At 49.1% G+C, this 53,999-nt stretch carries 44 protein-coding genes and 1 pseudogene (1 of these 45 only partly in view); 38 read left to right on the plus strand and 7 right to left on the minus strand.

All coding sequences use genetic code 11. The features are described from left to right. The 3 genes from QGT73_RS00215 to QGT73_RS00225 form a co-directional block, all read left to right on the plus strand. Positions 1–180, plus strand: the 3' portion of a protein-coding gene (locus tag QGT73_RS00215) for an alpha amylase C-terminal domain-containing protein (protein WP_280120952.1). The gene continues 1,833 nt to the left of window position 1, outside the view; only the last 180 of its 2,013 coding nucleotides appear in the window; the start codon falls outside the window, past its left edge; its stop codon occupies positions 178–180. A 38-nt stretch (positions 181–218) separates the two neighbouring features. Then, positions 219–1,319, plus strand: a complete 1,101-nt coding sequence (locus QGT73_RS00220) for a redoxin domain-containing protein (RefSeq protein WP_280120953.1) — start codon at positions 219–221, stop codon at positions 1,317–1,319. 95 nt (positions 1,320–1,414) lie between these two features. Continuing rightward, positions 1,415–2,188 (plus strand): TIGR02757 family protein, encoded by a 774-nt coding sequence (locus QGT73_RS00225; protein ID WP_280120954.1) that lies wholly within the window; start codon positions 1,415–1,417, stop codon positions 2,186–2,188. 171 nt (positions 2,189–2,359) lie between these two features. Here QGT73_RS00225 and QGT73_RS00230 read toward each other — a convergent pair whose 3' ends face one another. Beyond that, positions 2,360–3,001: a L,D-transpeptidase gene (locus tag QGT73_RS00230; protein WP_280120955.1), complete on the minus strand. Its 642-nt coding sequence runs from the start codon at positions 2,999–3,001 to the stop codon at positions 2,360–2,362. A gap of 97 nt (positions 3,002–3,098) precedes the next feature. Between QGT73_RS00230 and guaB the strand changes: the two genes are divergently transcribed. Both guaB and QGT73_RS00240 read left to right on the plus strand, forming a co-directional pair. Next, positions 3,099–4,577 carry an IMP dehydrogenase gene (gene guaB / locus QGT73_RS00235; RefSeq protein WP_280120956.1) on the plus strand — a complete coding sequence of 493 codons (1,479 nt, stop codon included), beginning with the start codon at positions 3,099–3,101 and terminating at the stop codon, positions 4,575–4,577. 170 nt (positions 4,578–4,747) lie between these two features. Then, positions 4,748–6,676, plus strand: coding sequence for a peptidylprolyl isomerase (locus QGT73_RS00240; RefSeq protein WP_280120957.1), 1,929 nt, complete (start codon positions 4,748–4,750; stop codon positions 6,674–6,676). Positions 6,677–6,759: 83 nt separating this feature from the next. Here QGT73_RS00240 and QGT73_RS00245 read toward each other — a convergent pair whose 3' ends face one another. From QGT73_RS00245 to QGT73_RS00255, 3 genes are all read right to left on the minus strand, one after another. After that, a complete protein-coding gene (locus QGT73_RS00245) occupies positions 6,760–7,302 on the minus strand; it encodes an outer membrane beta-barrel protein (protein WP_280120958.1) in 543 nt (180 codons plus the stop codon). A 109-nt stretch (positions 7,303–7,411) separates the two neighbouring features. Further along, a complete protein-coding gene (locus QGT73_RS00250) occupies positions 7,412–8,410 on the minus strand; it encodes a glycosyltransferase family 2 protein (RefSeq protein ID WP_280120959.1) in 999 nt (332 codons plus the stop codon). A gap of 18 nt (positions 8,411–8,428) precedes the next feature. Continuing rightward, entirely contained in the window at positions 8,429–10,912 is a 2,484-nt protein-coding gene (locus tag QGT73_RS00255) for a DUF5686 and carboxypeptidase-like regulatory domain-containing protein (protein WP_280120960.1), read from the minus strand. Positions 10,913–11,085: 173 nt separating this feature from the next. On the opposite strand from QGT73_RS00255, the gene QGT73_RS00260 reads away from it, so the two are divergent. The 3 genes and pseudogenes from QGT73_RS00260 to QGT73_RS00270 all read left to right on the plus strand — a co-directional run bounded on the left by QGT73_RS00260 (position 11,086) and on the right by QGT73_RS00270 (position 13,439). Further along, positions 11,086–11,538 carry a CYTH domain-containing protein gene (locus QGT73_RS00260; protein ID WP_280120961.1) on the plus strand — a complete coding sequence of 151 codons (453 nt, stop codon included), beginning with the start codon at positions 11,086–11,088 and terminating at the stop codon, positions 11,536–11,538. 140 nt (positions 11,539–11,678) lie between these two features. Continuing rightward, positions 11,679–12,513 (plus strand): annotated as a pseudogene (locus QGT73_RS00265) (rhamnogalacturonan acetylesterase); the annotation flags it as partial. Between the two features lie 434 nt (positions 12,514–12,947). Next, positions 12,948–13,439, plus strand: coding sequence for a hypothetical protein (locus QGT73_RS00270; protein ID WP_280120962.1), 492 nt, complete (start codon positions 12,948–12,950; stop codon positions 13,437–13,439). Here the strand turns inward: QGT73_RS00270 and QGT73_RS00275 are convergent. Both QGT73_RS00275 and QGT73_RS00280 read right to left on the minus strand, forming a co-directional pair. Then, complete coding sequence (locus QGT73_RS00275; RefSeq protein WP_280120963.1) at positions 13,436–15,142, minus strand: glycoside hydrolase family 43 protein; 1,707 nt, start codon at positions 15,140–15,142, stop codon at positions 13,436–13,438. The two genes, QGT73_RS00270 and QGT73_RS00275, sit on opposite strands and share 4 nt — an antisense overlap. 100 nt (positions 15,143–15,242) lie before the next feature. After that, the gene (locus tag QGT73_RS00280) at positions 15,243–16,898 is read right to left on the minus strand and encodes an AMP-binding protein (RefSeq protein ID WP_280120964.1); all 1,656 of its coding nucleotides are present in this window, start codon (positions 16,896–16,898) and stop codon (positions 15,243–15,245) included. Between the two features lie 153 nt (positions 16,899–17,051). Between QGT73_RS00280 and QGT73_RS00285 the strand changes: the two genes are divergently transcribed. From QGT73_RS00285 to QGT73_RS00420, 28 genes are all read left to right on the plus strand, one after another. Then, positions 17,052–18,278 (plus strand): site-specific integrase, encoded by a 1,227-nt coding sequence (locus QGT73_RS00285; RefSeq protein WP_280120965.1) that lies wholly within the window; start codon positions 17,052–17,054, stop codon positions 18,276–18,278. Between the two features lie 757 nt (positions 18,279–19,035). Then, positions 19,036–19,572, plus strand: a complete 537-nt coding sequence (locus tag QGT73_RS00290) for a UpxY family transcription antiterminator (RefSeq protein ID WP_280120966.1) — start codon at positions 19,036–19,038, stop codon at positions 19,570–19,572. Between the two features lie 49 nt (positions 19,573–19,621). Beyond that, entirely contained in the window at positions 19,622–20,038 is a 417-nt protein-coding gene (locus QGT73_RS00295; protein ID WP_280120994.1) for a BT0820 family HAD-type phosphatase, read from the plus strand. Positions 20,039–20,050: 12 nt separating this feature from the next. Further along, positions 20,051–21,607, plus strand: coding sequence for an MATE family efflux transporter (locus QGT73_RS00300; protein ID WP_280120967.1), 1,557 nt, complete (start codon positions 20,051–20,053; stop codon positions 21,605–21,607). Then, the gene (locus QGT73_RS00305; RefSeq protein WP_280120968.1) at positions 21,604–22,827 is read left to right on the plus strand and encodes a Coenzyme F420 hydrogenase/dehydrogenase, beta subunit C-terminal domain; all 1,224 of its coding nucleotides are present in this window, start codon (positions 21,604–21,606) and stop codon (positions 22,825–22,827) included. The genes QGT73_RS00300 and QGT73_RS00305 overlap by 4 nt, the downstream gene beginning before the upstream one ends. Beyond that, positions 22,828–23,970, plus strand: coding sequence for a polysaccharide pyruvyl transferase family protein (locus QGT73_RS00310; RefSeq protein ID WP_280120969.1), 1,143 nt, complete (start codon positions 22,828–22,830; stop codon positions 23,968–23,970). Next, positions 23,957–24,910 carry a glycosyltransferase family 2 protein gene (locus tag QGT73_RS00315; RefSeq protein WP_280120970.1) on the plus strand — a complete coding sequence of 318 codons (954 nt, stop codon included), beginning with the start codon at positions 23,957–23,959 and terminating at the stop codon, positions 24,908–24,910. Before QGT73_RS00310 ends, QGT73_RS00315 begins: the two co-directional genes overlap by 14 nt. Before the next feature lie 4 nt (positions 24,911–24,914). After that, positions 24,915–25,904 carry a glycosyltransferase family 2 protein gene (locus QGT73_RS00320; RefSeq protein WP_280120971.1) on the plus strand — a complete coding sequence of 330 codons (990 nt, stop codon included), beginning with the start codon at positions 24,915–24,917 and terminating at the stop codon, positions 25,902–25,904. Next, positions 25,901–26,863, plus strand: coding sequence for a glycosyltransferase (locus QGT73_RS00325; RefSeq protein WP_280120972.1), 963 nt, complete (start codon positions 25,901–25,903; stop codon positions 26,861–26,863). The genes QGT73_RS00320 and QGT73_RS00325 overlap by 4 nt, the downstream gene beginning before the upstream one ends. Positions 26,864–26,910: 47 nt before the next feature. Next, positions 26,911–27,519 carry an acyltransferase gene (locus QGT73_RS00330; protein ID WP_280120973.1) on the plus strand — a complete coding sequence of 203 codons (609 nt, stop codon included), beginning with the start codon at positions 26,911–26,913 and terminating at the stop codon, positions 27,517–27,519. Continuing rightward, positions 27,520–28,446, plus strand: a complete 927-nt coding sequence (locus QGT73_RS00335) for a glycosyltransferase family 8 protein (RefSeq protein ID WP_280120974.1) — start codon at positions 27,520–27,522, stop codon at positions 28,444–28,446. It abuts the gene before it with no gap. A gap of 50 nt (positions 28,447–28,496) precedes the next feature. Continuing rightward, positions 28,497–29,375 carry an alpha-1,2-fucosyltransferase gene (locus QGT73_RS00340; RefSeq protein ID WP_280120975.1) on the plus strand — a complete coding sequence of 293 codons (879 nt, stop codon included), beginning with the start codon at positions 28,497–28,499 and terminating at the stop codon, positions 29,373–29,375. Further along, complete coding sequence (locus tag QGT73_RS00345; RefSeq protein WP_280120976.1) at positions 29,372–30,358, plus strand: glycosyltransferase family 2 protein; 987 nt, start codon at positions 29,372–29,374, stop codon at positions 30,356–30,358. The genes QGT73_RS00340 and QGT73_RS00345 overlap by 4 nt, the downstream gene beginning before the upstream one ends. A 13-nt stretch (positions 30,359–30,371) precedes the next feature. Further along, positions 30,372–31,670: a hypothetical protein gene (locus QGT73_RS00350; RefSeq protein ID WP_280120977.1), complete on the plus strand. Its 1,299-nt coding sequence runs from the start codon at positions 30,372–30,374 to the stop codon at positions 31,668–31,670. Between the two features lie 22 nt (positions 31,671–31,692). Further along, complete coding sequence (locus tag QGT73_RS00355) at positions 31,693–32,829, plus strand: glycosyltransferase family 4 protein (RefSeq protein ID WP_280120978.1); 1,137 nt, start codon at positions 31,693–31,695, stop codon at positions 32,827–32,829. After that, positions 32,826–34,067 carry a glycosyltransferase gene (locus tag QGT73_RS00360; protein ID WP_280120979.1) on the plus strand — a complete coding sequence of 414 codons (1,242 nt, stop codon included), beginning with the start codon at positions 32,826–32,828 and terminating at the stop codon, positions 34,065–34,067. The genes QGT73_RS00355 and QGT73_RS00360 overlap by 4 nt, the downstream gene beginning before the upstream one ends. A gap of 10 nt (positions 34,068–34,077) precedes the next feature. Next, positions 34,078–35,196 carry a glycosyltransferase gene (locus QGT73_RS00365; protein ID WP_280120980.1) on the plus strand — a complete coding sequence of 373 codons (1,119 nt, stop codon included), beginning with the start codon at positions 34,078–34,080 and terminating at the stop codon, positions 35,194–35,196. Between the two features lie 69 nt (positions 35,197–35,265). Then, positions 35,266–35,982 (plus strand): sugar transferase, encoded by a 717-nt coding sequence (locus QGT73_RS00370; RefSeq protein WP_341874097.1) that lies wholly within the window; start codon positions 35,266–35,268, stop codon positions 35,980–35,982. A gap of 5 nt (positions 35,983–35,987) precedes the next feature. After that, complete coding sequence (locus QGT73_RS00375) at positions 35,988–36,257, plus strand: PqqD family protein (protein ID WP_280120981.1); 270 nt, start codon at positions 35,988–35,990, stop codon at positions 36,255–36,257. Positions 36,258–36,302: 45 nt separating this feature from the next. Then, positions 36,303–37,406 (plus strand): nucleotidyltransferase domain-containing protein, encoded by a 1,104-nt coding sequence (locus QGT73_RS00380; protein WP_280120982.1) that lies wholly within the window; start codon positions 36,303–36,305, stop codon positions 37,404–37,406. Between the two features lie 16 nt (positions 37,407–37,422). Then, positions 37,423–38,304 (plus strand): phosphoenolpyruvate carboxykinase, encoded by an 882-nt coding sequence (locus QGT73_RS00385; RefSeq protein WP_280120983.1) that lies wholly within the window; start codon positions 37,423–37,425, stop codon positions 38,302–38,304. Between the two features lie 35 nt (positions 38,305–38,339). Then, a complete protein-coding gene (locus QGT73_RS00390) occupies positions 38,340–39,131 on the plus strand; it encodes a polysaccharide biosynthesis/export family protein (protein ID WP_280120984.1) in 792 nt (263 codons plus the stop codon). A gap of 347 nt (positions 39,132–39,478) precedes the next feature. Continuing rightward, positions 39,479–41,839: a GumC family protein gene (locus tag QGT73_RS00395; RefSeq protein WP_280120985.1), complete on the plus strand. Its 2,361-nt coding sequence runs from the start codon at positions 39,479–39,481 to the stop codon at positions 41,837–41,839. 64 nt (positions 41,840–41,903) lie between these two features. After that, a complete protein-coding gene (locus QGT73_RS00400; RefSeq protein ID WP_123616179.1) occupies positions 41,904–42,098 on the plus strand; it encodes a hypothetical protein in 195 nt (64 codons plus the stop codon). 32 nt (positions 42,099–42,130) lie between these two features. Then, entirely contained in the window at positions 42,131–44,788 is a 2,658-nt protein-coding gene (locus tag QGT73_RS00405) for a hypothetical protein (protein WP_280120986.1), read from the plus strand. A gap of 86 nt (positions 44,789–44,874) precedes the next feature. Further along, positions 44,875–46,950 (plus strand): fimbrillin family protein, encoded by a 2,076-nt coding sequence (locus QGT73_RS00410; protein WP_280120987.1) that lies wholly within the window; start codon positions 44,875–44,877, stop codon positions 46,948–46,950. A 54-nt stretch (positions 46,951–47,004) separates the two neighbouring features. Continuing rightward, positions 47,005–48,207 (plus strand): OmpA family protein, encoded by a 1,203-nt coding sequence (locus tag QGT73_RS00415; RefSeq protein ID WP_280120988.1) that lies wholly within the window; start codon positions 47,005–47,007, stop codon positions 48,205–48,207. A 128-nt stretch (positions 48,208–48,335) separates the two neighbouring features. After that, positions 48,336–49,256, plus strand: a complete 921-nt coding sequence (locus QGT73_RS00420; RefSeq protein WP_280120989.1) for a ribonuclease Z — start codon at positions 48,336–48,338, stop codon at positions 49,254–49,256. A gap of 13 nt (positions 49,257–49,269) precedes the next feature. On the opposite strand, the gene QGT73_RS00425 is transcribed toward QGT73_RS00420, so the two are convergent. Then, positions 49,270–49,737, minus strand: a complete 468-nt coding sequence (locus QGT73_RS00425; protein ID WP_280120990.1) for a PepSY-like domain-containing protein — start codon at positions 49,735–49,737, stop codon at positions 49,270–49,272. Positions 49,738–49,863: 126 nt separating this feature from the next. Here QGT73_RS00425 and porE point away from each other — a divergent pair, with 126 nt between their 5' ends. Both porE and QGT73_RS00435 read left to right on the plus strand, forming a co-directional pair. After that, on the plus strand, positions 49,864–51,846 hold the full coding sequence (gene porE / locus QGT73_RS00430; RefSeq protein WP_280120991.1) for a PorE family type IX secretion system protein: 1,983 nt from the start codon (positions 49,864–49,866) through the stop codon (positions 51,844–51,846). Positions 51,847–52,127: 281 nt separating this feature from the next. Beyond that, positions 52,128–53,285, plus strand: a complete 1,158-nt coding sequence (locus QGT73_RS00435) for a DKNYY domain-containing protein (RefSeq protein ID WP_280120992.1) — start codon at positions 52,128–52,130, stop codon at positions 53,283–53,285. Positions 53,286–53,999 lie beyond the last annotated feature (714 nt).

A 53,999-nucleotide genomic window follows, 5' to 3' on the forward strand; every position in this document is an offset into this window, starting at 1 on the left:
GGAGAGTATGAGGTGGTGTTGTCGACCGACTCGCCTGAATATGGCGGCTATGGCAACATTGATGAGAGCGTAAGCCATCTCACTCAGCACGACCCCCTCTTCGCGCCTGCCGGACGTGAATGGCTGCGTCTCTACATGCCGCCACGCTCGGCCCAGGTGCTCCGTCTTAAAAGACAATAAATAAAAATCATAACATAATTTCAGCTTAAAGAAAGCAGATGTCAAAGATTTCATTTATGCTTGGCGGCGCGCTCCTCGTGATGAGTGCCTGCTCAATGGAGGCTCAGCCCAACTACACCGTGACGTGTCCGGCCGGAGCCGACGCAAACAACACTATGGCCTATCTCATCGACTGGGATTCGGCTCAGAAGATGGACTCGGTAATAGTCACCGACGGGGTGGCACGGTTTGAGGGTCATGTGGATGCCCCGATGATAGGCCGTATAATGCTCAACGGTGCCCGCGGTCCAATATTCTTCATCGAGAAGGGTGATGTGACCATCGGTGAGGACAAGATGCCTTCAGGCACGCCGCTCAACGACAAGTTTGTAGCCTATCAGAAGCAGATGGCCGATATCGTTGCCGCCTTCCGCCAGCTCGACCGTAATGACAGCACTCAGGTGGCCAAAGCCAAAGAGCTCGAGACGGAGTATATGGCCATTCCCTCCAAGGCTTATAATGAAAACAAGGACAATGTGCTCGGACTCTTCTTCTACATGCAGGATGCCTATGAGAAGCCTCTTGCCGAGATGGAGGCCGATATGGCTTCCAATCCTGTGCTGGCCGCGTCCAAGCAGGCTCAGGCTCTTCAGAACACTCTCCGTGTACAGTCAGAGACAGGCGAGGGCAAGCATTACAAGGATTTCAGCGTGGAGTATGACGGCAAGACTGTTAAATTCAGCGACTATGTCAAGCCCGGCCGTTACACAATCGTAGACTTCTGGGCCAGTTGGTGTGGCCCATGTGTGCGCCAGCTCAAAGTCATCAAGGAACTTTACGCAAAATATAAGGACAAAGGCCTCGACGTGGTAGGCGTGGCCGTGTGGGATAAGCCCGAGGATACTCTTGAGGCAATCAAGAGTCATGACCTGAAATGGCCCTGCATTATCAATGCCCAGACCATTCCGACCGACCTTTACGGCATTCAGGGTATCCCCTGCATACTGCTTATCAATCCCGAAGGCATCATCGTGTCGTGTGACAAGCAGGGCGAGGCTCTCGTCAAGGATGTCGAGGCGGCCATGGCTGACTATCAGCCCGCCGAGGCTTCAGTGCCGATGACTCCCATACAGTCGGCCGACACTGTGGCAGCGTTCTGAAAAAAACATTGAAAATTAAAATATAAAATGGAAAATGAAGCTCCGAAAAGCCCATTTTCCATTTTGTATTTTCCATTATTTTACATTCAAAAGCAATGACATCCAACGATCTTAAGGATTTGCTCGACTCCGAGGCCGCGCGTATCAACTCGCCCGGGTTCATATCGGAAGACCCGGTGCAGTTTCCTCGCCGTTTTGAAGATGTGCGCGACATTGAGATTGTGTCGCTGCTCACATCCTCGATAGCGTGGGGCAACCGCCGCATGATATGTCGTGACTGCGACCGCATGCTCTCGCTCATGGGACATCACCCGTATGCCTATATGATGGACGAGGGTTATGAGGATCTTGATGACAGCGGCAACATACACCGCACCTTTTTCAATCGTCATTTCAAGTATTATCTCCGCGGATTGCGCCGGATTTACTCCAGCCACGGTTCGCTGCAGGAGTTCGGACGTCATGAAAATATAGGTGCGGCCGAATTGCCGTCGTGGAAGCTCGTCGAGGGCATTAACCGCGAGTTGGCCGAGGCCAACGGTGATGGAGCCGACTCCTCGCTGGCATCGCGCTGTCTGCCTCAGAATCTTTCGACCACGGCCCTCAAACGAGTCAATATGGCTCTTCGCTGGCTTGTGCGCGACGACGGCATTGTCGATATGGGTGTGTGGGATATAATACGTCCGTCGCAACTCTTCATTCCGCTTGACGTGCATGTCGGCAACGTGTCGCGTCAGCTCGGACTGCTCACACGCAAGAGTGACGACAAGCGTGCGGTGATTGAACTTACCGACATGCTGCGTCGCTTCAATCCCGACGATCCCGTGCTCTATGACTTTGCCCTATTCGGAATAGGTATGAAGCTCTAAGGGGATACAAAAGTCTCAAAAGGACAAAAGAAACATAAGTTTTCAGTAAAAGAAGTACAGGTGTAAATTTGACATTGCAAAAGCATGTTCTGCAAAAAATACTCCTGACTTTAATCTGAAAACTTATGTTTCTTTTGTCCTTTTGAGACTTTTGTATCCCTTTGTTTGTGTCTATTCGGCGACAGGGTCGGGGAGTACGGTTATGCGGGTGTCTTTGTCGACCATCTGCTTGACGCGTACTATGTCCTCGTTGTGCATACGCATACATCCGTGGCTGCGTCGGCCCGGCACGGAGTAGGGCGCGTTGGTGCCGTGGATGCCTATGCCGTAAAACGGCGGAGTCCACAGGGCTATGAAAAACGGTCCGTAACACTTGTCCTGAGTGTCCTTGTAGGTCCAGTCGGTGGAGTTGTATATGCCGTAGACCTTGAATGTGCCTTCGGGAGTGCGCCAGTCGTCTTTACCGGTCTTCTGTCCGCGCTCCTTCGAGGCGCACACGCGGTAGCGCGACAAGGTGTCGCCAAACATATTCATCACATACAGGCGGGTGTGAGGTTTGTCGACCACGATATGTTTCATGATTCTCATCCGTCCCGGAGCGGCTGAGCAGGGCGAGTCAAGCTCATCCCATCCCTCAGGCTCGGGCAGATCGGGTGAGAGGGTGCGTTTATAGTTGCCTATCATTTCGGCCACCGGAGCCGACAGCCGATAGCCGTCGTCGGTCACGATGTCGGCAATCTCCTCGCCGTCAGCCGTTGCGGCATAAACGACGGGTGCGCATGCAAGCAAGATATGAGCCAAAATCTTTTTCATAGTGCAAATCTACACATTTTATTGTAGATTTGTGGCAGAATCATTGCATATAATTTGAGGAAAATTGTTAACTTTGCACGCAATAAACTTAGTTCATATGTCATTTATTGCTGATCGAGTAAAAATGGACGGACTCACATTTGATGATGTCCTCCTTATTCCGGCTTATTCGGAAGTATTGCCCCGCGAAGTCAATCTTACTACCCGTTTCTCACGCAACATCACGCTGAATGTGCCCCTTGTCTCCGCGGCCATGGACACAGTCACCGAGGCTGCTTTGGCCATAGCCATAGCGCGCGAAGGTGGTATAGGTGTGATACACAAGAATATGCCGATAGCCGAACAGGCCCGTCAGGTACACGCTGTGAAGCGTGCCGAGAATGGTATGATATATGATCCCGTGACAATACGCCGCGGCTCCACTGTGGCCGACGCGCTTGCCATGATGAAGGAATATCATATCGGTGGCATACCTGTGGTGGACGATGACCGTAAACTGGTGGGCATCGTCACCAACCGCGACCTGCGTTTCGAGCAGAACCTTCAGCGTCCTATCGACGAAGTGATGACTTCGGAGCATCTCATAACCACCAACCAGTCGACCGATCTTGAGGAAGCCGCTCAGATACTTCAGCGTCACAAGATAGAGAAACTTCCCGTAGTTGACAGCGACAACCGTCTTGTCGGTCTTGTCACATATAAGGACATTACCAAAGCCAAGGATAAACCCAACGCCTGCAAAGACCGTCTCGGACGTCTTCGCGTGGCTGCCGGTGTAGGTGTGACCCCCGACTCAATGGAGCGTGTTGATGCTCTCGTCGAGGCGGGTGCCGACGCTATTGTCATCGACACCGCCCACGGACATTCGCGTGGCGTTATCAGTGTGCTCCGTGCCATCAAGGAAAAGTATCCCCATATCGACGTAGTGGTCGGAAACATCGCTACAGGCGAGGCTGCCCGCTATCTCGTTGACAACGGTGCCGACGGTGTGAAGGTAGGCATCGGCCCGGGTTCAATCTGTACCACCCGTATCATCGCCGGTGTGGGTGTGCCCCAGTTGAGTGCTGTCTATGACGTGGCCAAGGCCCTCAAGGGTACAGGTGTGCCCCTGATTGCCGACGGTGGCATACGCTACTCGGGCGACATTGTCAAGGCTCTTGCTGCCGGCGCGTATTCCGTAATGCTCGGCGGTATGCTTGCCGGAGTCGAGGAGTCACCCGGCGACACCATTATATATAACGGCCGTAAGTACAAGTCTTATCGCGGCATGGGTTCGCTCGAGGCTATGGAGAAGGGTTCAAAGGACCGTTACTTCCAGGGCAACGAGACAGATGCCAAGAAGCTCGTCCCCGAAGGCATCGCCGCACGCGTCCCCTACAAGGGCATGCTCTTCGAGGTGGTATATCAGATGCTCGGCGGTCTGCGTTCGGGCATGGGATATTGCGGTGCGGCTGACATCGAGCGTCTCCACGAGGCCAAGTTTACACGCATCACCAATGCAGGTGTGGCCGAGAGCCATCCTCACGATGTGGCCATCACAAGCGAGGCTCCCAACTACAGCGCATCAAGCAGATAATCCTCTTGCTAAAATATCAAAAGGACAGAAGTTTCTTATGAGGCTTTTGTCCTTTTTTTGTATCTCTTTTTCGCCGTCCGGTAAACATTCTTTTGTGTTGGACTTTCATAATTATCCGCACAATAATATGTCATTATGTACGTTTTTTATACGTATTTTATAATATACCGATGAAGAAACACCTCATTCCGGTGGCAACTGTCGCGGCAGCCATACTGTCAGCCACCGCAGCCAACCGCCAGGCCGATCCCATAGTGATGACGGTCAACGGCAAAGACATAAAGCAGAGCGAGTTTGAATATCTATATAACAAGAACAATCTCCAGCAGGCGACTCCGCAAAGCCTTGAAGAGTATGTCGACATGTTTGTCGTCTACAAGCTCAAGGTGGCCGATGCCGAAGCCGCCGGGATTGACACCACAGCGACATTTCGTGACGAATATAACGGATATTGCGCCGAGCTCTCGGCTCCTTATCTGCGTGACTCGCTTGTGGAACAGCGTCTGGTCAATGAGGCTTACGGCCGCATGTCGCGTTCGCGCTGTGTAAGCCATATCATGGTGCCCCTCGGAGCGTCAAAGGCTGAACGGGAGGCCAACAAGGCTCGTCTCGACTCGATACGCAAAGCCATTGTTGCCGGGGCTGATTTCGGAGAGATGGCCGTGAGATATTCGTCGGACGGCTCGGCCGTGCGCAACCACGGAAGCATGGGCTACATAATGGCCAACCAGTTTCCCTATCCGTTTGAGAAGGCTGCTTATGAAACTCCTGTCGGAGAGATTTCCGAAGTGTTTGAGGACGCTCCCTACGGCTACCATATAGTCAAAGTCACCGATGAACGTCCGGCCACCGGCGATGTCTCGGCGCGCCATATACTCAAACTCACACAGGGTCTCTCGCCCGAGGAGGCTGCTCTCAAGAAGGCGCAGATTGACTCCATAGCCGTATTGCTTAAAAACGGTGCCGATTTCGAATCCTTGGCGCGGGCCGAGAGCGAAGACCCCGGGTCGGCGCGTCAGGGCGGTAATCTGGGATTTTTTGGCCGTGGTGTGATGGTACCTCAGTTTGAAGAAGCCGCCTATTCGCTCAAGCCGGGAGAGATTTCCGAGCCTTTTGCCACAGCTTACGGTTATCACATAGTCCAGACACTCGATTACAAACCGCTTCCCACACTCGACGAAGCCCGTGGGGTGATTGATGCAAGCATGCGTCGTGACGGTCGCGCAGTGCTCCCTCACAAAGAGTATCTCGTCAATATCCGCAAGGAGTGTGGCGTCACCCCCTCGACCCCCGTGCTTGACAAGGCTTATGCCATAATTTCCGGAGCGGCCTCACAGCCGGAAGCTCTTGCTGCTCTCGCCTCCGATAACGACGTTATCGCCTCATTCCCCTCGGGAGATGTAAAGGTGAGTGATGTGGCCAAACGCCTCGGCTCAATGCCTATGGGCGACCTGAGTCTTGCGTTTGAGGAGATGACAGCCGTATGTATCGACGAGTCGACTGTTGCCCTTGCCCGTACACGTCTTCAGGAGACCGATGCCGATTACCGCAACCTCGTGAACGAATATCGCGACGGCATACTGCTTTTCGAGATAAGCAACCGCAAGGTGTGGGATCGTTCATCGACCGATATTGACGCCCAGAAAGCCTATTTTACCGCCCATCGCGGCAATTATACATGGGATACCCCCCGATTCAAGGGCTATGTGGTATTCGCTACCAGCGACTCCGTGGCCTCCGAAGCCAAAGGTTATCTTGCCTCCGCATCAATAGCCACCGACTCGCTTGCTCATGCAATGAACGAACGTTTCGGCCGCGATGTCAAGGTGGAGCGCGTGCTTACAGCCAAGGGTGACAATGCCATCATCGACCAGATAGCGTTTGGAGGAGAGAAAGCTCAGCCTGTAGGCAAATGGGTGGCATGGTTTCCTTACGGTCACAAAGTTATAGAATCGCCCGAAGAGGCATCTGATGTCAAGGCAGCCCTCGCCACCGATCTCCAGCAGCAACTCGAAGCCGAGTGGGTAAAGGAGCTTCGCGGCAAATACAAAGTGAAAATCAACAAAAAGGCGATTAAGAAGCTAAAAAACAAGGACTAAAAAGTCGGAAAATATAAAATTACAAAAGACACAAACGAAACCGAAGTTTGTGTCTTTTGTAATATTTGTTGTATCACCATGCTTCAGAACACATAGCTGATGCCGAGGTTGAAGAGGCCGGTGTTGTGGTCTTTGATCCAGTTGAATTTTCCTTGGAGTGATAGTTTGAGTGTCGGGCTAACGTAGTAGTCTATGCCTGCACCGAAATTAAGGCCGACACGGTTGACGCGCGTGGTCACATCGTCATTGATGTCTGTACCTGTCATGCCGGCGGCAGGGTCAGGTTTGAGATAAGTGCTCCATGAGGCATAATTCGCGCCGAGTATGTGATAGAAATACCATTTGCCATTCCTGTCAAGTTGCCATGGACCATGATAGTCAAGATTGATCATCAGTCCGTCCATGCTCTCGTTGCGAAACACATAGTCGATGCTCGGGGCGAGTACAAAATGCCGGCTGAAAGCATATTGCAGTTCGATTCCCGCAGTGGCAGTCTTGTTGAGAGTGATGTAGCCGGTCTTTACCCCTAACGATTTACGGCCCTTGGCCAGTTGGGCCGACATATCCTGTGAGCCGATGGCCGCCAGGAGCAATATGGAGCAAAATGTGATGAGTCTTGTCTTCATGTCGTGTGATGGAATGTGTTGCAAATTTAACAAAATTTATTTAACTTTTGTTCACCGACTGAATGAAATGATAGGCTATTGATGTTAAAATGGCCAATTAGCCATTATGTCAGCCTTTTATAATTTTCCTGAATCGGGTGGTCAGACGCCAGACGGCACGGTTGGCGGAGAGCAGGAGTGTGATGCGGTTTTTGAGCGAAAGGGGGATATATTCGCGATGCAGCAGGTCGGACACAAGCTGCCTCCCTTCGACGGAGTGGCTGACGAAGTATTGCATGATGATAAATTGCATCACTTCTGCATAGTATCCTTTAAGTTGTGAGTTGTCGATGTCGAGAGCCTCGGCAAGCCGTGAGGTGAGGGTTATCACACCCGAATAGAAACGTATGGTCTTGACCGGGTTTTCAGATGATGAGACCGAAGGTGCGCCTACGGTGTAGTGGAGTACTACGTCGGGGGTGTAGGCTATCTTGCCCGCCTGCGACATCAGTACGTTGATCTGCAGGTCTTCGCATGTGAGGGCCTTGTTGCGGAACAGTCTCGGATAACGCTGCATGAGGCCTGCGAGTGTCTCGCGTCTGTACATGGCCGAGCAGAGGTGTATGAAGTATTTCTCTTTTTCGTGGCGCAGCAGCGTCATAGTCTGTGAGCCCGCCGGGGCAATGCTTGCAGTGTCGGGGATTGACCAAGGCGAGTGGTCGGCAAAGGTGCCGTCGGGATAAACAGGCCGCCATGCTGCGTGGCAGAGCACTATGTCGCTGTCGTTGTCCATTATTCTTGCCTGGCGGGCGAGTTTCAGCGGATCGGTCCACACGTCATCGCCGGCCAGGTCGGCTATATATTTTCCACGGCAGGCCTCCACGCAGTCAAAGTAGTTGTCTACCACACCCTTGTTGCGCTTATTGAGAAAGGGCCGTATGATGTCGGGATAGCGTCGGGCATAGTCGGCGCATATCTCGGGGGTGGAGTCGGAGGAGCAATCGTCGGCAAGAATGATTTCGTAGGGAAAATCTGTCTTCTGGGTGAGTATCGACTCGAGCGAACGGGCTATGGTCTGCTCTTGATTGTAGGTGCAGACTATGACAGAGACTTTGGGAGTGGCAGACATAAGGTAGTAATGGTTGGCTCAGAATGAGAAGTGAAACATGAATCGCAGGCCTCCACGACACGCCTGCGGATTGTCGCGATAGGTGAGACGCCAGGTGTAGTCGATGCGCAATACTTTAAACACGTTGTCGAGTCCGATACCGGCTTCCATGTAGGGTGTTCCGCTCATGAGTTGAGTGTGGGCTTCGGCCGGGAATGAGAAGAGCGATGGATTTTCCCAAGGGCGGTTGCGGTGGCTCAGATGGCCGTAGATGCCGCGGAAAAATACGGCTTCGCGCAGCTTGAGCTTTTTGAGCAACGGTATATAGTTGAGTATCGCACCGTTGGCCCAGTAGGTGAGATCCCACTGCGCATAGCTGTCGTTGATAAACTCCATGGGGTTGAGACACGAGAACGATTCAAGCTGTATGAAGTAGGACAGATTGGCGTTGGGGATGAGCAGATTGGGGTAGGGCGAACGGGTCCACACGTGGCCGCCTTTCATGAATACGTCCATGTAACCGAAAGCCGAAAACCAGAAGCGTTTGCTGAACGAGGCCTCGGTGCTTGCCACGGCAAACGGATTGCCGGCCAGGCCTTTCGGAGCCCATGTGTGGCTGAGTGTGAATATGGGGGCGTCAAAGTTGATGGGCACTCGGCCGGTCTTCATCTGATAGAACTTCTCGCCCGGAGCATAGCGCAACTGGAGTGTGGCCGATGAGAGTGTGTAGTGGCCGAAGCTGCGTCCGTAACCGTCGGTAAACGGCATGTAGCGCGTGGGCTCCTGCCGTTCGTTCTGGAGGCGGAAGTTGATCGAGAAGTTGTTTTCCATCTCAAGGATATACTCCAGTTTGGTCACGCGGTGATAGGTCATCTGTATGTCATCCATACGTTTGGCCGACATAAACATATTGTCCTGATTGTTTGACACGAAGTTTTGCCCGAGCATATCCATGTCATAGAGCTGTGTGGCCCGCAGGGAATGAACGGGAAACTCGCGCGAGTGCTGGCGTTTGTCACGGAAGGAATATTCTACCTCTCCGCTGTATTTCCACTTGTGGTCCTTGAATCCGCGTGCCACATAGCCACGCGCAAACCATCGCGGTGACAGAGCGGCGGTGGTCATCCCTCCGACTCGCAGACGGAAACCCTCGACCGTGTTGACCGAAAATGTCGATGTGAGCGGTCCGAAGTCAAATTTTGAAGGATTACCCGTAGTGATATATCCCGAGGCAAACGTCTTGACGGCCTTCTCGCCCCAGTAATACAGGCGGTCGGAGCGCAGGCGTGCCATCATCGCCTCGACTGAGTTTTCACCGTGAGATATCGGGGTGATGCGGTTGGATTCCCAGAACTGTGTGTCGCGCACATATGCCCCGGGGGCATATACCTGGGCCTGTCCGTGCTCAAATATCGACGGGTCGGAGGCTGGCCCGAAGTCGTGGCCGGTGTAGACAGTGTTGCGTCGGGCATACATGCCCGGCATGCCCGGCACGAGTGTGGCTTCCATTATCATGTCGTCTTTGGTCTTAAGACGTGTGCCGTCAGGCAGACGCTCATAATCCTGAGTGATGAGCATGCCTTTGATAAAGTTGAGGTTGATGTCGTGGGGCACACGCATGACCACCCGCTTGATAAACATTGTCGAGTCGCCAAGCGGGACGTAAAAACGTCCCGTGAAGCCGAGAGTGGCGGCGTTGCGCGGCACGAACGTAAGCTCAACACACCTGACCGAGTCGATGTCGACGGTGTCGGTGAGATAAAACTTGTAAAAGTCGGGGGCAATGCGCGACAGCGGGCTTACAAATCGGGTCTGGAGTATGGTGACATCGTTGCCATATACGTCGACCTCGCGCATCACGTCCTCGTAGAAAGTCTGCATGCTCTGCTGGTCGAGAAACTCGTCCATGCCGGCGGTGCGCAGACCTCTGACATATTCACGCTCACTCTCGGGCGAATGGCGGTAATGCACTTCCGAGGCTTTTTCACGCAGAGCCACGTTGAGGATGGGCACTCCCGTAAGGGCCGATGTGTCGATATACTCCTTGATGAAAGAAAATTTTTTGTCAAATCCGCTTTTGGCAGAGTCGTTGAACTGATAGTTGTTGATGGCCAGCGTTATGCGTTCATACTTGTCGTAGTTGTAGTTGTCCTTGCGTCGCGGGTCGCCGAGGTCCTGCGCGGCGCGTATGCGCTCCATAAACTCGACGGCTGGATTGTTTTTTTTAGAGTAATGTTCACGCTTGGGCTTGGCTATCACCGTGTTGAGCAGCAGGCCTGTGGAGTGAAGGTCAAAGTCGATGCGCATCCTGTCGCCTTTTTTAGCCGGGAGAGTCTTGGTGTCATAGCCCATCGTCGAGGCCTGGATAGAGTCCCATCGTATGGCTGTGGTGATGGTGTAGCGTCCGTCGTCGTCGGTAAGAGTGCCACGGTCGGTGCCTCGCAGCATGACTGTGGCAAACGGTATCGGCTCGCGTGTGAGCGAGTCGCGTACGACACCTGTCACAGTGACCGTCTCGGCCATGGCAGATGCATAGAACAATGTCAGAAAAAGTGATATTATCGTGCGCAAGCGCATAGGGTACATTGAAAATTTTTTTGAGGAGAATCGTTAAATGGAAACTCAAAAATTTTTAATTTTGCAAAGTTACTCAAAAAAGGCGAGAGAAACATCCCCCGTCTCTATAAAAAGGCACTATGGCAAAGGAAATAGAACGTAAATTTCTTGTTAAAGACAACAGTTTCGACAATATGACTACCGTCCGGCGGCACATACGTCAGACTTATATCTCCGACCGGCCCGAGGCCACGGTGAGACTCCGGGTGCTTGACGACCGTGCCTTTCTCACTGTCAAAGGTAAAAACTCGGGAGCCGTGCGCGATGAGTGGGAATATGAGATACCTGTAGCCGAGGCCGAGGAGATGGCTGCGCGTCTGAGCGGAGGATGGAGCATCGACAAGGTGCGCCATATTGTGACTTATGCCGGCCGATGCTGGGAGGTGGACGTGTTTCACGGCCGCCATGAGGGGATGGTGCTGGCCGAAGTGGAGCTTGAGGATGCCGACGCTCATGTAGAGCTGCCTCCGTTTGTCGGCGATGAGGTGACCGGCAATCCCGCCTATTATAATTCGGTGCTTGCCCGCCGATGACATTTCGGTGGCCGCGAAGGCCTGTGACAAGAATTTAAATATAATACAATATCATGAAAAGATTTTTATTAGGGCTGCTTGCTGTGGCCGCAGCCGGAGAGTTGGCCACAGTGTATGGCTCGGATGTAGTGCCGGGACCTATGGCGGATGTCAACGGTGTGATTGACAATACGCCCGACAGTCTCGAATTTGCCCGCATGGCCCGCCCTGTGGCCGGGTCGACAAGACGCGGCGACAACCCGGTGTTGTTTCTGGTGGGCAACTCCACAATGCGAGCCGGCACTCCCGGCAATGGTAATAACGGTCAGTGGGGCTGGGGCCATTTCATGCAGAATCATTTCGACATATCTAAAATCACCGTCGAGAATCACGCGCTCGGAGGCATGAGCAGCCGCACATTCTACAACCGTCTGTGGGCTGATGTTGTCAAAGGCATACGCCCCGGCGACTGGGTGGTTATCGAGCTGGGACACAATGACAACGGGCCCTATGACAGTGGACGTGCGCGTGCTTCCATACCCGGCATAGGCACCGATTCGCTCAATGTGACCATTCAGGAGACCGGGGTGAAGGAGACCGTCTATACCTTTGGCGAATATATGCGCCGCATGATTGCCGATGTCAAGGCGCGCGGCGGACGCCCGATGCTTTTCTCGCTCACGCCACGCAATGCCTGGGATGATGCCGACAGCACGATTGTGACACGTGTCAACAAGACCTATGGCCTGTGGTCCTCGCAGGTGGCCGAGGCCGAGGGCATACCGTTTATCGACCTCAATGACATTTCGGCGCGCAAATATGAGCGTTTCGGCAAGGAGAAAGTCAAGGCCCAGGTGTTTTATCTCGACCGCATACACACGAGCGAATATGGTGCGCGTGTCAATGCCGCTTCGGCCGCCGAGGGCATACGGGCTTATCCCGGTCTTGAACTGGCGCAATATCTGCTGCCGTCGGTTGCCGATACCGTGCCGGGCATCACTAACAATGCCGACGGTCCTACAGTGTATGTGGTGGGACGTGATGAGAGCGGCCCTACTCCGAGAGCGTTCATAGAGTCGGGACGATGGGACAGGGTGTACAATTCGCTCCGTCCGGGCGACAAGGTGTGCATCTGTTTCACCGAGGCGTGCAACACCGACCGTGAGAGCGACGAGGACAGTTTCATGCTACCCGGCTCAGGCGAAGAGAGCAAGGTCTATAAAATGTCACGCTCCGGACGCTACCGCGTGGTCTATACTTATGGATGGTATATACGTAAAATCATGCAGGACTGCGTTGAAAAAGGCGCGGTGCCCGAACTGCGATAACTCTCGATTTATAATATACAACCCAAAAGGGTGCGACATTATCGCACCTTTTTTGGTATAGGCGGATGTTAACTTTGTGGTGTAAATTTTCGCACCGATTTTATGAAAAAGACCACCATCCTCCGTCCTGTATCCGCCAAGGCATATGCCGGCTTTGTTGAGCGTATCAACCTCGTGTTTGCCGATTCCGACCGAAGAGCGTCCATGCTCATTGCTCTCGGCAAATATCTCGACGGCGACAGAGACAATTATGCCGCCGGGCTTACAGCCGAGTGTCGTGTTGCGTTCGAGATGCTGCGTTTTGACATTGATCTTGCCATCGCGCGTTCAGCCAAAGCCCGTATGCGTCGCTCTCGCAGAGCCGAAACAAAGCCTGAAGACCATAGAGCCGAGCCCATGGCCGCCCGTATTTCCGGCAAGACTGTGGAGGCTGATGAGACAAGCCCGGCCATGAGTGACCGGGCTTGTGATGAGGATTGCGCTAATAAAGATGATGAAAATGCCGATGAGAAATCCGCGCCTGTGATTCCTCGCCGGGTGCGCCGTCTCGCCAAACGAGCGACACGTCCCAGGATGCGCTGGCGCAAACTTTAGAGTGACATATTTTTGTCAGATGTGGCATAGAGACCTATAGTGCTGCCGGTGAAGCCGCCGCGCTGCGTTGCGATGTATTCGGCGTCGACCTTCTCTATGAGAGGAGTCCAGTCGCCGCCTGACGGGCGGTAGTAGAAGCTGTAGGTGTCACCGTCCGATACTGTGCGCAGCCCTATGGGTGAGCCATCGGTCTTGAGCGGCTGAGATGCCATGACATTGTTTTTGCCTTTGCCTACCTGTATGAGCGACACCTCGCCCTTTCTGACGGCGAGAAACAGTTGTCGCTGTTCGTTCTTAACGAGCAGCATGCCGGCGGCTTCGGAATCGTCGGGCTTGAATCTCACTTCAGTCTCGGCCGTAAACTTATGGTGCTGCATGCGTCGGCCAAGATAAGCCGGCACGTGGCCCGACTTGGTGTCGACAGGCGCGCAGGTGAGTTTCAGCCCTTTGCCGGTCTTGTAATATCGGGTGGGCATGCCCCACAGCGAGAGCCATTCGGGACGCAGTGATTTTGAGGAAAAATCGTCGGTCCACACGAAGTTGCCGGCCTGACATGATGCCTGTCGTCCAGACATGCCTGGAATGTTGAGGCGCAGCCCTACAGTGTCGATACATTGTGTGATGTAGGGAAATCCGTCGGCACTCCATTTGACAGGCATGAGGAATGTCTCACGTCCGAGATGGTCTTCGCCGTCGTTCCACGGACGGCATCCGAGAAACACTGCATACCAGTCGCCGGCCGGAGTCTGCACAAGATCGGCGTGGCCCGATGAGGTCACCGGCAGCTTGCGGTTGGGTTTCAGAAGCCGTTGTGTGAGCATCGGGTTACGACTCCAACGCTGATATGGCCCAAACACCGAGTCGGCGCGGTAACACACCTCGGAGTGTACCCAGTTGGTGCCCCCCTCGGCCGCCAGCAGATAATATTTGCCGTTGATTTTATAGATGTGCGGGCCTTCGTTGCGCTCGAGCCGTTCCTCGGGACCTACCCCCTGCTCGAGAAATTTTACGGGTTTGCCTACAGTGCGGCCTGTCTCGGCATCGAAACGTATTATGGAGAGGGCACGGTGATTGCTCCATTTAACGGGACTGTGCTCCTCTGACTTGTGTACAATATATCCCGAGCCGTCCTCGTCAAAAAAGAACGAGGGGTCAATGCCGTCGACATCCTCGAGTATCACGGGGTCGCTCCACGGACCAAGCGGATTTTTGGCCGTGACATAGAAGTTTTCGGAACGTCCGTCGCGTCCGTTACCCTTCATGACACAGGTGGTAATCATGTAGAATGTCTTGTTATGAGGGTTGTAAGTGAGCGCGGGAGCATAGATGCCGCCTTTGTCAATTGACAGCCCCGGCAGCGATGCGAGCTGCGACTCACGGTCGAGCACATTGCCGACATGTTCCCATGACACAAGATCCTTGGAGTGATACATCGGCACACCGGGAAAGTAGCCGAAAGTCGATGTCACCAGCCAATAGTCGTCGCCGACACGGCATATGCTCGGATCGGATGCCCATCCGCTGATTACGGGATTGAAATAGTCGCCGGGAGCAGTGAGGGGATTGTCATTGTAATAGTCGTCATTGCCTTCATATCTGAAGTGGCTGAATGTGGCCGTCGATTGGGCCATGGAGCAAAGCGAAACGGTCGTGCCGAGTATCGCTGTCAGCAATCCGCGTCGTAGTGTGTGTCTGTCAAGCATGTGGTTAAGGTTATGTCAAGATTGATATAGAAAAGTTTAGAGCCGGGGAGATATCCACCCCAGACTCTAAACTCTTAAACTCCTAAACTTTTTTAAACTCTTATTTGTACAGATAGCGTTTGATTGAGCGTTTGGGGGTCTTCTCAAACTCCTCCTGCTGTATTCTGAACGACTGCACCTGAGAGTAGGCCGGGAGCGAGGAGTTGAGTGTCGAGATATTCTCGTCCATGATGCGCTCGATGTCGGCGTGGGAATATCCCTGAGTCTGCGCGCTCTCGAGGTCGGGGAATATCAGAGCCACAAGGCGGCCCGAGCCGGAATCGACAATAAGAGACTCTGACACATAGGGGAGGTTATTGAGTTTGTCCTCGATTTCCTCGGGATAAATGTTCTGGCCCGAGGGACCGAGTATCATGTTCTTGTCGCGGCCTCGTATGTAGAGAAAACCGTCATCATCGAGATTGCAGACGTCGCCGGTCGACATCCATCCGTCCTCGTCGACAGCCTCGGCGGTAGCCTCGGGATTTTTGTAATATCCGAGCATACAGTTGTCGCCCTTTACATAGAGTATGCCGGGCACGGAGGCGGGATTGGGCGAGGCAATCTTGGCCTGTACGCGGTCGACGATACGTCCGCATGACGCCATGCGGTTGTCGGAGGCAGAGGCGTAGGAGATGAGCGGTCCGCACTCAGTCATGCCGTAGCCAACCGTGTAGGGGAAGCCGCAGCGGCGCAAAAACCGTTCTACATCCTTATTGAGAGCCGCGCCGCCGATGATAATCTCCTCAAGATTGCCGCCAAAGGTCTCCTTGAGTTTGTCAAGGATGCGGCTCAGCAGTTTGTCATCGACAAAGGGCACCATAAGCATGAGTTTCATGAGCGGCTTCTCGAGCATCGGGAATACGCGTGTACGGATAATCTTCTCAAGAATGAGCGGCACAGCCACGATGTAGCGTGGACGCACCTGGGCAAACGCGTCCATGAGAATGCGGGGCGACGGAGTGCGTGTGAGTATGTTGATATGACAGCCGGTCACGAAGGGTCGCAGCATGTCGATGGTAAGGCCATACATGTGGGCCAGCGGGAGCATGCACACCACGCCATCGCCCGGCTTGGCCTTGATGTTTTCAAGACAATATTTTACGTTTGACCACAGAGAGCGGTAGGGGAGCATTACACCCTTGGAGAAACCTGTCGAGCCGGAGGTGTAGGATATGAGGCACAACTCGTCGCGGTCTTCCTTGTAATAGTCAACGTGGTCGGGAGTGAAACGGTCGGGATAAGCCTGGCCGAAAAGCTCGTTGAGGTGTGCGCGCACATGGGTGAGCTGCTCGTTATTGGAGTGGAGCAGCGAGAAGTCGCGTGTGCACAGCGCGCCGGCTATGCTCGTCATGCCATCTGGATTGAGAGCTTCCCAGATATTTTCGTCAACGATAGCGAGGCGTGCGTCGGAATGATTTATGAGGTGCTGGATATTGTCGGGCTTGAAGTCGGCGAGGATAGGCACGATGACAGCACCATATGTGAGGGTTGCTATGAAGGCCACACACCATTGTGACGAATTTTTGCCGCAGAGGGCTATCTTGTCACCGGGCTTTATGCCTGTCTCTTTATATAAAATGTGTAGCTTGGCAATCTTACGTGCCACATCCTTGTATGACATCGTGGTCGAACCAAGGTCAGTGAGGGCCGGCCGGTCCCAGTTATTGCGTATCGAGTCTCTGAAATATTGGTTGAGGCTTTCGCGTTCTGCCATGTCTTTGATGCGTAAAAAATTAGTTAACAAAATAATTGCACAAAATTAGTGATTTTATGCCAAAAATCCGCGCGGACCACACGTTTTTTGCCGAGGTGACTTAATTTTGTCTATGCAATCTTCAATAAATTTTATATTTAAAGAATAGTGTATATGACATCAGTTAAATTAAAATTTCGTCCCTCTCCGGTTGAGGACAGGGACGGTACTCTGTTTTATCAGATTATACACCGGCGGCAGGTGAGGCAGGTGTATACGGGACTTCATATCAGTTATGCCGAGTGGGATGCACGACGTTCGGCGATAGTGGTTCCTGAGAAGTGCGGGCCTGGAAGGGGGGCGTTTCTTGCCGAGGCCGGTGACAGGATTGTCTCTGATATGGTTCGGCTGAAGGATATTGTGGAGAGGCTCGAACGGTCGGGGCGTCCGTATTCGTCAGACAATGTGGTGGCTATGTTCAACAGGTCTGAGGCTGAGGGTGGCATTGTGTCGTTTGGCCGTAGGATTATAGAGGATATGCGCAGGATTGGCAAATTGTCGATGGCCAGGCGTTATGAGGTGGTTCTGAATAGCTTTCTGAGGTTTACCGACAATAAGGATGTGGCGTGGCGCGATTTTAATTCCACGCTTGTGGCGGGCTATGAGGAGTTTCTACGCAAGCGTGGTCTTTGCCGTAATTCGACTTCATATTATATGCGTAATCTGCGGTCGATAGTCAATCGTGCGCAGGAGTGTGACTATGAGGTGCCACGCTCTCCGTTCCGACATGTGTATATGGGTGTTGACAAGACGGTGAAGCGGGCTGTGACTCTGAGGGCTATATGCCGGATCAGGGATGTGGATCTGAGCGGGAGTCCGCATCTGGATTTTGCGCGCAATGTGTTTATGTTTGCATTCTATACCCGCGGGATGTCGTTTGTGGATATAGCTTATCTTAAGAAGAGCGATGTGGTTAATGGTGTGATTACGTATAGCCGCCGCAAGACAAGTCAGCAGATACAGGTGAGGATAGAGCCTCAGACGCGTCAGATTATGGAGCGGCTCGGTGATTGTGATTCGGCTTATCTGCTGCCGCTTATCACCAGTGATGCGGAGGATGCAGACAGGCAGTATCAGAATGCTTATCACAGGGTTAACCGTAATCTACAGATAGTGGGGAGGATGCTTGGGTTTGATGCAAAACTTACGCTTTATGTGGCCCGCCATGCCTGGGCAAGCATTGCTCATCATAACGATGTGCCTCTATCTACAATAAGCAAGGCTATGGGGCATGATTCGGAGACGACGACTCAGATATACCTCAGTACGCTTGATACTTCGGTGGTTGACAGGGCCAATCGGAAGATTATGGCCTTGATGAGTAATTGCGGAGACGGCTGACTTGTCTTCACTCCTTCAGCCGAAAAAATCCTTTGTTGACTGATAACTCTCTTGTAGAGAGACTTATATGATGGTGCAAAGATAGCGGTTTTTATTGAAATCCCAATACTTTTAGCCTATCTTTATTCATGACTTATGTGGAATAATATATCTGAGATATAAAATATGTTTGGTCAAAATGTATATGTAATTCCCGGTAAATACTTGACGTCCATTGGAATATATCGCCAGGTCAGTTTCTCTACAAGAAAAGGACACCGGGCGGAGTCGCAGGATAATCCTAAGGGTGCATACTTTTTTGTGTGGAATGAAAAATATAGGTAGGTAAAATCCGAAATGGTTTTGCAAGCTGATAAGATTCTCCGCAAGAGACTGACGTTATGATATTGCAAAGTTACTCAATTTATTGGAAATAACGGCATTTGTCGGCAAATATTTTTTGCAATGCCAAGTATATTTGCCCTCTATCCGACCGAATGTCATACTTTGGTTTTGCAAAAGGTCGCCGGAAAACCCTAAGAGTGCCTTATTTACAATAACTTGAATTGTCATACAAGTCTCTTGCGGAGAAACTGATATTATGAGCTACTTAAACGACTAATAACCGACATGTGACAAATAATATAAATACACGAGGGTGGTTAATCCTCATCCAAGACGCTTACTTTTTGATTGATTGTAGTAACTGCTTAATGATTAGTAAAATACGTTGTTGAGCAGGACTTGGAGGATTGTCTTTAATCCAACTGAAACACATATGCGGAGGTCTGAAAAACAATGGTTTGCAATGCGCGATCTGACGCGTAGAAACGCAAACGTGATGGCTCACCACTTGCTGAGAGAAGCCGGTCTGGAGGTGTTTACTCCGATGCATCAGATCATAATGACTGTCAGAGGCCGCAAGCAGCGGCGCGATGTGCCGGTGATACAGGACCTTCTGTTTGTCCACGAATCAAAGGAGGTGCTTGACAGCTATGTGGCCCGTTATCCTAATCTACAATATCGTTACTGCCACGGCCATACGATCAATGAGCCGACCACGGTGAGAGATGCCGACATGGAACGGTTTATATATGCCGTCGGCAATTCTGACAATGCCCGCTATTATATGCCCGGAGAGCTCACCAAAGCCATGTATGGACGGCGAGTGAGGATCGTGGGAGGTGTATTTGATGATTTTGAGGGCAATCTTTTGTCGGTCAAAGGCATGAGGACACGTCGCCTAATAGTGGAGATACCCGGTCTGATGGCCGCGTCGGTTGAGGTCAACCCTGATTTCATACAATTGATCTGATTGCCTTTCCAGCTGTGAGCTGTGAAAAACAATAATGAAAAAAGAAATCATGATTATAGCCGTAGACTTCGATGGGACTATTGTCGAGCATCGATATCCCGAGATTGGAAAGGAAATGCCCTTTGCTGTTGCGACCTTGTGTCAGCTACAGAGAGATATGCCCGGGCTTCATATAGTGTTATGGACTGTCAGAGAGGGCCGGCTGTTGCAGGACGCTGTGGAATGGTGTGAGAAGAGAGGCTTGAATTTTTATGCGGTCAACTCCAACTATCCCGGCGAAATAAGCAGCGCGGCAGATCAAGGCTGCCGCAAAGTCTCGGCCGACCTCTATATCGATGACCGTAACCTCGGCGGTCTCCCGTCATGGCCGGAGATATATAAAAAGGTGTCAGGGCGAGAGCAAGGCAATATTGTCGGAGATAAAGTAGATTCATCATTCATCAGCCGTCTTTTCAGTCGCCGGTGAATCTAATGGAAAATGGATACAGACCATAGAGGACATACCAGTCGCATAGCCAAAAATACAGTATTGTTGTATGGTCGCATGCTTATAGGCATGCTTGTGTCGCTATATACGTCGAGGGCTATACTTAATGCTCTTGGCGTAGAGGATTTCGGCATACAGAATGTCGTGGGCGGATTTGTGGCGATGTTTTCTTTGATTTCCAGTGCGTTGTCTTCATCAATAAGCCGTTTTATGACATTTGAGCTTGGTGCTGGAGACATGGCTCGTCTGCGTAAGGTGTTTTCAACATCATTACTGATACAACTGGCTTTGATTTCGATAGTCCTTGTTGTGGCTGAGACGGCTGGTGTATGGTTTGTCAACAATAAAATGGTGATACCGTCTGGCCGACTGTTTGCTGCAAATTGTGTATTTCAGGCCTCGGTGGTATCATTTGTGCTCGGACTGTTCAGCACGCCTTATAATGCTTGTATTATAGCACATGAGCGTATGAACGTGTTCGCTCTCTTTGGCATACTGCAGATTTGTATCAATCTGGGGATAGTTCTCTTCATTGTCTATGCTCCGTTTGGATTTGACCGACTGATAGTATATTCCATATTACTGACAGGTACATACCTGTTTATGCAGATATTGTATTTCAGATATTGCCACAAGCATTTCACAGAAAGTCGTTGTATGCCACGCTTTTATCGTGACTGCTGGAAGGAAATGAGCGGATTTGCCGGATGGAACGCAATCGGATGTACAGCCGGCATACTTAAAGATCAGGGTGTAAATGTGCTGTTGAACCTATTTTTTGGGCCGGGAGTAAATGCTTCGCGAGGGCTCGCAGGATCAGTGTCGGCGGCGGTCGGTGCGTTTGTCGCCAATTTTATGACGGCTATAAATCCTCAGATTACAAAGTCGTATGCCTGTGAAGACCGACAGTATATGTTTTCGCTTGTGGAGCGTGGCTCGCGTTTCGGATTCTATACGATGATGTTGTTTGCTGTGCCTATTATATTGGAAACTCCTGCTGTGTTGAGTCTGTGGCTGGGTGCGTATCCCGACATGACAGTAATTTTTGTCCGCTTGGTGCTACTTAATTCATTACTGGAGGTTTTGTCAAATACTCTGATTACACTTCAGGCGGCTACAGGTAAAATCAGAAATTATCAGATAGCGGTCGGAGGACTTCTTCTTATGAATTTCCCTGTATCATATCTCGCGCTTAAAGCAGGAGCATCTCCCATGAGTGTTTATGTCATCGCGTTCGTAATAGGTGTTGGGTGCCTGCTTTTGAGGCTATGGTTTCTGAGAAATATGACAGGGTTGTCAATCGGCAGTTATCTGAATGGAGTGGTACTGAACGTGGTTTTGACGTGTGTATGTGCTGTAATATTACCGGTTATGATTCATTTTTTGCTGCCGGAGGGCCCGGTAAGATTCATGTCAATGATAATTTCCAGCATAGTATGTGGGGTATTGTCCATATTGTATGTAGGATGTATGGCGTCTGAGCGGTGTTTTATATTGGGTAAAATATCAAATCAGATAACTCGGCTAAAAACGGTCTTAGTATTATGATTGATATAACCGATAAGGCAAAATGTTGTGGATGCGGGGCATGTGTCCAAATATGTCCGAAACAATGCATAAGCTTCATCTCCGACAAAGAGAGCTTTGATTATCCGGTGGTGGACGTAAGCCGATGTATAGGTTGCGATATGTGTGAGCGCGTGTGCCCTGAGCTGAATATAAGCCTACCGAGCCGTCCGCAAGCAACGTATGCGGCTATAAATCGCAATGAGACTGTGAGGCGTGAAAGTTCGTCGGGAGGAGTCTTTACCTTGTTGGCAGAGTCTGTAGTTGCAAGGGGCGGTGTTGTGTTCGGTGCGCGTTTTGATAGCGACTGGACAGTGCGGCATGACAAGGCGGAGACATCAGAGGAGCTTGCTGCGTTTCGTGGTTCAAAATATCTGCAAAGCTGCATCGGAGAAACTTTCAGAGAGGCCAAAAGCAATCTGTCGGATGGAAGGGTGGTCTTGTTTTCAGGAACACCCTGTCAGATAGCCGGATTGAAAGGCTATCTGAATAAGGAATATGCTAATCTTCTGACTGTGGATTTTGTTTGTCACGGTGTGCCAAGTCCGGGTGCATGGAAGAAATATCTTGAGGAAAAATCGCGCGCGTTAAGCGCGCCGGCTGGAAAAAATACGGATTCCATCTCTCTAAAAGCGGGGAGCCCTTGGAAAAGTATCTCGTTTAGAGACAAATGTTTGGGCTGGAAAAAATACGGATTTCACCTCTCAGAGACCGCCCTTCAGGGCGGCCGAAATACGGATTTCACCTCTCTAAACAATGCTGACAAGGGCATATACGAACCGTTTACCGAGAATGATTATATGCGTGTGTTTCTGTCAGATCTTGATTTAAGACCATCGTGCTATAAGTGTCCGTCAAAGGGCGGCCGTTCGGGCAGTGATATAACTTTGGGCGACTTTTGGGGTATAGAGCATGTCGACCGGTCGATGGATGATGACTGTGGTACCAGTCTTGTGCTCATTAATACCCCAAAAGGAGCAAAGTTATACAGAGAATTGACCCTTGAGTCGATGCGCGAGTCATATGAAGACGCATTGCGTTACAATCGGAGCATCGAGATATCGGTTGTGAAACCTCCTTACAGAGAGCTGTTTATGTCGAGCCTTGAGAAGTGTGGTTTTGAGATTGCTTACAACCGCGTATTCTCTCAGTCACTTCCGGCTAAAATCAGACGCCGCCTGTGGCTTAAAATGAACAAGTAGATGAAAATAGGGATACTTACTCAACCGTTACAGCGCAATTACGGGGGAATCATTCAGAACTGGGCTCTGCAAGAGACGCTTCGTCGTATGGGCCACGAACCAGAAATGATATTCCGACAGGCTGACACATCCCGTTCTCGGTTTGGTGGCATAACGATACTGCGTTGTTGCTCGTTGGTGAAATGTATTATATATAAGATATTGTTGGGCCGACGGGATGTAGTATTGCGCAATCCCTTTGACAGAACCTATAATCCCAGACAGCCGCGTTATGCGGATGGCAAATTTATAAAGCGTATACAGCGAAGCCGCATATGCCATTCTGACCGTGAACTGCGTGAGGTTATAACGAAAAATCACTATGACGCTTTTATTGTCGGCAGTGATCAGGTGTGGCGACAGGAGTATTCGCCAAGGATAGAGACTTATTTCCTTGATTTTTTATCAGACAGCGACCACAGAAAGAAGGTGGCCTATGCAGCGTCGTTTGGTGTGGAGGCCGATTATATAGATGCGGATAAGATGCAGCAATGCAAGACCCTGTTGTCTCGTTTTGATGCAGTCTCGGTGAGAGAGGATGGCGGCCTGAGAATTGTCAGAGAAGATTTCGGCCGTCATGATGTAGAGAAAGTGCTCGACCCTACATTGCTTTTGTCAGACTCGGATTACCGTTGTCTGATAAAGGCATCAGACCGACTGACAGGAGAAAAGTATATCACGAGTTATATACTTGACGGTAATTTTGAAAAACAGCGGATACTGCAGGATGTTTCCTCCCGGTTGTCTTTGCCGGTGCGGTCTTTGTCTGGTGACAGTGATAACGCTAATATGGCAACGGTGTCACAATGGCTCGCATCGTTTGCCGAAACGTCATTTGTTGTGACCGACTCTTTTCATGGATGTGTCTTTTCTATAATATTCAACAGGCCGTTCATAGCCATAGGCAATGCCCGGAGAGGTCTCGACCGTTTTACATCGTTATTGGAAATGTTTGGTCTGGGCAAACGTCTGGCGGGTGGAGTGGAGGATTATTGCAATCGTATGGACAATCTGACATCAGCAATAGATTATACCTGTGTAAATAAGGAGCTTGACCGAATGAGACAATCAAGCATAAATTTTCTGAAAAATGCCCTTGCCTAAGATCTCGGTAATCGTACCGGTGTACAATGCCGAGAAATATCTGAACCGTTGTATTGACTCGATATTGGCGCAGACATTTGGTGATTTTGAGTTATTGCTTGTCAATGACGGGAGTACTGATAAAAGTGGTTCAATCTGTGATGCCTATGCTTGTCAGGATTCACGCGTCAGAGTATTGCATAAAGTCAATGGTGGTGTCTCATCGGCAAGAAATAACGGTCTTGACAATGCTAAGGGTGAATGGGTTATATTTGTTGACAGTGATGATTGGATTGATTCACATTTTGTTAAAAAGATGCTTGCCAAAGCCTTGGATGAGAATGCAGACATTGTGATGTGTGACTGTTATTTTGTAACTAAAGATAAAAATGTGTATCATAAAATGTATGCCTGGGGAAAGCAGGGGGCACAAGGGGTAAGCGAATACATATCGACAACATGGACAGCAATGTGGGGTAGTCTGCAGAAAAGATCTCTTTATGTAAAGAGCGGTTACAGATGTCCGTTAAACATAACTTATTGTGAAGACTTCCATTTAATGATAAGGATATGCTGTGAGGCAATGGTAATAGCAAAAATCGATGAACCGCTTTATTACTATTGGCAACAGGATGGCAGTATAGTGCATAATCAGAATAAAAAGACTGAGGCTGACGAGCAGTGGGTATATCTTGACATAATTCGTTTTTTTAAGGAACGTGGATTATATAACATAATGAAGAGGCCGATGGCCTGGCGTTCATTAAAGGCTTGTGGAGAATTGCTGCTTGACCAGAACTTGTTTGACCGATTCATAGAAATCAATCCGGATAAAAAGGAGTATATATTCAGTAGTCCGACAATAGGAATAAAACTCAAAATCATGGCCTGGTGTCTTACGCATGGCTTGCGTCCGGTGACATCCATGATTGTCAGAGTAAGGAATATTTTAGGAAGATAGACATATGATATCAGTCATTATACCTGTATATAACGTAAGGGCTTATCTCACAGATTGTCTTGAAAGCGTCGTTGCCCAAACTCTTGCAGACAAAGAGGTGATGCTCATAGATGACGGCAGTACAGACGGGTCGGCTGAGATATGCGACTACTATGCATCACTTTATTCATATTTCAGAGTTATTCATAAACCAAATGGCGGTCCCTCCTCGGCACGAAATCTTGGGATTGGGGAGGCTAAAGGAGAATGGCTTATATTTCTTGATTCAGATGATGTGTGGGCGGATCATGATTGCCTTGCTTCGCTACATGAATATGTCACCTCATTGAATCTGGATATTGTAAGGTTTGAATACCAAGCAGTGGATGAGAATCTCAAGCCAATCGAGCCTCGGAGTTTTGACAAGTCACTTGTTACCGGACGAGTTGTCGATAATTTTGAGTTCGTCAAATATGCAATTGCCGGAGAATGGTTTACATGGTTAAGCATGATGCGAGCCTCGGCTGTCGAAGATCTGAGATTTAATGAACGTATAAGGTCTCAGGAAGATATCGATTTCTATTGCCGTTTTTTTGCCAGACAGGAACTGCGGTGTGGATACATTGACAGGCGAATGTATCTTTATCGAAAAAGAGTATCTTCAATAACAATGACGGTGCAGATAGATAATCTTGAAGGGTCATTTGCTCTTTGCAATGTTTTTTATCGTGAAAGTCAAGTGACTAAGAATGATCAGCTTAGGAAGTTATACATTTATTATTCTGTAATGATGTATTACTGGACTTTGAGTACATTGTCAGAGGCTTATTATCATAAACGAAGAGATGTTATAGAGGTCCTGGGCTTAATTGAATTAAGACAGAAGACTGCCAAAAGATTGTCTCAGGCATCAGTAAACAAAAGGTATTATCCATTTATATTATTGACGCCTGATGTCGCGGTCAGATTGTTAAGAGCTAAGAACCGAATAATGATAGCGTTAAAGAATTTATGAAATATACGGCAGTAATACGCACGCTTGGTAAAGCCGGTGTAAAATATCAGACACTGCTTGACTCTTTATGCGCGCAGACCATACAGCCGGAGGCAATAATTGTATATCTTGCCGACGGTTATCCTATACCGAAAGAGACATGTGGCAGAGAGCAGTATGTTTATGTCAAGAAGGGTATGGTGGCACAGCGGGCTTTAAACTATGACGAGGTATCTTCGGAATATATACTGTTTCTTGATGATGATGTTTATGTAGCTCCCGACGGAGTCGAGAAACTGTTTGAGGAATTACGACTTAATAATGCCGATGTCATATCCCCGGATGTGTTTGACAATGCCTCGCGAGGATTAAAGGCCGAGCTTCTAATGACTATATCCGGCAGGATGCGGGCCCGTCGGGGTGATAGCGTGTGGGGTTATAAAGTCATGGCAACAGGAGGGTATTCATATAATAAATCTCCTCAAAATAAATCGTATCTGTCTCAGACAAACGCCGGACCATGTTTTTTATGCCGGAAATCAGATTTCCTAAGAATCCGGTTTGAAGATGAGTTATGGCTTGATCGGACTAATTATGCAATCGGAGATGATCAGGTAATGTTTTATAAGATGTATCTTGCCGGCTTAAAGCTATTGACTGTATTCGGGACAGGGATAAAGCATCTTGATGCCGGAGAAAATCTTGGAAACAAGGAGAAGGAATTAAAGATAGTGGAAGGTGATTATTTCTTTCGTAAGATTTTCTGGCATCGATTTCTGCATGTGCCTGAAAGAAATAAATTCAGACGTATATGGCGAAAGTTATGTTTATGCTATTTCTATGGATTTGGGGTGTTAATGGCAGTCGTAAAAGGTGATAAAAATGGGCTATCGGCAAAATGTGAGGGCATGGCACGTGCGAATGCTTTTCTAAAGAGTAAACAATATTCCGAACTGCCTTTAATATGTAAGCAAGTGTAAATCCCGGATACAATGGCATAGACTTATAATGATTTATTCGGTATAAAATGAGTATTAACATCAGATGGCTTCAGTTTAAGGTCAATAAAGGCCGTAATTTAATCAGTTCGATCATTAATCGGCTGAGATTCTCAATGTATGGAATCTCCTATGGTCATAATCTCAAAATACATGGAAAATTATATCTGAAATTATTTCCGGATGTAAAGGTTACTATTGGTGATAATTTCTATTGTAGCTCCGGGAGATATGTTAATGCGCTATGTTCTAACAAAAGAGGTATATTTTATCTGGTACATGATGCCGAGCTCATAATCGGAAATAATGTAGGTATGAGTAGCCCTGTTATTTGGTGTAATAAACGTATAGTTATTGGAGATAATGTTAAAATCGGAGCCAATACTATAATTTTAGATACGGATTGTCATGCCCACAGTTTTATGGATAGAAGAAATGATATTACTGATTGGGCAGAGCCACAGGAAATAAAAATAGGGAATGATGTGCTGATAGGAATGAATACTACCATCTTGAAGGGTGTCACTATCGGAGATAGAGCTATTGTCGGGGCATCATCGGTCGTGACGAAAGATATACCAGCAGATAGTGTCGCAGCAGGTAATCCGGCCAGAATTATAAAAACTATAGACAAGTAAATGAATCAGGTCCCTGTAGTATTTGCGTTTGACAATAATCTGGCATTTGAAGCCGCAGTGTGTATTTCGTCACTCTTTGATAATGCAAGAGAGAGTACGATATATGATGTATTTATTCTTTATCCGGATGGCCAGGATTTGAACAGGAAGGATATTGATGTGGTAGCAAGCAGCCATCCACGTCATAAACTAACATATCTTCCGGTAAAGGATCAATTTGAGCAAGCATATGAAATCAGAGGTATAAATACGTTGACTTACTATCGATTGCTTATACCGGAATTAATACCACAATATGACAAGGTTATTTATTCGGATGTCGATGTAATATTTCGTGATGATTTATCAGATATATATGCGATTGAATTAGGTGAAAATTATCTTGGGGCGGTAAACTCGTTGGCTCATCTTGACCCGGACCGAGGCGAGTATTATACCAATCTTGGTCTTGATGCCTCAAAAAACTTTTATGCCGGAAATATAGTCTTAAATTCAAGGCTGCTGCGAGACGATGCAATGATCGGAAGATTCAAAGAGATGGCACTGAAGAAATACAAGTTTCAGGATATGGATATATTGAATATTTCATGTTCAGGCCGGATTAGATATTTTCCACCGAGTTTTTGTGTCACAACTTACTTTTGCGAGTATGCCAATCGACAACGGGCTCAGTTGGCGGAGATATGGACAGACGAAGAGATCAATCATGCATTGGAAAAAGGCATAGTGCATTACAATGGCCCTAAGCCTTGGAATAGCTGGTGCCCTAACTTTGACATATGGTGGGAAACTTATCGAAAGTCCCCGATTTTTGATCAAAGAAAATACTTTGAGTTCTTCTATTCCAAAATGGATGTTCTTGACTCACTGACATTGTGGAAAAGAGTCAAAATACTGGCCCGCTATTTTATAGTTGGGAAAAAGTAGTAAATGATAATCAGGAGACATCGGGTTGTCTCACAAAGTAAGATCAACGAATGAGCATTATTGTCAATATGGCATGTGGCTTGGCTAATCGCATGTTTCAATATGCCTATTTTCAAAATCTTCTGAAACAAGGTGTGGATGCTAAAGTGCATTATTTCACATCGACAAAGCTCGCACATGAGGATGTCGCATGGAATCGCATATTTCCTAATGCGGAGTTGAAAAAGGCGTCAACATTAGAGGTTCTGATGACTGGCGGCCATGATGACATTGTGTCTAAATTGATCCGTAAGCTTATGCCTTGGATGACTCGAGTTACAGAAATGCCAAGCGCATTTTCTCTATATGAGTTATCAGACGATATAAAAGATAAAGACCGTTATCTGTTAGGAGTTTTTCAGAGTGCCGGAGTTGTGGCTGCGGTGGAAGATGTTCTCCGAGAATCATTCCAATTCGATGATTTTACCGATGAACGAAATATACGGATATTATCGGAAATCATGATGACTGACTCTGTTTCCATACATGTCAGAAAGGGTCTCGATTATCAGCGTATTAAATGGTATCGGAACACGTGTGATATCGACTATTACAGGCGGGCTGTCGCATATGTGAAAAAGCACTGTCTCTCTCCCACGTTTTATGTATTTACAGATAATCCGGAGTGGGTTCATGATAATTTTACGGACTTTGAATATAAACTTATATCCGGTAACCCGCTCTCAGGGTGGGGTAGTCATTTTGATATGCAATTGATGAGTCAGTGTCGGCACAATATAATTTCCAATTCGACTTATAGCTGGTGGGGCGGTTTTCTTAACAACCATCCTGACAAAATTGTGGTGATGCCAAAGTTATGGTTTAACCCGGATGTTACTCCCGAGCCCTCATCGGCTCCATTGCGCTATAAAGACTGGATTGCATTATGATTTATAAAGTATCTGTTATAGTCCCCATATATGGTGTAGAGCGATTTATAGCTCGAGCCGTAGACACAATGATGAGGCAGACATTAACGGAGGTAGAATTTGTATTTGTCGATGACTGTACCCCGGACAATAGTATTGACATATTGCAGGATGTCATCAGCCGTTATCCTTCACGGAAAAATGATATACAAATTATCCGCAACGGGCATAATATGGGGCTTCCCGCATCGCGTAATATCGGACTTAAGGTTGCACGAGGTGAGTATGTGTTTCACTGGGATAGCGATGATTATGCGGAGATCGGAATGCTCGAAGAAATGTATGATTTCGCAAAGCGGTATAATGTTGATGTCGTCTGGACTGACTGGTTTCTGACGTTTGAACGGTCGGAGCGTTACATGCGTCAGCCTTCTTATCCGACAGCCCATGAGGCACTCAGAGGTATGCTTGGTGGTGCTATGAAATATAATGTGTGGAATAAACTTGTCAGAAGATCGATATATATTGATAATAATATTGAGTTCCCGTCGGGTTTCGGAATGGGGGAGGACCTGACAATGTTGCTGGTCTTTGCGTTTGCGCGTAAAGTCAGATATTTAAACAGAGCATATTATCATTATCTGAAAATAAATACACAAGCATTCTCTCATAATATAAAACCGGAACATTTCGGAGCTTTGAAACGAAATGTCAGTTGGATAACCGCGCAACTAAGAGAGTTAAAGGGCGAATCAATTGATGATGAACTGGCATTCCTGAAATTAGAATCGAAATATCCTTTGATTGCTGTTTCCGGTGATTTTGCAATGTACAGACTTTGGAATGAATGGTTTCCGGAGGCAAATGAATACATCGGAAAAAATGGCAATATAGGTATGCGTAGTCGTATCCTTCAGAAATTGGCATATAAAAAACAATATTGGGCGTTGTGGATACACTATCAGCTTGTCATTAGGTTTATATATGGGGTGATATACAGATAATATGATTTTTTAGATGAGAATTATATTATATATTTTAGGCGTAGTAATAACGAGCTGCTATTACTTCCCATTTGAATTATCGGCATTCCCGGGTATGAATTCAAAGTTGGTCTTGGCTGTTGTTAGCCTTCCATTGATCAGCCTTGAATTAACCAAAAGTAACAATATAGACAAAGGTCTCATAAAGCTCGCGTTATGGGCTTTGGCCTTGTCGATAGTGGCGTTATTTGCCAGACTGATTAATAATACGCAGGATACTACGTTTGTCACATACTTTGTGTCAATGTATGTGTGGTTGGGTGGTGCATATACAGCCATAAAATTATTGAAATCGATATATGGCATAATAGATGTTGAGATTGTAGCTATAAATCTGGCAATAGTATGTGTCCTACAGTGTGTTTTGGCACTGGTATTTAATTATAATAATGCAGCGGAATTATGGTCAGGACGAGTATTTGGAGGGGAAGCCTATATGGGGGCAGACACAGATGATCGTCTCCATGGAATAGGATGTGCGCTTGATGTTGCTGGATTTAGATTTGCCGCTGTTCTTATCATGCTTTCTTTTCTTGTGTATATTGAGGCTGAACGAAGCAGAGAATGGCGAGTGGCTTTATATCTTGGCATGATGGCAATAATAACGGTCGTTGGAGATATGATATCCCGGTCTACTGTCATAGGATTAGGCCTGAGTATGGGACTGTTTGCTATTGTTGCATTTAAGGGTGGTATAGGGAAAATATTATTAAAAGAGATAACGTTACTGATAATTCTGATTATCCCGATAATCATATATTTCTATAATTCTAATGATGTGTTTCGTGATGATTTGAGATTTGGTTTTGAAGGTTTCTTCTCTTTATTTGAGAGTGGAAGATGGGAATCAAATTCCAACGAGATATTGAAGAATATGTGGATATGGCCAGATAATGCTAAAACTTGGCTTATAGGAGACGGCTATGCCGCAAATCCATGTGATTCCAGTCTGCCTTCATATGATCCTTATTATATAGGACCGACATATCATGGATTTTATATGGGGACTGATATCGGATATTGCCGCTTTGTTTTTTTCTTTGGCCTTATAGGTTTAACTTGTATCATCGGTTTAATTACAGAAGCTGCATTGATATGTATCAACAGATTTCCTCATTGGAAATTAATGTTCTGGATGATTCTTGTCTTGAATTTTATAGAATGGATGAAAGTCTCGACGGATTTGTTTATGGTATTTGCCATATTTCTATGTATATATCCTGAGGAAAATACTACTTACATATCTGAAAACAAATCAGACAAGATAGTCTGATAATATGAGATAACCGCATATTATGAAGATTGTCTATTGCCATTGCTCGGTGTATAATCCCGGGGGGATGGAGAGGGTGCTGCTCAATAAGGTGCGCTGGTTGAGCGAACGGCTCGGGTGGGAGGTGATTGTCGTCACCACCGATCAGCAGGGACGACCGCCATTTTACGGATTTCCCGCGGAGGTGCGTTTCTATGACCTGGGCATCAATTATTCTCTGGATAATACGTTGCCGACACTTAGGCGGATTCCTTCATATTTGTGTAAACGCCGTTTACATCGCCGCCGTCTTTCGGAGTTGCTTATGAGAGAGAGACCTGATGTGACTGTTTCGCTTTATCCGTCGGAGTCATCGTTTATTCCCGACATAAAGGATGGCAGCCGTAAGGTGCTCGAACTTCATTTCAACCGCTATTTTCGTCTTCAGTATGGCCGTAGCGGACTTGCGGGACTTATTGACCGTCTGCGTTGTCGTCAGGATGTGGCGTTGGCTTCTCGTTTTGACCGTTTTGTTGTGCTGACTGAGGAGGATAAGGGTTATTGGGGCGATATGTCTAACATTTCAGTGATACCAAATGCGGCTCTTCCGATGCCGGAGGCCAGTGATTGCAACTCTAAGCGCGTAATCGCAGTGGGGCGTCTTGACTATCAGAAAGGTTTTGATCGTCTTGTCGATATCTGGGACAGGGTGTGTCGTGACAGCCGGGCCGATGGTTGGCGTCTTGATATTTTCGGTCAGGGCGAGTGGCAGGCTATGCTGGAGGGTATGATTGCTGACAGGGGGCTGTCGGGTCGGATGGCTGTAAATGCTCCGACTTGTAACATTGCGTCGGAATATGCCGCAAGTTCGATACTTGCCATGACATCTCACTACGAGGGATTCCCTATGGTGATGATCGAGGCTATGTCGGCCGGATTGCCGGTGGTGACATTTGACTACAAGTGCGGACCGAGGGATATTATCACTTCTGGCAAGGACGGTGTGATAGTGGCAGATGGTGATAACAATGCGTTTGCTGAGTCTCTGCTGATGTTGATTGCTGACGCTGATTTGCGCAGGGCGATGGGGCGAAATGCCGTGGAGGTGACGGACAGGTATTCCGAGGACAGGGTTATGGGCATGTGGGCCGATCTATTCGGACAAATTGTAAAAGAATGAGTGTAAAAGGACGTATTGTTCAGATCAATCCCGTGGTGCGTACCAACACTTCGACCGGGCGTATCATGCAGGAGATAGGTTCGCTGGCTGAAAGTAACGGTTGGCTTAACTGGTGTGCTTACAGTAAGGGGCGTGATGGTGAGCGTGAATATGTGACTGAGACTATAGCTGTCGGAGACCGCTGGAGTGTCGCAGCCCACGGAGTGCTTACCCGTCTGTTTGACCGTCACGGTCTGGGATCGGCCGGGGCTACACGCAAGTTTGTAAAGCGGCTTAAAGAAATCAATCCTGACATAATACATATACATAATATCCACGGTTATTTTCTGAATTATCCGTTGCTTTTCGAGTATCTGCGTGAGAGCGATGTCAAGGTAGTCTGGACTGTTCATGACTGCTGGCTATACACAGGACATTGCTATTATTATTCGGCGGCAGGGTGTGACAAGTGGCAGGCCGGATGTGGTGACTGCCCGCAGCGCGGGGCGTTTCCCCGGAGCTTGTTTGTAGATCGTTCGCGCCGTAATTTTTCAGACAAAAAGAGTGCGTTCATGTCAATACCGCGTGACCGTATGGTGATAGTGCCGGTGTCGGAGTGGATGCGCGAAGAGATGTCGAAATCTTTTTTCAGGGATTCACGTTTTGAGGTAATCCATAATGGTATTGACACATCGGTGTTTCATCCCTGTGAGGGTCTGGAGATGCATCGCCATCTTGGTGTCGGGGCCGATAAAAAAATCATACTCGGCCTTGCGAGTATTTGGAGCAAGGAAAAGGGGCTTGATGATTTCATCAAACTTTCACGACTTATAGGACCGGATGAGGTGATTGTTCTTGTGGGTGTGGACGATAAGACTGCCCGACAGCTTCCGGACTCAATCCGCAGTATTCGTCGTACGGAGAATATAGAGATGCTTGCACAGCTCTATTCGGAGGCGACAGCGTTTGTCAATCCCACCTGGCAGGATAATTACCCGACTGTCAATCTCGAGGCCATATCATGCGGCACACCGGTGGTGACATATCGTACCGGCGGTAGCATCGAGTCGGTGACCGATGTGACCGGGAGGGTTGTGGAGCAGGGTGACGTGGCAGGTTTGCTCGCTGCGGTAAGGGAAATTGAATCGCTCGGTGCCGATTGTTTCAGACATCCCTGTCGTGACTATGCGCTTGCCAATTTCAGAAAAGAGGACAGGTATCGCGACTATCTGCGTCTTTATGAAAATCTGTTAAAATGATTATTGTCAGATGAAAATACTTCAGATCGGTAAATTTTATCCGATAATGGGTGGTGTTGAGAAGGTCATGTATGACCTTACGTCCGGACTATCGTCAAGAGGCATCAAGTGTGACATGCTGTGTGCCTCGGCTGACAACACGTCAAGGATAATCAGACTCAACAGTCATGGACGTGTGATTACCACGCGCACGTTACTCAAGGCCAACAGTACGATGATCTCGCCCGAGATGGTCACGCTGCTGCGCGGCATAGCCTCAGACTATGATATCATACATATACATCATCCTGATCCTATGGCGGCATTGGCGTTGTATATGAGTGGATATAAGGGTCGGGTAGTGCTTCACTGGCACTCCGACATCCTGCGCCAGCGTATGTTGCTGCATGCGTATCGTCCGTTTCAAAACTGGCTTCTGCGTAGGGCCGATCGTGTGATATGCACGTCGCCAAACTATGCTGATGGTTCGAGCGCGCTGGGCAGGGCCTATAACAAGCTGTCATGTGTGCCTATCGGAGTTGCCCCTGTGATACCCGACGTGGAGAAAGTAAGAGAGCTCCGCGAGACCCTCGACGGGCGTCATGTGATATTCTCACTCGGACGGCTGGTGCCTTACAAGGGATTTGACAATCTTATACTTGCCGCCCGTCATTTGCCCGACAATTTCCTGACTGTAATAGCCGGGGCGGGCCCGTTGGAAGGCAGGCTAAGGGGCCTTATTGCCACTAACGGTCTACAGCACAAAGTAAAAATGCTCGGTCGCATAAGCGACAGCGAGCGTAATGCCTGGATGGGCGTGGCGTCGGTATTTTGTTTGCCGTCGGTGGAGAAAACCGAGGCTTACGGAATTGTGCTTATCGAGGCCATGTCGACAGGACTGCCTGTGGTGACTACCAAAATACCGGGTTCGGGTACCTCATGGGTCAATGCTCACGGTGTCTCGGGGCTGAATGTAAGCTGTGGCAATCCCGAAGAGCTCGCCGAGGCTTTGACCGAGGTTATAAGGGTCGAGAATGAGACCGGAAGCTATGGCCGTAATGCCCGTGACCGTTGGGAGAAACTCTTTACGGTGGAGACTTCCATTGACAATGTGTCCTATATCTATCGCCAGCTTTTGGAGTCGCGGTAACAATATCCCGGAGTCAAGACTACCTTAATCATAAAACGCACTTATTCCAATCATTATCAGTTTAGTACAATGAGAATCGACAATTATCCCACTTTTCAGCCCCAGTTTAGGAGCAAAGATGAGAATATGCTCTGTGGCTTTGACATCGAGGCACTGGACATGAGTGGAGCGACTAACGTCAGGGATTATCGGCTTTCGGCCGGTCAGAAAACCGTTAAACGTGTTTTTGACATCCTTATATCACTTGCGGGAGTTGTAATATTCCTGCCTATAATCATTCTGATCGCTCTGGCAATATGGCTGGACGACTATCACAATCCGATATTTTCACAAAAACGTGTAGGGCTCGGCGGCAAAGTGTTCACCATATATAAATTCCGCTCCATGCGCATCGACTCGGAGAGCGACGGAGTCCCACGTTTGTGTGAAGAGAACGATTCGCGTCTTACACGCGTGGGTGCGTTTCTGCGCAATCATCATCTTGATGAGTTTCCGCAGTTGTGGAATGTACTCAAAGGCGACATGAGTGTGGTAGGTCCGCGTCCCGAACGTCCCTATTTCACTAAAAAAATCATGGAAGAGTATCCCGACTATCGCATGCTTTTCACCCTGCGCCCGGGGTTGTTCTCTGAGGCCACATTATACAACGGCTACACCGACACCATCCGGCAGATGGTCAGGCGTGCCGAGATGGACCTTGATTATCTCAAGAACTACTCGCTGGCTGTCGATATAAAAATTATCTACAAGACCACGATGTCGATAATCTGCGGTAAAAAGTTTTGAAGCAAATGAAACTTAAAGCTAATCTGAAGTTACGTAAAGTCGGCAGAAACTATATGCTTGTCGATGTCTCTGATGCAGATGCCAATATCACAGATGTATATACACTCAATGAAACGGCTGCATTTGTGTGGAACGCGGCAGCCGAGCATGGCGTGCATGCCGAGACTCTTGCATCGCTCGTGTGCGAGGAGTATGATGTGAGTAACGACATCGCTCTATCCGACATCAAGTCAATCCTACAGACATGGCGTCTGTCAGGACTGATAGTCGACTGACCGACCCCGGCTCCTGCGTCATAAAGACACAATTTTACACAATTAATGCAATACCCGACCATATATAATTCACCTGCCGAGGAGGCTTTCATGGCTCTGGTGAGAAGCGGGCTTAGAGATACAGTCCCGGCTGAGAGCCTTTTTGAATCGCTCGGTGCGGACGAGTGGGAGGATATCTACAGCATGGCGCGTCGCCAGACCGTATGTGGCATCTGCTATGCCGCCTTCTGCCGGCTTCCCGACCGATTGCTGCCACCTCACACGCTGCTCACCCGATGGGTGGCGCGGGTCGATGCGATAGAGACGGCCAATAGAGCCATGGCCCTCGCCGCCGCCTCGCTTATCGCGACTTTACGCCAAGCAGGTCTGCATCCGGTGGTGCAGAAAGGTCTCTCTGTAGCGCGTCACTATCCCAATCCCGAGTTACGCGAGTGTGGCGACATCGACTTATGGCTTCCGGGCTCTGAGTTTGACAAGGCAAAGACAGTCGTAAGCCCGTCCGTCGGGCTCAAGCACAACCCTGACGGTAGCGTATCGTTCAGCTATTGCGGATTTGTAGTCGAGCTTCACCGTCAGCTTATCAATGTCAGCAGCCCGATGAATTCGCAAGATCTCGACTCGTTCACCAGAAGAGTGTGTGTGGCCGAGGTCAGTCATGATGACCGGCTCCCCTCGCCGCCACCGCTGTTTGAACTGTTGCTCGTCTCGGTTCACATCATGCGTCATGCGTTCGGCACCGGGGTAGGGTTGCGCCAGATATGCGACTACTATTGTGCGGTCAAAGCACTGCGCGGCTCATATGATTCCGACAAATTTGAAAGAGCATGTCGCCTCACAGGCATATCGAAATGGATAGAGATACTCAACGGATTTCTTGTGAGATACCTCGACATTCCGGCCGAAGAGCTGCCATCATCGGGATTTAAAGGGAAAAACAACGTGTCGCCCGACGTCTTGATGCGCATCATAAGAGAAGGTGGCAATTTCGGACTCCATCAGCAGGAGTCGGGTATTTGCGACAAACCGCGTGCCAAGGGCAAGATGCACACTCTTGTGATGTTTTTCAGAAGGAGTCGTTTTGCCGCCTCAGTAGCCCCCTCCGAGGCCTTCTGGTGTTTTGTCAGACTGCTTTTAGGTCAGTTGCGATGAATTAACACTTGTGACGATGGATTTTACCTTAGATATAGGCGGACTGTATATGAGCATCAAGGGCACACCCTGGTCGCTCGCCACTCTTCCGCCCAACTTCCGCCCGTTTCTCAGCACTGCCGGGCTTATGCGCGGTGACGGTGCTGTGATGAAGATAGAGCATACGGCTGTCAAGCCATCGCTCCAAGGGCTCAGACCACTGTCGACATCGTGCAACGACATCGGCCGGGCCTCACTCTATCACGACGGTGACCGTTGGCTTGTGTCGCTCATCCCGGGTCACGGACAGCCTCCGCGCGTCATGGCCATTGACCGTGACCTGCGCCATGCCAGTGTCAGTCTGCAGAGCGACGACCCCTATGCCGGATTTGTCATCGACTCCATGGCCCGTATACTCTTTTCACAATATGCCGCCTCGTGCGGCTCGCTGATGCTGCATGCCTCAGTCGTGGAGAGCGACGGCCGCGCTTATCTTTTCATGGGCAAGAGCGGCACTGGCAAGAGTACCCACTCGCGGCTGTGGCTCGACAATTTCAGCGGTTGCTCATTGCTCAACGATGACTGTCCGCTTGTGACCGCCTCAGGCGATGAAGCCTTTCAGGCCTGTGGCACTCCTTGGAGCGGCAAGACCCCCTGCTGGCGCAACGCCCGCTATGAAGTGGGAGGCATAGCGCGTATCAGACGTGCCTCCGTTAACCGTTTCATCCCGACCGAAGGTATCGAGGCCTTTGTGTCATTTATCCCCGGCATGTCGGTTATGACCTCCGACCGCGAACTTTATTCCGACGCCTCGTCGACAGCCCTGCGTCTGCTGGGCAGTGTCACCACCGGCATACTCGAATGTCGCCCCGATGCGGAGGCCGCCGCCGTGTGTCGCCGCGCGTTTGGCATTATATAAATCAGACCATCCAATAATATAATTCACATATGCATATGAAAGTAACAAGACCAATCATGGCTGCGTTTGCATCTCTGCTTCTGCTCACTGCGATGAGCGGCTGCAAGTCGCAGAAAGACTATCTCTATCTCTCTGACATGACTGACGATCAAGGCTATGCCATAACCCACCGTTATCAGCCCCGCATACAGCGTGACGACCGTCTGGAGATTACCGTAAGCTGTAAAAATTCCGAACTCGCCATGCCTTTCAACGTGACATCCGGTTCGGTCAAGGTGACCGAGGGCGGCAAAGTGTCGGGCAACGTCAACGAGCAGTATTACAGGGTCGACAACGAGGGAGATATCAATTTTCCCGTGCTTGGCAAGCTCTATGTGGCCGGACTGACGCTCACCGAGGCTTCCGACATGATACGTCAGCGCATCATCGACGGAAATTACATCAAAGACCCCATCGTCACGATGGAGTTTAAAAACTTTCATTACACGGTGCTCGGCGCGGCCAACGGCAACGGCACTCACACATGTGACGGTGACCGCATCACTATCCTCGAGGCCATAGCCCAGGCCGGCGACCTCGCAAGTAATGCCGACCTCGGCAAGATAGCCGTAATCAGGGAGGAAGGCAACACGCGCAAGGTCTATACCGTCGACATACGCAAGTCGGACATCTTCAATTCGCCGGCGTTTTATCTTGCTCAGAACGACATCATTTATGTACGCCCCAAAAAACCCAAGAGCGAGGAGAAGACCAACTTCCTCCAGTGGCTCACCGTCGCGCTCTCCATTGTCACAGCCACCACATCAGTAATCTGGGTAACAAAGTGAGTTAGCTTTCGGCTAAAGGTTATGTGGTTATAAGGTTATAAGGTTATAAGGTTATGGGGGCGGTTATGCGGCCCGCGGGTCGGCGATTGCCGACCGATGACTGTCCGGCTGCAGCTCCCGAGCGTCAGTGACATAAGTCACAGGCTTGAGCCTTGACATTATAACCTTTAAACTCTGACCCTTAAACTTCGCATCACTTTTAGCCGCCGACTAAGTATCGCAAGCTAAATACCCACCTTATAACCTTATAACCTTTAGCCGCAGGCTAAGTATCACAGGCTAAGCACCCACCTCATAACCTTATAACCTCATAACCTTTAGCCGCAGGCTAAGTAAAAAAACATACAATGTCAATAGAAAATCAGTCGAGACAGCCTAAGGGCCCCAATCTTATCGACATACTTCTTTATCTGCTCTCCAAGTGGCCGTGGTATGTGGCATCGCTTGCCTTGTGTCTGGCATTTGCGTGGTATCATTACGCCACCGCCCCTATGGTGTTTTTCGCGCAGACCAAGGTTATAATCAAAGACCCCTCCAACAAGACGTCGACCGGCGGTTTTGACCGTTACGAAAACTCCATCAACCGCGTCAACGTAACCAATGAAATCCTCCAGTTCCGCTCCAAGCGGTTGCTGCAGGAGGTAGTGGCCCGCACACGAGCCGATGTGCGCTACTTCACCCGCGAGGGGCTGCGCAATGTCAATATATATGGCGAGTCGCCTGTCGAGGTGATATTTCCCTCCATCCGTCCGTCGGCCTCCTTCACGCTCTCGCTTACGCCGGTCGACTCCGTGTGCGCGCGCCTCTCGCTCCGTCAGGGCGAGAAAGAGAAAGACCTGCGCCTCGCCTATGGCAAGCTCTACAAGGTCAACGGTCAGCAGATCATGGTCCAGAAGACCGAGTCCATGTCGCCCTCATGGTATGGCCGCGAGATCAAGATAGTCAAAGTGCCCGAGCTTCAGGCCGTCAACGAGCTTGTGAGCAATCTGGGCATACGCCAGGAGGAGAAGGACGGTACAATCATCAACATCGCCGTCACCTCCGGCTCAAAGGAACTCGACATCGATATTCTCAACACAATCATAGAGGTCTACAACCAGGAGTCTATCAATGATAAAAACCAGGTGGCTGTCAACACGGCCAACTTCATCAACGAGCGTCTGCGCATCATAGGCAGCGAGCTCGGCGGTGTCGAAAACGAACTCGAGGCCTATCGACGCGACAATCAGGTGGTCGACATCGGCTCCATGACCTCGCGTTACATGGGCGAGTCGGCCCGCTACAACGCCGATGCTCTCCTGTATGACACACAGTTGCGCATAGCCATGTTTATCAAGGAATATCTCACCGATCCGGCGCGCAACAATGACCTCATACCCACCAATCTCGGCATCAACGACCAGTCGATAGAGAGCCAGATATCACACTATAACTCTGTCAAGCTCCAGCGCGACCGACTCATCGACGAGAGCTCCGAGGCCAACCCGGTCATCGAGGAGTTGACAAACACCATGCAGGTGTTGCGCAAAAACATCCTCAGCGGTGTCGACAACATCATTGTCTCCTTTCAGGTCAAGCGCAGCGACGCACGCGGCTATGAAAGCGCGGCCGAGTCGCGCATAGCCTCCATACCGCGCAAGGAGAGGGAGATACTCTCCATCGAGCGTCAGCAGAAGATCAAGGAGTCGCTCTATCTCTTCCTGCTCAACCGCCGCGAGGAGAACGCTCTCTCCCAGGCCATGGCCGACAACAATGCACGCATTATCGACGGGCCCGAAGGCAGTGTGGCCATGATCTCGCCCCAGCGCAACCGCATACTCGCCCTCGGCCTCATGGCCGGCCTCTTCGTGCCTACCGTGGTGCTGCTCGTGCTCTCGTTCATGAACACCCGCGTGCGCGGACGCCGCGACATCAAGGAGATGATCTCGGTGCCGTTTCTCGGCGAGGTGCCCTACAACAAGGAGCTCAACCGCCGACGTCCCATCACACAGAGCCGCAAAGCCTATGAGGGCCGCCAGGCGTTCATGAAGTCACTCATCGACGATGCCTTCCGCATAGTGCTGGCCAACATCACCATGATGACCAAAGCCTCGGGCCGCGACGCCAAGGTGTTGATGACTACATCATTTCGCGAGAGTGCCGGCAAGACCTTCTCGGCCATCAACATGGCCGAAGCCCTGGCAGCCGGAGGCAAGCGCGTGGCCCTTGTCGACGTCGACATACGCAAGGGCACACTGACTCACCGCGAGGGTATAGATCATATGCAGACAGGCATCACCAACTATCTCTATGACCCGGAGGTGACGCTCGACGACATCATCGTGAGACGTGACGGACGCCCCGACGTGGTGCCCTCGGGCGTGGTGCCCCCCAATCCCGTGGAGCTGCTCAACAGCCCCCGTTTCGACAAGCTCTTCGAGGAGCTGCGCCATCGCTATGACTACATCATAGTCGACTCAGTGCCTGTCGGCATGGTGGCCGACGCTACCATCAGCAGCCGCGTGGCCGACATAACCCTCTTCATCGTGCGCGTGGGCTCGCTCGACCGCCGTCAGTTGCCCGAGATACAGTCGCTCTACGATGACGGCTCGCTCGGCAACCTCGCCATCATACTCAACGGCGCGGAGCTTAACAGCGGTTATGGCTACGGTTACGGCTATGGCTATGGCTACAAACACAAGAAACGCCGCCGCTTCCGTCTCTTCTGAGGCTACCGGTCGACACAATGCTTACTACATATCATTATAAATAACCTAAAACCATTTAACAATCATGAAAGGTAAAAAATTTTATGAACAGCCCGCGACTGCGGTAACCCGCGTGGAGCTCGAAAGCTCCATCTGCGGAGGCTCGGTCCAGTTTGGCGAAGATGACAGCCAATCAAAGGGAGTAGACATTTCCGCACAAGGAGTTGCGGATACGAGCAACAATGATTTCTCTGCAAATCCCTGGCAGATTGATAATTAACCAACCAATCTCATATTTAACAAGCAGCTAATATGAATTACAAATTTATTATGGCATCAGCCTTTGTGCTCGCTTTGACGACTTCGTGCAGCGAGGACAGGATGGAGGTTACTACCCCCATAGCGGCAAAAGGTGATGATGTGGAATTTTCAATTGCATCACGGAGCCGCACGATGTATCAGGATGACTGGGATGCGACTGACGCCCAGTCAATATACTGGGGCAATTACATAAATACCCAAGAGGAAAAGATCAAGATTTACTGCAAGGCTGCGTCCAACCCAATCGCTGAATATGTGGTAAATCCGACTACAACCGGAAATTCAAATGTTGCCGAGTCAGTGGTAAAGGTCGGAGAGAAAGGCATACAGTGGGGCCCCGAAACATCTCCTCACAATTTTTATGCTTTCTACCCGGCCAGTGCTGCGGGTGGCGAATTTCTTAACGGTACCGACAATACCATTCGCGCCACGGTAGACCCCGGTCAGTCTCCTCTGTCCTATAAGGCTACTACAGCCGGAGGTAATCAGTTTAATGACCTCCAAGGAGTGCTCGGAAATAACAAGGCTGATAAGAATGATCAGACTACGATCTATGGTGAGCCTGATATGGCTGCTGCCATTATGGTTGCCAAGACAAAGATTTCCGATGCCCAGTGGGGGCAGATGGTGCCTCTGAATTTCCAGGTCCTGGCTGATGTGCTTGACATAACCATAAATGGTCCTGTAACCCCCAATACTCTTAATGGCAATGAGGCACAGGCATCACGAGATTATATCAATATTCAGACTGTGACCGTTGAGCCTATTGACGCGAGTGGTAATGTTGATGATACCAAGAAGATCTCAGGCACATTTGACCTTGATATGGAGAATGGTACAGTAAAGAATATTGATGGTAATTCATCTGTGCAGCTTCAGCTTTCACAGATTGTTGATGGTACTCAGATTTTCCCGACTCTATATATTCGTGTCAATACTGAAACTCCGAGTGTTGATGACATTGACCATCTTCGCCTTCGTGCATTTCTTATTCCCGGCCAGATTAAAAATCTGAATCAACTCCGCATACGTATTATGACCGACTGCGGTGAATATATTCAGAATCTTGGTGACAACGATATGGTCAGCGGTAAAATTCATCCTGTGAAACTTGGATATTTCCACGTGCGTGGTGCCGAGTTTGATTTTGCCCACTGGATCAGCCAGCTCGACCCCAATATCTATATTTCCGAGCTTTCAATCCCCGGAACATGGCACTCGTCAAGTTCAAATAATCAAGGTTCGGCTTCGCTTGCCGATCAGTACAATGCCGGTATCCGTGCTTTTGAGGTACACACTCTTGGTGGCACGATTCCTTACACTGATGTGAATTTCCAAACTCGGCTTACATCCAATAATGCAAGCACTATGGATTATTATGATGAGCATATGTATGAAAAGACGGGAAATCCCAATACCGTAGTCTCAGACGGAACGCAAAGTGGTATTGTGGGATCATTTACTCTAACAAATGCGACAGTCACACAGACTCGTACTACAACTTATCAGCAGATGCCGAAGGTGGCATTACGACTCTACCGTACAAGAAATGTGACATCAGCAACAGATAATCCATCCGAATCTTTCTCGGATGCTCTGATCTCTCTTGCCGAGACAATGAATAAGGAGGGCTTTATGTTCTTTGAATTTGGTTATGAGTGTCCTTATTCACGAAATGTTACTGTGCCGTGCCGGACTGTCACGATTACTGAAACCCGAACAAAAACAGGCCAAACTCTTAGTGGAAGCGGTAGTATTTTTAATATCACATGGGATACCAGTGGAGTATTCAGTGATGATGATCCGTGGACTTCTTCCGAACCGGTGGTAACATATACCGGCTCGATGACATTGACTACTGCTCAGGCATGGGTCGTTGCGGTAGAATCGTGTCTTGCTCGACTTGCGGCAGCAGATAATAAAACGACCGGAAAGAAGGTGCTTTATACAACCCCCGTAACAGCTAATACAACGATTAGGGATGTTCAGGGCCAGGTAATTGTAAAGATAAATACCAATGATACTAACAATAATGAGAACGAGGGTTTCGGTTGGACAGGCAATACTCCTGCATTGTTCTCTCGTTGGATGAATGGTAGTGGTGCACAACCTCTTACTGTCAATCTGCAATGGGGTAAACCTGTCGCACCTTATGGCGATGGTGCTACTGGGCCGACAACCGACTTGAGATGGTGCTATACCGAGCTTGAAATGGTAAGTAACAGTTCAGTACTTCAAGATCGTAAAAAAGCCATTGATGCTATGAATGCTATTGCATATCAGAACTATCAGGGCGGCTTGCACCGCACTTTCTATGAGTGTGCGATTGGCGGTTACTATGTGTCCAATAATGTCAGCGGCTGTCAGAATCTTGCCCAAGAGCTTAACCCTTACCTTCTTACAGCAATTTCAAAACCAGACCGTATGCCTTGTCCTCTGGGCCTTGTATTTATGAATTATGCTATCCCGCCCACCGGAGAGGAAGACAAATATAAATCGGCCGACCTGATTCGCGCTATCATCAACAACAATGCAGCATTCATGCTCAACCGTGCATCGGGCAACAGTGCCACTCCGTCGAGCAATGTGCAGGACAATACCAATTCATCATTTTCTAATAGCAAAAACGGACTCAGTCCTCTGAAATAATCATTAATCTATCGGGTCACGGCTCCCGTGAATACAGACTCCGTCGGAGTTGTGACCCGATTCTTACCTACCAATAATACCAGTAGATGAAGAATCTAAAATATATCACATTATGCTCGGCAATGACGGTTGCATTTATCTCATGCGACAAAACTGACGAGATGTCAAGTAACGTATGCGGCAATGCCACTACTATCATAGCCAATATAAACGAAACGTCTGATAATTCGCGTACAGCAATTGATCCTACAACCTATACCGGCGGTCATGTCGGAATATTATGGATGCCCGGAGATGCCATAGGCGTCTATGGCAACGGTGTCAATAACAAAAAATTTACATCAAACTCAACGCAGCCTTTAGGTCGCACGACATTTACGGGAGACTGTGATGCTCCACTGTTGGCCTATTATCCTTATAGCCCTGATAATGATGCATGTCAGTCCACTGCGGTAAAAGGTGCATTACCGTCAGTTCAGCATTACGACTCGCAGACACGACGCATAGAGGGAGACTATAAGTATGGTATTCCTCGAGAGGGTGCTGATAACGAGTTTGATTTCAATCACATATTTTCACTACTGTGTGTCAATGTCAATGTCACAGGGACAACGATTGAAAACGAGACTCTCAGAAGTGTGACAATTGAACTGCCGTCACAACGAGTGTTGGCCGGAGATTTTACATTCGATTTGAATAACGGCAAGTATAGTTTTACAGGTGATATGTCCAATAGCGTGACACTCTTATGGACAGATACGCCGAAATTGGAACCCGGCAAGACATATAGCGCATATATGACGTGTGCTCCAGATTTCAAGGAAGACGATGAAGTAAAGATAATCGTGACCACAGACAAACATACTGCTACAGTCACCAAACATATAGCATATGACTTTGAGTCCAATTCGGTATATACATTCAATGTTGACCTTAGTCTCTTTGGTGACGATGTTGTGATAGATGAGATACCTGTCGAACCGGAAGAAGAGACTGCCAACTGCTATATGGTTACTTCGGCCGGTGTTCATGACTTTAAGGCTACGGTGATAGGCAATGGTCAGAAAGGCATTATCCCCGGAGCAGGATTTCACACGGATGACGCGACAATAGCTCCTCGCTCGGCGAGCCTGTTGTGGGAGGATGTGCAGGGATTTATTTCAGATATTGAATTGCGTGACGGACGTGTGTATTATACCACAACCGGTAATGTTGGCAATGCGGTAATTGCAGTTTACAGCGGTGCTGATGCGACTGGTGATATACTTTGGAGCTGGCATATATGGGGTGTTGGAGACACACTCCCTAATGATGTAGAATTAACTAATTATAAAGGACACAAGTACACGGTAATGAGTCGCAATCTTGGAGACCGCTCCGATAAGTCTGCATATGGTGTTCTATATCAGTGGGGGCGCAAGGATCCTGTATCTTCCGACTCAATAATATATGTGAATGGCCAGGAAATAACAACTGATGATGCCACCACACGCTATTATCGATTTATCAATCGTTTTACATCGGCCGATAGTGGCAAAGCTACAATAGAATATGGTGTGCGTAATCCTATGCAGATGACTACGATTGAAAGCAGTGATGATTGGCTCAATATTGAGAATCTTTACTTGTGGGGAAATACCAATTTTGCCGTAGAGCAGGCGTCGGATGAGAAAAGTTTCACGGATGTAAAGACTATCTATGACCCGTCACCTGTCGGCTATCGTGTGGCCAATAGCCAGACCTTCACTTATTTTGTAAAAAATGAGGACGGAAGTAACGCCAGTGCCGTCAATGCGGCCCGTCTTGATCGTCTGAACTATATTAAATATGACAACGGTTACTATTTCAAGGCCAATGAGTCTGATTCCGAAGGCATTTGGTTTCCGCAAAACGGTGCCCGAGACGGATATTATTTGCCTGTGACAACATATACAGGCAGCGGCAAGAAACGAGTATACTTTTCAAGTGTGACTAAAACAGGCCGATATTGGTACAGTAATCCTGCCGATCCGAAAAGTGGAAAGCGCAGAGCGTTGTGCATTAGCATGTCGTCTTATGTGGAAAATAATAATTCTAATATTTCCAATAGTTACAATCAGGTTCAAGTTAACAAGATTCTGAAACGTAGCTCTGCTCTTGCGGTAAGATGCGTAAGAGAGTAGGGGACACAACATATATGACATTTGATTCTTTCAACTATTATAATTATAAACCAAATGAAAAAGTACATTTTGACTGCTGCGGTTTCGCTCGTCGCTACGGGCGTGTATGCGCAGAGTGTGGATGAGGCCATGGTGGCCGAGTCTTACACCGAGACCATTACGGAGATGAAGATCGACTTCAAGAGCAACTGGTTTATCAGTGCCGGAGTCGGTGGTCAGGTATTCTTTGGCGACCATGACCGTCAGGCCTCGTTTGGCGACCGTCTGTCACCGGCTCTCGACATCGCCGTGGGCAAGTGGTTTTCACCCTCGATAGGAGTGCGCCTCATGTATAGCGGACTGTCGGGCAAAGGTGCCACCCAGACCTGGGGCGACCCCAACGGCGGTATCTACAATACCGGCAAGGAGGTCCCCGGCAAGTATACCAATCCTTACGGATTTCTGTGCCAGCAGAAGTTTAATTTCTTCACCCTGCATGCCGACATGATGTTTGACCTGACCAATATCATTGGCGGCTACAAGCCCACACGAGTGTATGGCTGTGCCCCCTATATCGGTGTAGGCTGGGGCCATGTATATGACAATCCCCATCAGAACACTGTGATAGGTAATGTGGGTGTGTTCAACATGTTTCACGTAGGCAAGGCCATCGATATCAATCTCGACCTGCGCGCGATGATTACCAACGATGACCTTGACGGAGAGCTCGGACGTCGCACTTTTGACGCCATGCTGAGCGTGACAGCCGGCGTGACATATCGTTTCGCACCACGTGGCTGGAAGACCCGTGTGCTCAAAGTGGTGGAGTATGACAATGCGGCTGTCAATGACCTGCGCCGTCAGGTGGCCGAACTTATCGCCGCCAATGAGAAACTCGAGCGTGAGAAGGCTGGCCAGATCGTGCAGCACAACACTGTGGTCAATGCCAACGGCAATTATCTCATCTACTTCCCCATCAATGTCAGCTCGCTGTCAAACGCTGACCGCGCACAGCTCGAAATGGTGGCCGAGATGATCAGAAAGTCTGACAGTAAATCGCGCTTCTCGGTGATCGGTTATGCCGACAAGGCTACCGGCAATGCCGAGATCAATGAGGTGTTGAGCCGTGAGCGTGCACAGTCAGTAAGAGGCTATCTTGTAAACGAATTTGGCATCGCTGCCGATCGCCTCGATGTATCTTGGAGTGGAGGCGTAGGCAACATGTTCTTCGATGACCCCTCGCTGAGCCGAGTGGTTATCATTACCGCAACAAAGTAAAACCCATCATAAGTTAGGTTTTATTTTGATTATTGGAAGGTGCGGCATTCTTCCCCGGGAGGGGCGGGGTGCCGCTTTTCTTTTGTATCCCCCTTTTGTATCTGTGAATTTTGTTGTACTTTTGTATTATGGCAAAGTTTCAGGTCAATATATTGGGCTGCGGGTCGGCTACACCGTCGGCGCGCCATCAGCCTTCGTGTCAGGTGGTGGACTTCCGCGACAAACTGTTTATGATAGATTGTGGTGAGGGTGCACAGTCGTCGTTCCGGCGTATGGGGCTGAAGTTTTCGCGTCTGGGCCACATTTTTATCTCGCATCTTCATGGCGACCATGTGTTCGGGTTGCCGGGGCTGCTGTCGACCATGTCGCTCCACGGTGTGCAGGGTAAGGTGACGATACACGTGTTTCGCGAAGGTGCTGCATTGCTGAAATCGTGGATGGATTTTTTCAACCGCCAGAGCTCGTTTGAGATAGTCTATGACATCATCAATCCGGGCGAACGGAGGGTGATATATGAAGATTCGGGGCTGACTGTCGAGACTTTTCCGCTCTATCACCGCATAGCCTGTACGGGTTTTTTGTTTCGCGAGAAGCCCAAGATGCGTCATCTCAGAGGAGATATGGTGAAGTTTTATTCCATACCTGTATCTCAGTTGGCTTCAATCAAGCAGGGGGCCGACTATGTGACTCCCGATGGTACGGTCATAGCCAACGAGCGTCTGACCACACCTCCTGACCCGAGCGTAAGCTATGCCTATTGCAGCGACACGATGTATGACCCCCATGTGGCGGCCGACATCCGAGGTGTCGACACGGTGTATCACGAGGCTACCTATCATTCGTCGCTTGAGGCTACGGCTTTTCAGCGCGGCCATTCGACGGCGCGTCAGGCTGCCGAGATCGCGCGCGAGGCCGGTGCGGGGAGGCTTGTCATCGGTCATTTCTCCAAGCGTTATCTGCAAGGCGAGCAACCCCTCCTTGACGAAGCTGTGGAGGTGTTTCCCGCCACGGTGCTTGCCAACGAGGGGTTGCGCATAGATCTATTGTGAAAATTTCAGAATATCAGTCGTAGCTCGAGAGGAATGTGCCGTCCTGAGTGAAGATTAGCTCCAGACGGTTGGTGAGGTCCACTTCGTAGCCCGAGGGGATGATGCGTTCTATCTCGTTGATAGCCGCGCCGGGATAGTAGCCCGAGACGTATTGGTCAATGGCCGGAAGCACTATGCCTGTCGGGATGGCTTTGCCTTTGGGGGCTGAGACATCGGTCCAGAGACCTGTGGCATCAAACTCTACTTCGGCTCCGTCGGTAAACTCGACGTCATAGGCCGTGGTGGCGACAGTGCCTTCGCGGTCGATCTTAAGAATTTTCGTTCCGGGATAATATTTGGCGATGAACTCACGGGCTGTGTCCGGAAGTTCTGACAGTCGGATTGAGGCGTCGTAACGGTCGTCGCTGTCGTGGTCGGTCGAACAGCCCCACGCCATCACAGCTACGACGCTCATCATCATGGATATAAACACCTTTTTCATAACTGAGAGAATTAAAGTTTAATGTAAGACGCCGTGGGGTGGGCGATTGTTCGATAATAATTCGGCCGATTTTACAATTTAAGGGGGCCGGGAGCGTTAATTATTTGTAAAGTCATGTCATAACGGATGAAACGTATTAAACGCATATCGCATATATCCTATATATTATATGTATTGGCCCTCGGGCTGGTCATGAGCTCGTGTAACGGGGCTAAGATGAGTGTGGCCGACGAGCAGATGGAGCGCGGAGAGTATTTTGACGCGGCCAAGACTTACAGGAAGATTTACAATAAACTCAAGCCTCGCGAGCAGCGTGCGCAGCGCGCGGAGGTGGCATACAAGATGGCCGAGTGCCACCGTCGGCTTGGACAGGATGCCCGCGCCGCGGCTGCCTATCAGAATGCTCTGCGTTATGGTTATCCCGACAGTTCGATAGTGTTGCGTCTGGCCCAGTCGCTCCACGGGCAGGGGGCCTATCCGCAGGCCATCAAGGCTTATGAGGAGTATCTCGCGCTGTACCCGACCGACAGTAACGCGGAGCGACAACTGGCCGGTGCGCGCAAGGCTGCCGAGCTGAAGAAAAATAAGACGCGATATGTGGTGCGCAACGCCACTCTGTTCAACTCGCGCCGCTCGGACTTCGCGCCGATGTTTAACGGCGATGTGCTCTATTTTACCACTACCAACGAGAAAGTCAAGGGCACGGCCCGCAGTGAGATTACGGGCATGAAGCGCGGCGACATATGGATGGCGCGCAAAAACGAGCTTGGAGCATGGCAGCGACCCGAGCCGGTGGAGGGTGAGCTTAACTCGGAGTGGGACGAGGGGATATGCTCTTTCTCGCCCGACGGTTCGACGATGTATCTCACTCGGGCCATACGCAAGCCGTCGTCCAACACGGGCACGGAGATCTACACCTCGCGTCGCTCTGATGCGCAGTGGAGCGCGCCTGTCAAGCTGGAGATTACGGCCGACACATTGTCGTCATACGGACATCCGGCGGTGAGCCCGTCGGGCGAGTGGCTCTATTTCTCCTCCGATATGCCCGGATGCGGGGGCAAAGACCTGTGGCGTATCAATCTGCACGAGCGGGCCGGCAGTCTCGAAAATCTCGGCGAGGCTATCAATACGCCGGGCGATGAGGTGTTTCCCTATATGCTTACCGATTCGATAATGATGTTTGCCTCCGACGGACATCCCGGCCTGGGTGGGCTCGATATATTCCGTGCCACGCTCACCCCGTCGGGCGGCTGGCTCGTTGAGAACATGGGCGCACCGATTAATTCGGAGGGCGACGATTTCGGCATCACTTATGCCTCGCCCTCACGCGAGTCGGGCTATTTCAGTTCCAACCGCGGCGACGGCCGAGGCTATGACCACATATATTCTTTCGATCTTCCTGACCTGAAAGTGCAGATTTCGGGCTGGGTGCTTGACAAGGACGAGGAGCCGGTGGCCAATGCCATCATACGTATAGTGGGCAATGACGGCTCCAATCAGAAGGCTTTTGCCAAGCCTGACGGCTCGTTCTCTTTTCCGCTCGAACGCGGAGTGAGCTACGTGATGCTCGCCGGGGCCAAGGGGTATCTTAACGCCCGGCAGGAGTTTACGTCCGATACGGCCGAGGAGGATGCCGAGTATGGCATAGACTTTATCCTGGCGTCGATTTCCAAGCCCAATATACTTGAGAATATATTTTATGATTTCGACAAGGCAACGCTGCGCCCCGAGTCGCGCACGGCTCTTGATGAACTCGCGGGTATGCTGCGCGATAATCCCAACATCACGATAGAGATGGCGTCGCATACCGACCGTCATGGCACAGATGAGTATAACATATCGCTCTCGCAGCGCAGGGCTAAGAGTGTGGTGGATTATCTCATAGAGTCGGGCATAGCTCCCGAACGTCTGCAGGCGCAGGGCTACGGTGAGTCGCGGCCCAAGACCGTGACCAAGCGCATAGCCAGGGAGTATCCGCAGTTTGCCGAAGGCCAGGTGCTTGACGAGGCCTATATCCTCAGTCTTCCCGAAGCCGACCAGGAGATAGCCGACCAGATCAACCGCCGCACTGAATTTCAGGTACTGACGTTTGATTATCAGATGTATTAAACAACCTCTAAGATAAGATTCATGCTTCAGTGGGTGACTCCGCCATGCTGAAATTGCTGCCGATACCTTCGAATGCGGGGGATGTTTAAGAAAAAACATCGCCCTGCACTGATTTTTATGCCATTTTGGGACATTTGTCACATCGAATGTCGATTAATTTTGCTAACTTTGCGTATGGTAGCATTCTACAAGATATTGATTATGTGTGTTGGCTTTGCTCTCTAAGGTAATGTCCGGGCGCAAAGCCGAATGTCTGTGATAACCCTAAATGTCGGTAAGCTATGAACTATAAGTCTGCATCAATAAATTCAATCATTCTTATCTCAGTAACTTTTTTATTGCTGACTTTCGCTTCATGCTCAGCCGGATATAAGAACGACGGCAAGGAAGTGACATGGCATACATGGAACGAGGGCAACGGACATAATTCACGCAGAGTTGATGCCGATCCGAAGACATTTGAGGTGCTGAACGATGATTATGGCCGCGATAAGACACACGCGTTCTATCGGGGTGATATAATAGATGGTGCTGACGGCAGTTCATTCCGGATTTTCAGGAAATGCTATGCGGGAGACAATCGACACGTCTATCTTGATGGAGCTGTAGTGGAGAATGCCGACCCTGCGACTTTTAAGGTTCATACCTATTATTTTGCCGAAGATGCGAATGATTATTTCTGGAGAGGAGAGGCGTTGAATGTTCGTGATAAGGAGACGTTCATGCTGTTGGGGGACGAGGATAGCTGGACGACGAAATGGGCAAAGGACAAATACAACGGTTATTACCTTGAGGGCGATACGATTGCCGGCATTGATTATGCCACATTCCATCCCATTGACGCGCAGATACCGATTCAGTCAGGGAGTTACGCAGCTGATAAACATAGAGTATTCTTTATGGGGACGGAGATTCCGGGTGCTGATCCGGAGACATTCAAGGAGGTGGGTTTCTATGTAGGACAAGATAAACATAGAGCCTATCAGAAAGAGAAACCGACACAAATAAAAGATTACACTAAGCTTACTCAATTAGGAAGATTGATGTATTCTGACGGAATAAATATATATGATTCAGACTTCCATATATTGCCGGATGCAGATGTCGCAACATTCGAGCATATCTCCGACAATTGGTATAAAGATAAGAATAATGTATGGTGGCATAACAAATTAGTTGTAGGCGCAAATCCTAAGACATTTAGTCCTGTTACTGTAACATCTTATGCCGGAGGAACACATCCTGACTTTAATTATGGAAAAGATGACAAACACGTGTTCTGTCGTGATTCCATTATACCCGGTGCGGATGCTACCAGCTTTGAGAAGATAGATTTTCCGGATGGCGACAGTTGGACCGTTTTTGATCGCAACCGCGTGTATCAGGGTAAAGATTCTCCAAAATTAAGAAAATATCTGAAGAAGAAATATGGCGAATGATGGATCAGATTGGTAAATTCATAGCATCGGCTGTTGTCATGTTCTTATTCATGTTCAGCCTTATATTCTGCTTCGACTCGCCAGACACACTGACCAATATCTTGTTGGTCAGCGCAAATGTGTTGTTTTGGGGTGGCATCATTTGGCTGATTAACAGAAAAGGAGGCAAGCGATGATAGGGTTTTTAAAGAAATTATTTGTCTGTTGTTACCGCTTTCAAACATGTGTTGGAAATGGAGATATGCCCGTGTTTATGTCTATGTGCATGATATTGTTTGCCATTTACATGTATTTAACCGGTATCTCAATGGGTGTTTTATTTTATTGGGTAAATATAATCGGCAATCATGCAGTATTCGGACTTAAAACTCTGATGTTATGCAATGTTATATTGTGTTGTATATTGGGAGGGATGTTTTATATAAAATGTTTGAAAGGCAATCGGCTAAATCAAATTTTGGCTGTCGGAATCTCAACATCTGATAGGGTGAGTACAGTTGTATTTATTATTGGAAGTATAATAAGTCTGTGTGGCGTATTTATTTTTATGTGGGCGGTAAATAATGGATTTATATTGGAGGAAGTGAGGTTATGAAACTTATATACAAAGAAGTTGTCTTGACTTATTTTAAACATACAAAATACAATAAGGAGTGTTAAGTGTAATGAGCAAAAACACACCTAAACACTCCTTGAATTGATAGAACTCATAGA

The organism is Duncaniella muricolitica (assembly GCF_910574735.1).
Lineage (GTDB): Bacteria > Bacteroidota > Bacteroidia > Bacteroidales > Muribaculaceae > Duncaniella > Duncaniella muricolitica.

Excerpts from the sequence above, each read along its gene's own strand:
- QGT73_RS00385 (WP_280120983.1), top strand. The coding sequence starts at position 37,423 with ATGGATTTTACCTTAGATATAGGCGGACTGTATATGAGCATCAAGGGC.
- QGT73_RS00380 (WP_280120982.1), top strand. The coding sequence starts at position 36,303 with ATGCAATACCCGACCATATATAATTCACCTGCCGAGGAGGCTTTCATG.
- QGT73_RS00390 (WP_280120984.1), top strand. The coding sequence starts at position 38,340 with ATGAAAGTAACAAGACCAATCATGGCTGCGTTTGCATCTCTGCTTCTG.
- QGT73_RS00395 (WP_280120985.1), top strand. The coding sequence starts at position 39,479 with ATGTCAATAGAAAATCAGTCGAGACAGCCTAAGGGCCCCAATCTTATC.
- QGT73_RS00305 (WP_280120968.1), top strand. The coding sequence starts at position 21,604 with ATGATTGATATAACCGATAAGGCAAAATGTTGTGGATGCGGGGCATGT.
- QGT73_RS00250 (WP_280120959.1), bottom strand. The coding sequence starts at position 8,410 with ATGTCTGCCACTCCCAAAGTCTCTGTCATAGTCTGCACCTACAATCAA.
- QGT73_RS00350 (WP_280120977.1), top strand. The coding sequence starts at position 30,372 with ATGAGAATTATATTATATATTTTAGGCGTAGTAATAACGAGCTGCTAT.
- QGT73_RS00420 (WP_280120989.1), top strand. The coding sequence starts at position 48,336 with ATGGCAAAGTTTCAGGTCAATATATTGGGCTGCGGGTCGGCTACACCG.
- QGT73_RS00400 (WP_123616179.1), top strand. The coding sequence starts at position 41,904 with ATGAAAGGTAAAAAATTTTATGAACAGCCCGCGACTGCGGTAACCCGC.
- QGT73_RS00375 (WP_280120981.1), top strand. The coding sequence starts at position 35,988 with ATGAAACTTAAAGCTAATCTGAAGTTACGTAAAGTCGGCAGAAACTAT.
- QGT73_RS00280 (WP_280120964.1), bottom strand. The coding sequence starts at position 16,898 with ATGGCAGAACGCGAAAGCCTCAACCAATATTTCAGAGACTCGATACGC.
- QGT73_RS00335 (WP_280120974.1), top strand. The coding sequence starts at position 27,520 with ATGAATCAGGTCCCTGTAGTATTTGCGTTTGACAATAATCTGGCATTT.
- QGT73_RS00240 (WP_280120957.1), top strand. The coding sequence starts at position 4,748 with ATGAAGAAACACCTCATTCCGGTGGCAACTGTCGCGGCAGCCATACTG.
- QGT73_RS00275 (WP_280120963.1), bottom strand. The coding sequence starts at position 15,142 with ATGCTTGACAGACACACACTACGACGCGGATTGCTGACAGCGATACTC.
- porE (WP_280120991.1), top strand. The coding sequence starts at position 49,864 with ATGAAACGTATTAAACGCATATCGCATATATCCTATATATTATATGTA.
- QGT73_RS00320 (WP_280120971.1), top strand. The coding sequence starts at position 24,915 with ATGATATCAGTCATTATACCTGTATATAACGTAAGGGCTTATCTCACA.
- QGT73_RS00310 (WP_280120969.1), top strand. The coding sequence starts at position 22,828 with ATGAAAATAGGGATACTTACTCAACCGTTACAGCGCAATTACGGGGGA.
- QGT73_RS00325 (WP_280120972.1), top strand. The coding sequence starts at position 25,901 with ATGAAATATACGGCAGTAATACGCACGCTTGGTAAAGCCGGTGTAAAA.
- QGT73_RS00370 (WP_341874097.1), top strand. The coding sequence starts at position 35,266 with ATGAGAATCGACAATTATCCCACTTTTCAGCCCCAGTTTAGGAGCAAA.
- QGT73_RS00260 (WP_280120961.1), top strand. The coding sequence starts at position 11,086 with ATGGCAAAGGAAATAGAACGTAAATTTCTTGTTAAAGACAACAGTTTC.
- QGT73_RS00245 (WP_280120958.1), bottom strand. The coding sequence starts at position 7,302 with ATGAAGACAAGACTCATCACATTTTGCTCCATATTGCTCCTGGCGGCC.
- QGT73_RS00270 (WP_280120962.1), top strand. The coding sequence starts at position 12,948 with ATGAAAAAGACCACCATCCTCCGTCCTGTATCCGCCAAGGCATATGCC.
- QGT73_RS00360 (WP_280120979.1), top strand. The coding sequence starts at position 32,826 with ATGAGTGTAAAAGGACGTATTGTTCAGATCAATCCCGTGGTGCGTACC.
- QGT73_RS00410 (WP_280120987.1), top strand. The coding sequence starts at position 44,875 with ATGAAGAATCTAAAATATATCACATTATGCTCGGCAATGACGGTTGCA.
- QGT73_RS00415 (WP_280120988.1), top strand. The coding sequence starts at position 47,005 with ATGAAAAAGTACATTTTGACTGCTGCGGTTTCGCTCGTCGCTACGGGC.
- QGT73_RS00425 (WP_280120990.1), bottom strand. The coding sequence starts at position 49,737 with ATGAAAAAGGTGTTTATATCCATGATGATGAGCGTCGTAGCTGTGATG.
- QGT73_RS00435 (WP_280120992.1), top strand. The coding sequence starts at position 52,128 with ATGAACTATAAGTCTGCATCAATAAATTCAATCATTCTTATCTCAGTA.
- QGT73_RS00315 (WP_280120970.1), top strand. The coding sequence starts at position 23,957 with ATGCCCTTGCCTAAGATCTCGGTAATCGTACCGGTGTACAATGCCGAG.
- QGT73_RS00330 (WP_280120973.1), top strand. The coding sequence starts at position 26,911 with ATGAGTATTAACATCAGATGGCTTCAGTTTAAGGTCAATAAAGGCCGT.
- QGT73_RS00290 (WP_280120966.1), top strand. The coding sequence starts at position 19,036 with ATGCGGAGGTCTGAAAAACAATGGTTTGCAATGCGCGATCTGACGCGT.
- QGT73_RS00355 (WP_280120978.1), top strand. The coding sequence starts at position 31,693 with ATGAAGATTGTCTATTGCCATTGCTCGGTGTATAATCCCGGGGGGATG.
- guaB (WP_280120956.1), top strand. The coding sequence starts at position 3,099 with ATGTCATTTATTGCTGATCGAGTAAAAATGGACGGACTCACATTTGAT.
- QGT73_RS00345 (WP_280120976.1), top strand. The coding sequence starts at position 29,372 with ATGATTTATAAAGTATCTGTTATAGTCCCCATATATGGTGTAGAGCGA.
- QGT73_RS00340 (WP_280120975.1), top strand. The coding sequence starts at position 28,497 with ATGAGCATTATTGTCAATATGGCATGTGGCTTGGCTAATCGCATGTTT.
- QGT73_RS00365 (WP_280120980.1), top strand. The coding sequence starts at position 34,078 with ATGAAAATACTTCAGATCGGTAAATTTTATCCGATAATGGGTGGTGTT.
- QGT73_RS00255 (WP_280120960.1), bottom strand. The coding sequence starts at position 10,912 with ATGGCCGAGACGGTCACTGTGACAGGTGTCGTACGCGACTCGCTCACA.
- QGT73_RS00230 (WP_280120955.1), bottom strand. The coding sequence starts at position 3,001 with ATGAAAAAGATTTTGGCTCATATCTTGCTTGCATGCGCACCCGTCGTT.
- QGT73_RS00220 (WP_280120953.1), top strand. The coding sequence starts at position 219 with ATGTCAAAGATTTCATTTATGCTTGGCGGCGCGCTCCTCGTGATGAGT.
- QGT73_RS00225 (WP_280120954.1), top strand. The coding sequence starts at position 1,415 with ATGACATCCAACGATCTTAAGGATTTGCTCGACTCCGAGGCCGCGCGT.
- QGT73_RS00405 (WP_280120986.1), top strand. The coding sequence starts at position 42,131 with ATGAATTACAAATTTATTATGGCATCAGCCTTTGTGCTCGCTTTGACG.
- QGT73_RS00300 (WP_280120967.1), top strand. The coding sequence starts at position 20,051 with ATGGATACAGACCATAGAGGACATACCAGTCGCATAGCCAAAAATACA.
- QGT73_RS00295 (WP_280120994.1), top strand. The coding sequence starts at position 19,622 with ATGATTATAGCCGTAGACTTCGATGGGACTATTGTCGAGCATCGATAT.
- QGT73_RS00285 (WP_280120965.1), top strand. The coding sequence starts at position 17,052 with ATGACATCAGTTAAATTAAAATTTCGTCCCTCTCCGGTTGAGGACAGG.